Below are 57,671 nucleotides of genomic sequence, written 5' to 3' on the forward strand. Positions count from 1 at the left end.
CTCCTGGTTCTCAAAAAACGAACGCGGGCGCTGGTGGGCAATCGTTGAAGCAGCGCATAACATTGGCGGCAGCCTTGCCCCGCTGCTCACCAGCTTCGCCATTGCCTTTAGCGGCAGCTGGAAAATGGGCTTCTATGTCCCTGGAGTCATTTCCCTTCTGATGGGGGTTGTCGCGCTGTTTACGATTCAGGATCGTCCCGGCACCCTCGGGCTACCCAATGTCGGCGAATGGCGTAACGATCCTACCGAGCTTGCACAGGTAAAAGCCAGCCCGGTCAATCTGAGCTTCTGGCAGGTGTTCGTTAAATACATTCTGACCAACCCACTGGTATGGATCATCATCGTGGGCGATATGTCCGTGTATATTGCGCGCACTATTCTCAATGACTGGCCGCAAATCTATTACTCGCAGGTACACGGCTGGAGCCTGATTAAAGCAAACTCCATTATCTCGTGGTTCGAAGCTGGCGGGCTGGCAGGGGGACTGCTGGCCGGATATTTGTCAGACTTTATGTTTAAAAGCAACCGCTGGATGACGGGGTTAATTTTCGCCTTAATGCTCTGCGTATGCATCGTGCTTATCCCATTGGTGCAGGATACCTCTTACACCATCACCGCCGTACTTTTCACCATCATGGGATTTGCACTGTACGGGCCGCATATGCTTTTTGCCGTCGGCTGCCTGGACGTTACTCACAAAGATGCTGCGGGTTCTATTACCGGTTTCCGGGGATTATTCAGTTATGTTGGCGCGGCAATGGCCGGCGTACCGGTCATTCTGGTGAAAAATAGCTGGGAATGGTCTGGCGTCTATATTTACGCCTTCATCGCTATTTTATTAACCACTCTCTCCCTGGCGCTACTTTCTCGTCTCCATCGTCTGTAAAAAACGATAATCTATTGCCATAACGTAACAACGGAGGGTATCCGCCCTCCTTTTCATCCTTCATTTCTCCATTTTTTCTTCAAAATTTCCTCACATTTACGATCCGCCATCTTATTGATTTGAAATCCCTTTCCGTGAAAAATAAATAAACACAAATGATTTCAATTATCATTTGTGTTTACAAATATTCATTCTTTTGTACAATTCGTCCCGCTTATTCACCGCAAAGAGTACTTAAAAGACAAATACATACCGTTGTCATGGCCTTTTTTCATGGCTCGCAGTTTTACTCATTTAATGGAATGACAAAAATGACCATACCTCACGTTAAGGCTATCGCTGCCGCAGTATGCGCAGCGTGTCTCCCATCGCTCGTCTATGCTGCCGATCAGGACACCGTCGTTGTAACCGCCACGGGATTTGAGCAGAAAATCCAGAACGCCCCTGCGTCTATCTCCGTTATCACCAAACAGCAGATCGAAGACAAAGCCTATCGCGATGTCACCGATGCGCTGAAAGATGTGCCCGGAGTCGTCGTTACCGGCGGCGGCAGCAGTAGCGATATCAGCATCCGCGGGATGGCTTCGCAATACACGCTGTTCCTGGTCAACGGTAAGCGCATCAGCACACGCGGCACGCGTCCGAACAGCGATAACTCCGGGATCGAGCAAGGCTGGCTGCCGCCGCTGGAATCGATCGAGCGTATTGAAGTTATTCGCGGGCCAATGTCATCGCTTTACGGTTCAGATGCGATGGGCGGCGTCATTAACGTGATCACCAAAAAAGTGTCCAACACGAAAGGCTGGACCGGCTCCCTGCATGGCGACGCCACCTTCCAGGAAGACAGGGACTCCGGTGATTTGTACCAGACCAACGCTTATGCGTCCGGCCCGCTGATTGACGGATTGCTGGGGGCGAAAGTGACCGGGCTGCTCTCTCGCCGTGCGGAAGACAAAATCGTCAATGGCTACAACGAGCAGCGCCTGCGCAACGGGGCTTTAACGCTTAACTTTACGCCGGATGATAAAAACGATTTTGACTTCGACATCGCGCGTGAATTGCAGGATCGCGACAGTACGCCAGGCAAGTCAATGGCAGAAGAAAGCTGCCGCAACGGTAGCTGTAAGCCAAACAGCAAAAGCGAAAACCGCTATGAGCACACCACCTATTCCTTAACCCACAGTGGTTATTACGACGACTTCAACACCACCAGCTACATTCAGCAGGAAGAGACCAACAACCCCGGTCGCCAGATGAAGTCTTACAACACCATCTTTAATAACCAGAACCAGATCTTCCTCGGCGCGCATACCCTGACATTAGGTGGGCAGTATCGTTACGAGAAACTGAGCGATAACGGCAACCAGTTAAAAGCCTACGAAGACGTGAACAAGCTGACCCGCTGGAGCTGGGCGCTGTTTGCTGAAGATGAGTGGGCGATGACCGACAGCTTTACGCTGACCGGCGGTATCCGTATGGATAAAGATGAAAACTATGGCGACAACTGGACGCCGCGTGGCTATGGCGTATGGCATCTTACCGATCAGTGGACCTTAAAAGGCGGCGTCTCTGCGGGCTACCGCGCACCGGATCTGCGCCAGTCCTCCCCGACCTGGGGACAGATTACCGGCGGCGGTCGTCTGAACGGTATTATTGTCGGTAACGCAGACCTGAAACCAGAAAAGAGCCTGAGCGAAGAGTTGGGCCTGCTGTGGGATAACGGAGATAACCTTAACGCTGGCGTGACGCTGTTCAATACCGACTTCAAAGATAAGATAACTGAAGTGCGTCGCTGCAACAGCAGTTCAGATCCGGCCTGTACTATTGGTGGTGAGAAATACGACTTTGTCAGCGATCGCGTCAACGTTGATAAAGCCAATATGCGCGGCGTAGAGTCCACCTTTGGCTGGAAGATCACCCGCGATCTCAACTGGACGGCGAACTACACCTATACCGAATCTGAGCAGAAAAGCGGCCAGTTCTCTGGCAAGCCGTTGAATAAAATGCCGAAGCATATGTTCAATACCACGCTGGACTGGCAGGCAACGCAGGATGTTGGCTTCTGGAGCCGTCTGAACTTCCGCGGCAAGACCTCCGAATACCTGAGCCGTACTTCAATGGCCCAGGGAACGCCGTCTTATACGCAGGTTGATGTTGGTGTGCGTTATTACGCGTACAAAAATCTGCTGTTAACTGCGGGCGTGTATAACGTTCTGGACAAACAGATCGATTACGAGACTTACGATACCATTCTCGACGGTCGTCGTTACACGGTTGGCCTGACTTATAACTTCTAAGTTCAGTACAACAAAAAGCCCCGGCATGATGAATGCCGGGGCTTTTTTATTTTACCTGCCGGATGGCGGCGTAAACGCCTTATCCGGCCTACAAATGTCGCTCCTGTAGGCCTGATAAGCGCAGCGCCATCAGGCACCAGGTTATTTCTTCACACGCTCCGGGAAGTGCATTTCACTGTAGCGAACAAAGTGCGTTCCCTTTGTCAGCTTGTAGCCAAACCAGATAGCCAGGAACAGCGGAATCCCGATATAGGTTGCCGCTACGCCGCCCCAGTCAATGGTGTCTTTCAGGAAGGCTTCATAGTTCTGCCCCAGCGTGATGGTCAGACACAGCACAAACGCAAAGATCGGCCCCAGCGGGAAGAATCCAGAACGATACGGCAGATCTTTCACATCGTTACCCTGCAACACATAGCCACGGCGGAAACGATAATGGCTGATGGCAATCCCCAGCCAGGCGATAAAGCCCGTCATCCCGGAGGTATTCAGCAGCCACAGGTATACCGTCTGGTTGCCAAACATCGACGTCAGGAAGCAAAGCCCCGCGATTACCGTCGTCGCATACAGCGCGTTACGCGGAACGCCGCCGCGTGACAGCTGCGCGAAAATACGCGGCGCTTTACCGTCACAGGCCAGGGTGTAGAGCATACGGGTAGACGCGTACATCCCGGAGTTACCCGCCGACAGCACCGCCGTCAGGATAACCGCGTTCATTACCGCCGCAGCGGAAAGCAGACCCGCATGCTGGAACACCAGAGTGAACGGGCTGACGCTGATGTCTTTCACATCGTTACGCAGCAGGCTCGGGTCGGTATACGGGATAATCAGGCTGATAATCAGGATCGCGAACACATAGAACAGCAGGATACGCCAGAATACCTGACGCACCGCGCGCGGAATGTTTTTCTCTGGATCTTCAGACTCACCCGCCGCGATACCAATCAGTTCCGTCCCCTGGAAGGAGAAGCCGACGATCATCGCCACGCCAATCATCGCCGCAAAACCCCCGGCAAACGGCGCATCGCCGGTCGTCCAGTTGCTCCAGCCCACTGGCTGCGCCCCTTTGAAGATGCCGACGATCATCATGACACCCACGATGATAAAGATAATGACGGTCGCCACTTTGATCAGCGAGAACCAGTATTCTGCTTCGCCAAAGCCTCTGACCGAGATGTAGTTCAGCAGGAAGATCACGCCGAGGAACAGCGCACTCCAGATCCAACCCGGCGTATCCGGGAACCACCAGTTCATCACCAGCTGTGCGGCCACGAGGTCTACGGCGATGGTCACCGCCCAGTTGTACCAGTAGTTCCAGCCGAGCGCGAAGCCAAAGCCTTCTTCAACATAGTTCTGACCGTAAGTCGCAAATGAACCGGATACCGGCATATACGCCGCCAGTTCGCCGAGACTGGTCATCAGGAAGTAGACCATCAGACCGATCAGGATATAAGAAAACAGCGCGCCGCCTGGACCCGCCGCAGAAATGGTTGCACCAGATGCAACGAAAAGACCCGTACCGATGGAACCGCCAATGGCGATCATTGTCAGGTGACGCGCCTTTAATTCGCGACGTAACGCGGGCGCTTCTGTGGTTTTAGTTTCGGAAACCATGTGAAAATGCTATCCATCCAAAAAATGAGGCGCGATTGTAGCAGACGAAACGCCATCCTTCCGGCACAAATGCGCAGTTATAAGAGACCTTCATGACTGGCCGCGGATTATAAGTAAAGTGTAGATCGGATAGACGTTAAGACATTCGCCTGATGGCGCTACGCTTATCAGGCCTACAGGATCGACATTTGTAGGCCGGATAAGGCATTTACGCCGCCATCCGGCAAAAGCGTTGAATTTGTAGGCCGGATAAGGCATTTACGCCGCCATCCGGCAAAAACGTTGAATTTGTAGGCCGGATAAGGCATTTATACCGCCATCCGGCAAAAGCGTTGAGTTTGTAGGCCGGATAAGGCGTTTACGCCGTCATCCGGCAAAGGACGCTTATTCGCAGTAGCGCAGAAAACGCTGTAAGGCATTGGAAAGGTGTTTCTGTCGATGGTGGATTCGCCACAGGGTTCGCACCAGGCGCGGCAAAGGCACCGCGATTTCACTCAACGTTCCCGCCTGAAGCTGTTCCTCAATAACCCGCCGCGACAGGCAACTGATGCCCAGACCATGACGCACGGCGTGTTTGATCGCTTCGGAGTTACCCAACTCCATCGCCATTTCGAATTTTGGCAAGTGCGAAAGCAACAGGTAGTCAACAATCTCACGCGTACCGGAACCGCGCTCGCGCAGTATCCAGGGCGCGGCGGCAAGTTGTTCAAGCGTTACCGGCCCTTGCGCCAACGGCGAGGACGGTGCGGCAAACACCACCAGCTCATCGTCCAGCCACGGCTCAGAAATAATCTCAGTATTGTGGCACGGGCCTTCAATCAGGCCGATATCTACCCGAAAATCAAGCACCGCCGTAATGACATCCTGGCTGTTGCCCACGCTAAGTTCCAGCGGCAGATCGGGAAAGTCCTTCCTGTAACGGGCAATTACCGCAGGCAGGATGTAATTACCGATGGTGCTACTGGCATAAACGCGGATTGCGCCGTTGTCTTCCCGAAACAGTTGCTCAATTTCGACAGCCTGCTCCAGCAGCGCCAGCGCGCGCGGGTACAGCAAGCGCCCGTGTTCATTGACCACCAGCCGTTTTCCAACGCGGTCAAATAGCTGTACGCCAAGCTGACCTTCCAGATCGGTCAATGCCGCGCTTACGGCCGACTGCGACAGCGACAGCATGACTGATGCCTGGGTCGTCGAGCCGCTTTTTAGCACCTCAGTAAAAACTTCTAGTTGTCGTAGCGTGATATGCATTGTTGTTTTCCACTGGCAGGCCGTCGCTTACCACTTATAAAGATTAATTATAAATATATAATCAATTTTATTTTTAAACCAGTTCGCCATAACATTTTACCCATATAGAGGAGAAGGTTATGACAGAACTCACCTTACAGAATCACCATCGTACAGTGTGGCATTTTATACCGGGGCTTGCCCTGAGCGCAGTTATCACAGGGGCCGCCCTGTGGGGTGGATCTATTCCAGCCGTCGCGGGAGCCGGGTTCAGCGCCCTCACCTTAGCCATCTTACTGGGAATGGTCATCGGCAATACGGTGTATCCGCAAATCTGGAAAAGCTGTGACGGCGGCGTGCTGTTCGCTAAACAACATCTATTACGCCTGGGGATCATTCTCTACGGGTTTCGCCTCACCTTCTCACAGATTGCAGACGTGGGCGTCAGCGGGATTGTGATTGATGTACTGACGCTCTCCAGCACTTTTTTACTCGCCTGTTTCCTCGGGCAGAAAGTGTTTGGTCTGGACAAGCACACCAGTTGGCTGATTGGCGCCGGAAGCAGCATTTGCGGAGCGGCGGCAGTGCTGGCAACGGAGCCCGTCGTTAAAGCGGAGGCCAGTAAAGTTACGGTGGCCGTCGCGACGGTGGTGATTTTCGGTACGCTGGCAATCTTCCTCTACCCGGCAATGTATCCGCTACTGGCGCACTGGTTCAGCCCGGAAACCTACGGCATCTATATTGGTTCGACCATGCATGAAGTAGCCCAGGTCGTTGCCGCCGGACACGCCATTAACCCGGACGCGGAAAACGCCGCGGTGATTGCCAAAATGCTGCGCGTAATGATGCTGGCGCCGTTTCTGATTCTGCTGGCCGCCCGCGTGAAACAACTTTCTCCGGCGACGGGCGCGGAGAAAAGCAAAATCACCATCCCGTGGTTTGCGGTGCTGTTCATCGTAGTGGCAATCGTTAACTCGTTCCATCTGCTGCCGCAGGCGGTGGTAAACATGTTGATTACGCTGGATACGGTTCTGCTGGCGATGGCAATGGCCGCGCTGGGTCTTACAACGCACGTCAGCGCGCTGAAGAAAGCCGGAGCGAAACCGTTACTGATGGCGCTGGTGCTGTTTGTCTGGCTGATTGTTGGCGGCGGCGTGATTAACGTACTGATTCACCATCTTATCGCATAAAGCACTACATTTTGCCCCTGTTAACCCGCTATCATTGGAGAGTATTTTTTTCGAATACACGACATTATTCAAACCTGAAGAATAATGTGTATAGCGGGTTTAACAGGAGTCTTCCATGAAATATATCGGAGCGCATGTCAGCGCCGCTGGCGGGTTAGCCAACGCTGCAATTCGCGCCGCAGAAATTGACGCAACCGCATTTGCGCTGTTCACGAAAAATCAGCGTCAATGGCGCGCCGCGCCGCTCACTGCCCAAATCATTGATGACTTTAAGGCCGCCTGCGAGAAATACCACTATTCGCCTGCGCAGATCCTTCCCCACGACAGCTATCTGATCAACCTCGGGCACCCTGTCAGCGAAGCGCTGGAAAAATCGCGCGATGCGTTTATTGATGAAATGCAGCGTTGTGAGCAACTGGAGCTATCGCTGCTCAATTTCCACCCGGGTAGCCATTTACAGCAAATCCCGGAAGAGGAATGTCTGGCGCGAATTGCAGAGTCGATCAACATTGCCCTTGAGAAAACCCAAGGGGTCACGGCAGTCATTGAAAACACTGCGGGTCAGGGGAGCAATCTGGGATTCAGGTTTGAGCATCTCGCCGCCATCATCGACGGCGTGGACGATAAGTCCCGCGTGGGCGTCTGTATTGATACCTGTCACGCGTTCGCGGCCGGTTACGATCTGCGTACCACCGACGAATGTGAAAAAACATTCGCCGATTTTGAGCGTATTGTGGGCTTTACATACCTGCGCGGCATGCACCTGAACGACGCGAAAAGCGCCTTTGGCAGCCGCGTTGACCGTCACCACAGTTTGGGCGAAGGCAACATTGGTCATGATGCATTTCGCTGGATCATGCAGGACGATCGTTTTGACGGTATTCCGCTGATTCTGGAAACCATCAACCCGGATATCTGGGTAGAAGAGATCGCCTGGCTGAAAGCGCAGCAAACGGCAAAGGTGGTTGCGTAATGATGAACGACAGGGAAAAGCAGATCCTCAAGATCCTGCGCCGCAATCCGCTCATTCAGCAAAATGAAATCGCTGATATTTTGCAGATCAGTCGCTCACGCGTGGCGGCCCATATTATGGATCTGATGCGCAAAGGGATGATCAAAGGCAAAGGCTATATCCTCACCGAGCAGGAGTATTGCGTGGTGGTCGGGGCGATCAATATGGATATTCGCGGCGTGGCGGATATCCATTATCCGCAGGCGGCTTCCAACCCTGGCAGCATTCACTGTTCTGCTGGCGGCGTGGGGCGCAATATTGCGCATAATCTGGCGCTGCTGGGTCGCGATGTGCATTTGCTCTCTGCGGTCGGTAGCGATTTTTATGGTGAAACGCTGCTGGAGCAGACTCGTCAGGCTGGCGTGAACATCTCCAGCTGTATCCGTCTGCATGGGCATAACACTTCAACCTATCTGTCCATCGCCAACCAGCAGGAAGAGACGGTGCTGGCGATTAACGACACCCACATTCTGCAACAGCTGACGCCGCAGTTGCTGAATAGCTCGCGGGATCTGATCCGTCACGCTGGCGTGGTGCTGGCGGACTGCAACCTGACGCCGGAAGCCATCGAATGGGTCTTTACCATTGCGGATGAAATCCCGGTCTTTATTGATACCGTTTCAGAGTTCAAAGCGGAAAAAATCAGGACCTGGTATTCACGCATTCATACGTTAAAACCCACGCAAAAAGAGCTGGAGATTCTGTGGGGAAAAGCGGTGCGTTCCGATGCCGACCGTGTACAGGCCGTCAATGACCTGCATCAGCAAGGCGTACAGCGAATCTTCGTTTGCCTGGAAGATGAAGCGGTCTTTTGTAGCGAGAAAAACGGCGAGCAGTTTTTACTCACCCCGCCGTCTCACACCCGCGTGGACAGCTTCGGCGCGGATGATGGCTTTATGGCCGGGTTGCTCTACAGCTTTCTGGAGGGAAGTGATTTTCGCGATAGCGCGAATTTCGCGATGGCCTGCGCGGCATTATCGCGCGCCAGCATCAGTATTAACAACCCCACCCTCTCCGCCGATAACGCGCTTTATCTGCTGAAAACAACCCTGGCATAATGCCTGATGGCGCTGCGCTTATCAGGCCTACGGGGTGCGTCACTGTGGGTCGGATATGCCTGATGGCGCTACGCTTATCAGGCCTACGGAGTGCGTTACTGTGGGTCGGATATGCCTGATGGCGCTACTCTTATCAGGCCTACGGAGTGCGTTACTGTAGGCCGGATAAGGCGAAGCCGCCATCCGGCAAAATCGTCTACTACAACTACGCCAGCCCGATAAAGAACCCCGCGATAGTAGCGCTCATCAGGTTAGAGAGCGTTGCCGCCGCCAGCGCACGCATTCCTAGCTGAGCGATTTCCGGCGCACGCTGCGGCGCAATCGCAGAAAACGCGCCAACCACCACGCCAATCGAACCAAAGTTGGCAAAGCCACACAACGCGAAAGAGATGATCGCTATCGTCTTCACATCCAGCGTACCGGCAGCTTGCAGATACGGAGAGAAGTTGAGGTAAGCGACAAACTCGTTAATCGCCAGTTTTTGTCCAATCAGGCTACCGGCAAGCGTCGCATCGCTCCAGTCCACGCCCATAATCCAGGCCAGCGGCGCTAAAACCCAGCCGAAGATCCCTTCTAGCGTGGCGTGACCAAAGCCGAACCAGCCGCCAATGCCGCCGATGATGCCGTTAATCAGCGCGATAATCGCCACAAACGCCATCACCACCGTCGCTACACCAGCGGCGATTTTCAGCCCGGTCATCGCGCCGCTGGCCGCCGCTTCAATGATGCTTTTTGGCGGCGTTTCGGTAAACGACAGATTTTCAAACGTCACTTTAGACTCTTCCGTCGCCGGGCTCAGCATACGGGCAAACAGAATGCCGCCAGGGATCGCCATTAAGGACGCCGCCAGCAGATAATCAATCGGCACCCCCATTCCGGCATAGCCAATCATCATCGAACCGGCGATTGAGGCCATGCCGCTACAAATGGCGGTAAACAGTTCATTACGATTTAGACGGTCGATAAACGGTTTTACGATCGCCGGGATCTCGTTTTGCCCGAGGAAAATGGTAGTGACCGCAACAAACGACTCGATCTTGCTGATGTTCAGCGCTTTCTGGAAAATACCGCCGAGGATACGGATCAGCAGTCCCATCACGCCAATGTAGTAAAGCAAGCTGATCAGCGCAGTCACAAAGATGATGGCCGGCAACACGCGAAAGGCAAAGATAAACCCAGCGCCGTCAAACAGCACATCCATTTTTGGCCCTACTAATGAGCCAAAGATAAATGCGCTACCCGCGTCGCTGTAGGACATCACCTTGTGGACACCGAGCGCGGCCTGCTCCACCAGCCATTTCCCCGGCGGGAAATAAAGCATGATCCCACCGATGGCGATTTGCAGCACCAGCGCTGCGCCAACGGTACGCAGGCTGATACGTTTTTTATTCACTGACAGCAGAAATGCGATTGCCAGTAGTACCACCATACCCACAACACTTCTCATTATATCCATAATGATTTTCCCTTCATGCCAGGAAACCCGGCGTGAAAGCCAGGTTTTGATATCGCGGGCGACCGCTCTCTGCCCGTGCGTTTTTATCAGGCGAGGCGTTGATATTCCTTCGCTATTTCACAGGCCAGTACAGCGTTGTTGAACACCAGTTGGATATTGGATTTCAGGCTATCGCCGCCGGTCAGTTCCGCCACGCGCGCCAGCAAGAATGGCGTACTTTCTTTCCCCACGACGCCCTGCTCTTCCGCTTCTTTCACGGCCTGATCGATCGCCGCGTTGATTTTCTCTTCCGCCATCGCAAACTGTTCCGGGATCGGGTTTGCCACAACCAGACCACCGTTCAGGCCGGTTTGCCATTTCACCGCCATTGCGCGGGCGATGTCTTGCGCGCTGTCCAGGCGAATACTGACGTCAAACGGACTGGTACGGCAGAAAAATGCCGGTAATGCCTGGGTCTGATAGCCAATTAACGGCACGCCAAAAGTCTCTAAATATTCGGTGGTTAATCCCAGGTCGAGAATTGATTTCGCCCCCGCACAAACTACCGTGACATTGGTATGCGCCAGCTCCTGCAAGTCAGCAGAAATATCAAACGTATGTTCTGCGCCACGATGTACGCCACCGATACCGCCGGTTGCAAATACTTTAATTCCGGCCAGTGCGGCAATAATCATGGTGGATGCGACCGTCGTTGCGCCATTTTTTCCAGCGGCAACCACAAACGGTAAGTCACGACGACTGACTTTTGTAACGTTATGTCCTTCACGACCTAATAATTCAATTTCTTCTTTATTCAGGCCCACTTTCATTACACCGCCAATAATGGAAATGGTTGCAGGCACGGCACCATGCTTACGAATGGTTTCTTCAACTTCAATTGCCGTTTGCGCATTTTGCGGAAAAGGCATGCCGTGGGAAATAATGGTTGATTCCAGCGCAACAATGGGTTTATTACTCTTTAATGCGTCCTGTACTTCTGGCGAAATTTGTAATAATTCAGAGGAAAGAGTTAATTCAGACATTCTGTGTTCTCCACTAACGATGTAACATTCGCGACAGATAAATCAGGGTTATTGGTATATTCACAGGCAAGCGCCATTGATGAACAACCCTGTGCAAATCGAACCGAATCTATAAAGGGCAAGCCGTCCATCCAGCAGGCGGCGAGTCCCGCCATCATGGCGTCGCCAGCGCCGGTCACATTGACGACGTTGGTTTTAATGGGGAGCGACCAGCCGTTTTCGCCGTTGATATCGCTGTAATAAACGCCGTCGCCACCCATACTGAGCACCAGACGGTTCAGGCCATGTTCATGAAACCATGCCGCAACGCTCCCGACATCTTCCCGCCCGGAGAGGGGAATGCCGCTAAGGGTTTCAGCTTCAAGCCGGTTGGGTTTCAGCGTGTGAATTTTGCCAAGTCGCTCGCGAATTTTGACACACTTCCAGGCAGAAACCGGATCAACAAACACCGGCACATCGCCTGCATTTTCCAGCACCCAGTTCAGTGCCTCTTCGCTGATATTACAATCGGCGACAATCACTTTTGCCCCACGAATAAAATCAGCATGCTGTGATAAAAATTCAGCCGAAATAAAGTCGGTAATGCTCATGTCATTTATGGCGACCAGCATTTCTCCGGTATTGTCGAGCAGGGATAAGTAACTTGACGTATTTTCTCCCGGCACAATCAGACATTTATCAACATGCACACCGGATTGATTCGTTTGCGCCATTAATGACTGCCCATAGAAATCACTCCCGACGGCCGTCAGTAGCCATGAGTTTTTTCCCAGCAGCGCCAGATTATGCGCAATATTGCGCCCCACGCCGCCGGGGGTAAATTTTATTTTTCCCGGGTTGGAGTCCGCATAATTTAAAGAAGCATGCGAATACCCGGCAACATCCATATTGGCTGAGCCAATCGTCACTATGTATTCCGTTTCACGCATAGAACGTCCTCTGGCATTAAGCTGCCATAACAATGAGTTCGTTAAGAATAACCACCGCCACAATCGAGATTATTAGAGCACATGTTCATATTAAAACATGTGTTCATGATATGCGTGTTTTTGATAAAGTAAATCCATCCGAAAGCCCTAAAGCGAATAGATATGAACAGAGTCACAATTTTTTATAGATACAGTTTGCAAGGGAGGAAAAAGTTGCGAGCCAGGACACAAAATGGGGGGGATAAAAAAGGCAGAAAAATGCCGGATGGCGACGCTAATGCGTTTTATCCGGCCTACAGGATCGGTATCCGTAGGCCGGATAAGGCGCTCACGCCGCCATCCGGCACAAGGTTTTACATTATGCCGCTTTCGCGATAACTTCAGCTTCCGGGCGTTTCAGGAACGCATAGGCCAGACCAGCAACCAGCGTACCCGCAACAATCGCCAGCAGATAGCCCAGCACCGGTGTAATCGCGCCAGGAATCAGCAGCACAAACAGACCGCCGTGCGGCGCCATCAGTTTCGCGCCAACCCACATTGAGATTGCGCCTGTCAGCGCACCGCCGACGATACAGCATGGCAGGACACGCATCGGGTCACGCGCCGCAAACGGGATCGCGCCTTCGGTAATGAAGCACAGCCCCAGCACCAGCGCGGCTTTGCCCCCTTCCTGCTGCGCCTTGTCGAACTTACGACGCGCAACCAGAGTTGCCAGCCCAAGAGCCAGCGGAGGAACCATGCCTGCCGCCATAATCGCCGCCATCGGCGCATAAGTCTGGGTACTCAGCAGACCAACACCGAACGCATACGCCGCTTTGTTAACCGGGCCGCCCATATCAGTACACATCATACCGCCGAGGATCGCGCCCAGCAGTACCGCATTTGCCGTCCCCATCGTTTGCAGCCAGTGAGTCAGCCCTTCCAGAATGCCGGCAACCGGTTTACCGATAAGGTAAATCATCGCCAGACCGACAATCAGACTGGAAATCAGTGGAATGATCAGGATCGGTTTCAGCGCTTCCATACTCTGCGGAAGTTTTAGTTTAGTGCTGATAAGTTTCGCGACATAACCGGCCAGGAAGCCCGCGATAATACCGCCGATAAAGCCAGATCCGGTGCTCACTGCCAGCATACCGCCGATAAGACCCGGCGTCAGGCCTGGACGATCCGCGATGGAAAACGCGATATATCCCGCCAGCACTGGCACCATTAGCGCAAAGGCGGAACCGCCGCCGATCTGCATCAGCGCCGCAGCCAGCGTACCTTCTTCTTTAAACGCCTCAATACCAAACGCAAAGGAGAGCGCGATACACAACCCACCCGCAACCACCATTGGCAGCATGTAGGAAACGCCCGTCAGCAGATGGCGATATGCGCCAGCGCTCTCTTTTTTTCCTTCTGTCGCGGCGGCCTGCGCTTTGCCCGTAGGCGCATACGGCGTCGCTTCCGCTACGGCTTTGTCCAGTTCCTGCGCGGTTTTCTTCAGCGCCAGGCCGGTTGATGTACGGTACATCGGTTTTCCGGCAAACTTCGCCAGATCCACTTCGATATCAGCCGCCACGATCACCAGATCCGCTTCCGCAACCTCTTCCGGCGTGATGGCATTGCCTGCGCCCACGGAGCCGCGGGTTTCGACCTTCACCCACCAGCCACGTATTTTCGCTTCGGTTTCAATCGCTTCAGCCGCCATAAAGGTATGCGCGACGCCTGTCGGACACGCCGTCACCGCCACGACGCGTTTCGGGCCGCTGGCCGCTGCCGGGGCGGCAACCGCTGTCGGCGCGCTGTATGGCGTCGCGTGTCCTTTCGCTTCATTGAGGAACAGTTCCGGGTGCGCCACGGCACGGGCAATATCGCCCAGCCAGACTTTTTTACCGTTCAGCGCGCTGTCATTCGGCACAGCGTCAGCCAACACAATGGCTAACTCTGCGTCATTCGGATTGTCGATAATTTCCAGATTTGCTTTATATGCCGCCGCGCCGAGCAGGGTCTTCGCCATGTAAGCGCGAGCCTGGCCGAGATTGGCGTCAATAATCAGCAGCGTTTTCATTATGCCTCTCCTGCTGTCAGTTAAACGGTTTTAAGTCGACGCGCGCCATCATTGCGGCCAACTGAGGACGATCGGTAATGCCCACATTGCTCTGGCTTACCGCAAGCGCGGCAACGGCTGTCGCCAGACGCAACGTATGTTCACTGGATTCACGCATCAGCAGGCCGTAAATCAGACCGCCAACCATAGAATCCCCTGCACCTACGGTACTCACCACATCAACGGACGGTGGCTTCGCGATCCATTCGCCGGATGCGTTCACCCACAGCGCCCCTTCCGCACCGAGAGAGATCACCACATGCGCAATGCCTTGCTCACGCAGGGCGTGCGCCGCGTCGATCACATCTTTCATTTCCGGCAGCTTACGGCCTGCCCAGATTTCTAATTCACGACGGTTCGGTTTCACCAGCCACGGCGCCGCTTTCAGACCCGCCACCAACGCTTCACGACTACTATCAAAGATAATGCATGGGCACTGGCTACGCAGACGCGTCATCCAGTCGGTAAACGCTTCCGGGCTGACGCCTGTCGGCAAGCTGCCGCTGACGCAGACCATATCGAACTGACCCAGCCAGCTCAGCGAATCGTTCACAAAACGTTCCCAGTCAGCCGGAGTCACGTCAAAACCGGAGAAGTTAAAGTCGGTCACTTCACCGTCTTTTTCCGTCAGCTTAACGTTGATGCGGGTGCGCCCCTGCACCACCTGAAAACGGTTGGCAATGCCCAGCTCGCTGAACAACTGCTGGAAACCGTCCTGGTTGTCTTTACCCAGGAAACCGCCAACCGTGACATCAATACCTAAATCTTTCAGAACCCTGGCAACGTTGATGCCTTTACCCGCCGCATGCAGACCCGTGGTTTTCACCAGGTTCACTTCGCCGCGTTCAATCTCCGGGCAGAAACCGACCAGGTCGTATGCCGGATTAAGGGTGATAGTAGCAACACGTCTGCTCATTACGCGCCCTCCCCAAGACCAGCGGCAATGGCGTCGCCAATCGCTTTCAGCGCCTGTTCAGCATCTTCACCCTGCGCCGTAAAGCGCAGGCGATGGCCTTTCTTCACGCCCAACGCCACCACTTTCATCAAACTGCGTCCATTTGCCGGTTTTCCGGTTCCATCAAGGTTTGCCACGGTAATTTCGCTATTAAATTGTTTAATGGTATTCACCAGCATGGTGCCCGGACGGGCGTGTAAGCCATGCTCATTGCGCACGACAAATTCGGCGCTCAGCACGTCGTCAGTCAATGCTTCATCACTGGTCAGCAGCGCCAGCACGGTGGCGGCATCCGCTTTCAGCAAACGGTCAGCTTTATTGTTCAGCAGCAGATCGCCAAGGCGCTTCAGCACGGCGACGGGCTGATCGTCATTCATCGCGACGGTCACCAGCAGCGCAGCCGCTTCGCCCTCTACGTCAAACGCCGTGGCCGCACGGCTCACAGCGATAGCGCTGCGCAGGTTGCCGTCCGCGCTGTCGTTCAGCCAGATGCCCTGGCCGAGATTCATCGGCTGTTCATTGATGGTTCTGGCGACAAACGCGGCATCCACAGCGCCTGCTTCTTTCAGGCGCGCGGCGTTCAGCGCCTGTAGCGTCACCAGGTCGTTGGCCGTCACACCCAGCGTCAGGGTGTCGTTATCCAGCTTCAACTGTTCGCTCTGCTTTTCACCCATCAGCAACGCGCGCAGTTCTTCTGCCGTCGTGGCGGATTTCAGCTGTTCAGCCACAGAGTCATCGCTTAATACGTGCGTCAGCTGACGCAGCAACCCGAGATGCTCATCGGAGCTGGCGGCAATACCAATCGCCACATAGGCCACCTGCCCTTCGCCCCAGGTTACGCCCTGCGGAAACTGGAACACCTGCACGCCGGTTTTCAGCACCTGATCGCGCGTGTCGGTCGTTCCGTGCGGAATGGCGATACCGTTGCCAAGGAAAGTGGATGTCTGTTGCTCACGCGCCAGCATGCCGTCGACGTAGCCGTCTGCGACGTTGCCCGCCTGCACTAACGCAGCGGCAACCTGGCGAATGGCCTCTTCTTTGTTTCCGGCCTGTTCGCCCGGATGAATGTCCTGAACCGATAACTGGAACATAGTTCTCCTCTCCTGCTGAACTTGAAACGATTCAGCTAACATGAGAAAAAAGGCGCTAACCTGACTTGTAACCAAAAACAAAATAGCGCTGAAACGTTTCAAGAAGTCTTGCTCTTTCTGCTTCAGCACGCAAGTAAAGTCGTAAAATTGATGACAGAATTTAGAGATAAAGCACACTTTTCATTCAGGAAGGTAATAAATGCTGAAGTGAATTGCCCGTAAAACGATCTGTTTCAGCACCGTCAGCATCTTCCCTTCATAGACTGAAATGCTATTTTGATTTTTTGTGGCGATTTTGATTTGGGCACCTGTTTATTTCCTGACGAGCGGCGTAAACTCCGCGTCTCTTCACACCACTGATACAGAAACATGCATAACACCCCCGTTGCCGCCACACCAAAAACGTTTGATTTGACGTCTTCGGCATTCCTGCTCGTCGCGTTTCTGACGGGTATCGCCGGTGCGTTACAGACGCCGACGCTCAGTCTTTTTCTGACGGATGAAGTACACGCTCGTCCGGGCATGGTTGGCTTCTTTTTTACCGGCAGCGCCGTTATCGGCATTCTGGTGAGCCAGTTTCTGGCCGGGCGCTCCGACAAAAAAGGCGATCGCAAAAGCCTGATCGTTTTTTGCTGTGTGCTGGGCATGTTGGCCTGCGTGCTGTTTGCCTGGAACCGCAACTATTTTATTTTGCTGTTCGTCGGCGTTTTCCTGAGTAGTTTTGGTTCGACCGCGAACCCGCAAATGTTCGCCCTTGCCCGCGAACATGCCGATCGCACCGGTCGCGAAGCCGTGATGTTCAGCTCAATATTGCGCGCCCAGGTTTCGCTGGCGTGGGTGATCGGGCCGCCGCTGGCCTATGCGCTGGCGATGGGGTTCAGCTTTACCGTGATGTACCTGAGCGCGGCGGCGGCGTTTGTCGTCTGTGGCGTAATGGTCTGGCTGTTTTTACCGTCAATGCGTAAAGATGCGCCGCTTACTGCCGGAACCCTTGAAGCGCCGCGCCGTAATCGCCGCGATACGCTGCTGCTCTTTGTTATTTGCACATTAATGTGGGGAACCAACAGTCTCTATATCATTAATATGCCGCTGTTTATCATTAACGAACTGCATCTGCCGGAAAAACTTGCCGGTGTCATGATGGGGACTGCCGCCGGGCTGGAAATTCCCACCATGTTGATTGCAGGTTATTTTGCTAAACGGCTGGGAAAACGTCTGCTGATGCGGATCGCCATCGTGGCGGGGTTCTGCTTTTACGCGGGTATGCTGCTGGCGCACTCGCCTGTCGTTCTGCTCGGCTTGCAGTTGCTGAACGCAATTTACATCGGCATTCTCGGCGGCATCGGGATGCTCTATTTTCAGGATCTGATGCCCGGCCAGGCGGGTTCAGCAACCACGCTGTATACCAATACCATCCGCGTAGGCTGGATTATCGCCGGATCGCTGGCGGGGATTGCGGCGGAAATCTGGAATTACCACGCCGTATTCTGGTTTGCGCTGGTGATGGCCCTCGCGACGATGGTTTGTCTGGCACGCATTAAAGACGTTTAAGGCGCCGTGAGCGTTTCCAGTTCAATGAGGTAGATCATTGCCTGCGCTCTTGTCTGACCGCACATATCGGCGCTGGGTTGCAGGCCTGCGCAGACCTTTGGACGCAGCGGCGAACCGAAGATCTTACAGCGTTGATGTTCATCAAGCTGGACACACGGCGTGTTTGCGGGTTTACCGTCAGGCATACCCGGAATGGGGCTGGAGATTGAAGGCGCGGTGCAACATGCTCCGCAATCCGGGCGGCATTCCATACAGTATTCTCTATTCGTAAGCCACCGGACTGAAAGTGGGCGAACAGTATACACAAAATCATCCGGGATGCACCGAGGCAGCAAGTGAATGTGAATTCCACTTGCCTGAATCGCCCGGCGCGAGTAGTTTGACGCGATATTTTAGACATTCTCTACAACAGGATTTTTTCGATGCCAAGAGCGAACGAAATTAAAAAAGGTATGGTACTGAACTACAACGGCAAGCTGCTGATTGTAAAAGATATTGATATTCAGTCACCGACCGCCCGCGGTGCCGCGACGCTGTACAAAATGCGTTTTTCCGACGTCCGTACGGGTCTGAAAGTCGAAGAGCGTTTCAAAGGCGACGACATCGTTGATACCGTCACCCTGAGCCGCCGTGGCGTCGATTTCTCTTATATCGACGGCAACGAATATGTGTTCATGGATAAAGAAGACTATACCCCGTATACCTTCACCAAAGATCAGATTGAAGAAGAGCTGCTGTTTATTCCTGAAGGCGGAATGCCGGATATGCAGGTGCTGACCTGGGACGGTCAGTTGCTGGCACTCGAACTGCCGCAGACGGTTGATCTGGAAATCGTGGAAACCGCACCGGGCATTAAAGGCGCGTCAGCCAGCGCCCGCAACAAACCCGCAACGCTGAGCACCGGTCTGGTGATTCAGGTGCCGGAATACCTGAGCGCCGGTGAAAAAATCCGTATTCACATTGAAGAACGTCGCTACATGGGCCGCGCGGACTAAGCGCCCGTCGCCGACGCACCAACAAAAAAGGACAGCCCTGGCTGTCCTTTTTTATGACCAACAGGTGTTACAGCAAATCGCGGAACTGGGTCTTTTTCAGCGCCAGTTCAACGCCACGAATTTCCGCCAGCCCTTTCAGACGACCAATAGCGGAGTAGCCGGGGTTGGTTTTCTTATGCAGATCGTCAAGCATCTGATGACCGTGATCCGGGCGCATTGGGATCGGACGCAGATCGCCTGCCAGCTTACGACGCTGTTCTTCCGTAAGAATTGCGGTAATCACCGCGACCATATCGACATCCCCTTGCAAATGCGCGCCTTCGTGGAAGGTTTTCGGGTTATCTTCACGGCAGGTTGAGCGTAAATGGGTAAAGTGAATGCGGTCGCCAAACGTCTCGATCATTTTCACCAGGTCGTTATCCGCGCGTACGCCGTACGAACCAGTACACATGGTGAACCCGTTGTTAATGCTGTCTACGGTTTCTTTCAGCCACTGCATATCTTCAATGGTAGAAACGATGCGCGGCAGGCCGAGGATGGGGCGCGGCGGATCGTCAGGATGCACCGCCAGGCGCACGCCGACTTCTTCTGCCACCGGCACAATCGCACGCAGGAACACCGCCATATTTTCGCGTAAATCCTCTTTGCTGATACCGTTATATTCCGCCAGACGCGCACGGAACTGATCCAGCGTATAACCCTCTTCAGCGCCAGGCAGCCCGGCGATAATATTCCGGGTCAGTTTTTCGATATCCGCAGCGCTCATGGCGTTGAAATAGTCCAGCGCCTGGCGCTGCTCTTCTTCGCTGTAGTCCGCTTGCGCGCCGTCACGCTTCAGGATGTGCAGTTCGAAAGCCGCAAAGGCAATCTGATCGAAACGCAGCGCTCTGGAACCATCGGGCAACGGATATTCAAGGTCGGTACGCGTCCAGTCGAGAATCGGCATAAAGTTGTAGCACACGGTATCAATACCGCAGGCGGCCAGATTACGGATGCTTTGCTGATAGTTTGCAATCCAGGTCTGGTACTGCCCGGAGCGGGTTTTAATCTCTTCATGCACCGGAATACTTTCGACAACAGACCAGGTCAGCCCTTTCTCAGCCAGAATGGCCTGGCGCTTTTTAATCTCTTCAACCGGCCACACATCACCGTTCGGAATGTGGTGCAATGCCGTCACAACCCCCGTTGCGCCAGCCTGACGCACATCATCAAGCGATACCGGATCGTTAGGCCCGTACCAACGCCAGGTTTGTTCCATTGCTTCACCTCACAAGTTGTTATACCAAATTAGTTTACCTGAGTGATGACTACCATACAGGTATCGCGTAAATGGTCAACGCAGGGCGCATGATTGATTGATCCAGCTCACAATCCCCGGATAAATGCGGCATACCAATTCAATTTGGTGTCATATAACTTTACACTACCATTGTTAATTAATGGTTAATCAGGTGTGTTCTTAATGAAGACTATTGCCTCTGCCCCACTCCCGGAAGGCGTACTGACGCCCCGCTACGATCGACAACAACTACAAACCCGGATTGTGCACTTCGGTTTTGGCGCGTTTCACCGCGCCCATCAGGCATTATTGACCGACAGAGTGCTGAATGCGCAAGGCGGAGACTGGGGGATCTGCGAGATCAGCCTGTTCAGCGGCGATCGCCTGATGAGCCAGCTTCGCGAGCAGAATCACTTGTACACCGTGCTGGAAAAAGGCGCGAACGGCAATCAGGCGATTATCGTCGGCGCGGTCAAGGAGTGTCTGAACGCAAAGCTGGATTCGCTTGCCGCTATTATCGAAAAGTTCTGCGAGCCGCAGGTGGCGATAGTGTCACTCACTATCACCGAAAAAGGATATTGCATCGATCCGACAACCGGTTCGCTCGACGTGTCAAACCCGCGCATTATTCACGATATGCAACACCCCACGGAGCCGCACTCGGCACCGGGGATTCTTGTGGAGGCCCTGCATCGTCGGCGTGAGCGCGGGTTGTCGCCTTTCACGGTTCTCTCCTGCGATAACATCCCGGATAACGGCCATGTGGTTAAAAACGCCGTTCTGGGCATGGCGGAAAAACGCGCGGCGGAGCTGGCGGCGTGGATTCAGCAGCACGTCAGCTTCCCGGGAACGATGGTAGACAGAATCGTGCCTGCCGCCACAGAGGAGTCGCTGGACGAAATTACCCGCGAGCTGGGCGTCGCCGATCCCTGCGCCATCAGTTGTGAACCGTTTATACAGTGGGTCATTGAAGATAACTTTGTGGCAGGCCGCCCGCAGTGGGAAGTCGCTGGCGTGCAGATGGTTGATGACGTGCTGCCCTGGGAGCAAATGAAACTACGCATGCTCAACGGCAGCCATTCGTTCCTTGCATATCTCGGCTATCTGGCCGGGTTCCAGCACATCAGCGATTGTATGCAGGACAGCGCGTTTCGCGAGGCCGCTTACCGCCTGATGATAAATGAACAGGCGCCGACATTGCGCATCACCAACGTCGATTTATCCCGCTATGCCGCCAGCCTGATTGAACGCTTCGCCAATCCGGCGCTGAAGCACCGGACCTGGCAAATCGCGATGGACGGCAGCCAGAAATTACCGCAGCGGATGCTGGAAGGCATTCGCGAACATCTGGCGCGTGGGAGTGACTGGCCGCTGCTGGCGCTGGGCGTCGCAGGCTGGATGCGCTACGTCAGCGGCGTGGACGACGCTGGTGCAACGATTGATATTCGGGACCCGCTCAGTGAAAAAATTCGCCTGCTTGTTGAAAGCAGCAGTGACGCGGAGCGGGTTAGCGCGCTGCTGTCGTTGCAGGAGGTTTTCGGCACGGATCTCGTGAAAAATCCCCTGTTTGTGCAGGCCATTGAGCAAGCCTGGCGGCGCATTGCGCAACATGGCGCGCATCAGGCGGTCATTGATACGTTAAAAAGTTAACAATTTCTGTCTTTCCAGCGGGCGAAAAAATTCTTCGTCCGCTCTGCCCTTCTCTTTTTCGTTTTTTTTCGCCAGGATTAGCACGAGCCGTTACGGCATATCATTATTCTGGAGCAGACGTGACCAAAACCAACCTCATTACCGGCTTTCTCGGCAGTGGAAAAACGACCTCTATTCTTCATCTGTTAGCCAACAAAGATCCTGCGGAAAAATGGGCCGTGCTGGTCAACGAATTTGGCGAAGTGGGCATTGACGGCGCACTGCTTGCGGACAGCGGCGCATTGCTGAAAGAGATCCCCGGTGGTTGCATGTGTTGCGTGAACGGATTACCAATGCAGGTGGGGCTAAATACCCTGCTGCGCCAGGGCAAGCCGGATCGCTTGCTGATCGAACCGACAGGACTTGGCCATCCGAAACAGATCCTCGATTTGTTAACCGCGCCGGTTTACGAGCCGTGGATCGACCTGCGCGCCACGCTGTGCATCCTTGATCCGCGTTTACTGCTGGATGAAAAGAGCGTCGCCAACGAAAACTTCCGCGACCAGCTGGCTGCCGCCGATGTCATCGTCGCGAATAAAACCGATCGCGCTACGCCGGAAAGCGAAAGCGCCCTGCAAACCTGGTGGCAACAGTACGGCGACAATCGTCAACTGGTTCATGCCGACCACGGGCAAATCAACGGACAGCTGCTGGATTTACCGCGCCAGAACCTGGCGGAACTGCCCGCCAGCGCCGCCCACACGCACCAGCATGCCGAAAGAAAAGGGCTCGCCGCGCTTAGCCTGCCGGCGCAACAGCGCTGGCGTCGCAGCCTGAACAGCGGCCAGGGGCATCAGGCCTGCGGCTGGATTTTTGATGCGGATACCGTGTTCGACACCATCGGCCTGCTCGAATGGGCGCGCCTCGCGCCGGTTGGACGAGTGAAAGGCGTTATGCGCATTAAGGAAGGTCTGGTGCGTATTAATCGTCAGGGTGACGATCTTCATATTGAGACCCAAAACGTCGCGCCGCCGGACAGCCGCATCGAACTCATCTCAGACAGTGAAACAGACTGGAACACATTACAGACCGCATTGTTGAAGCTTCGTTTAGCCGAGGACGCGTAAGGTTGCCTCCGTTTTACTGAATGGCGAGATGATAATGAAAACCCGGTATCCCCTCATACTGCTGATTAACGCTGCGGGTCTGGCGTTGTTTTTGTCGTGGTATATTCCAGTCAATCACGGATTCTGGTCTCCTCTCGACGCAAACATTTTCCACTTCTTTAACCAGAAGCTGGTTGAAAGCCGCGCATTTCTCTGGCTGGTGGCGATCACCAATAACCGGGCGTTTGATGGTTGCGCGCTGCTGGCGATGGGCTGCCTGATGCTGAGTTTCTGGTTAAAAGAGACCCCGGCGGGCCGTCGGCGTATTATCATCATCGGCCTGGTGATGCTTTTATCTGCGGTTGTGGTGAATCAGTTAGGCCAAGCGTTTATTCCGGTCAAACGCGCCAGCCCTACGCTGACGCTTGAAAATATTCACCGCGTCAGCGATCTCCTGCATATTCCAACCAAAGATGCGTCAAAAGACAGTTTCCCTGGCGATCACGGAATGATGCTGCTTATTTTTTCCGCATTTATGCTGCGTTATTTCGGAAAAGTCGCAGGTTTCATCGCCCTTATTATATTTGTGGTTTTTGCTTTTCCGCGCGTAATGATCGGCGCCCACTGGTTCACGGATATTGCGGTCGGTTCGCTGACAACGGTGCTGATTGGATTGCCCTGGCTGTTAATGACGTCGTTCAGCGATCGCGTGATACGGTTTTTCGATAATTATCTGCCCGGTAAAAACAAACAAAATTTAAACAAATAAATCACATCAATTAACATCGTCATCAGAGAGCGTTCTCACTCCTGATGGCGATCGTCGATTATTTCCCGCCCCGCCGTCATCTTCCTGTCATCTTCTTCCCGTTGAAAATGAACGCATTGCCTGTTATTCGCCTCATTTGCGTTTAATTTAGCCAATGCCACTAATTCACTTTCAGTATCATAATTTCTTATAAAAAATCCCGCCAAACTGCTCGCAATGGCAGCAACGATCGGGTAATCTTGAACTCGTTTTGCCTCGCTGGATAATTATTCTCTTTGCGAATAAATTTGTGCGTTCCGCCACAGATTTGACCTTAAAGAATTGTCTCATTGTGCGCAGGTAATTAGTCTCGTCACGTTTGGCATTTTTATAACGATATTTGTCGTTAAGGACTTCAAGGGAAAACAAACAACATGGTCAGGTCTCAACCGATTTTGAGATATATCCTGCGGGGAATTCCCGCGATTGCAGTGGCGGTTCTGCTTTCTGCATGTAGCACTACAAATACCGCAAAGAACGTGCATTCTGAGACGCATGCTGTGGGCAATGGAGATAACTCTTCACTGCAAGCCTCTCAGGATGAATTTGAAAATATGGTGCGTAACCTCGATGTTAAATCGCGGATTATGGATCAGTATGCTGACTGGAAAGGCGTGCGTTACCGCCTTGGCGGCAGCACCAAAAAAGGTGTCGATTGTTCCAGCTTTGTACAGCGTACATTCCGTGAACAATTTGGTTTAGAACTGCCTCGCTCAACCTATGAGCAGCAGGAAATGGGCAAATCCGTTTCGCGCAATAACCTGCGCACGGGCGATCTGGTTCTGTTCCGCGCCGGTTCGACGGGCCGTCATGTAGGCATCTACATCGGCAACAACCAGTTTGTTCATGCGTCTACCAGTAGCGGCGTTATTATTTCCAGCATGAACGAGCCTTACTGGAAAAAACGTTACAACGAAGGGCGCCGGGTTCTGAGCCGCAGTTAATTTTTCGTCTGACCGCTATCCCTTGGCAATCCTGACGAGACACATAAAAAGCACTGCTTCGGCGGTGCTTTTTTTGCGTTCTATCGCATCCCTGTAGAAAAGTATGACGATGCAGTTTAATCCAGGTTATAGTCTTTTAAATCAAGCATTTTAATCGCATTCGGTTACCTCAGGTAGAACCAGTAACTATGTTCACACGCGCCTCCTCGTCCTCGCGAAAAATCCTGCTCACCTGCGTTCTCACAGGGGTCATCGTCGCGTTACTTATCAGTAGCCTGCAATTTTTAATGTCATGGCATAAACGCGAAGTCAAGTACGACACGCTGATATCCGACGTACAACATTATCTGGTGAGCTACTTCGCCGACCTTAAAGCCACGACGGATGTGTTACAGCCCCTGACGCTTAATGACTGCCAGCAAGTCTCTTCCGAGCTGACCTCCCGCGCCGCTTTTAGCCTGAATGTGCGCGCCTTTTTGCTCGTCAAAGACAAAATCGCCTTCTGCTCGTCGGCAACCGGATCGATGGACACGCCGCTTACCGACCTGGTATCCAATATCGACATCCGCAAAGAGATTGATATGGCGATACTTCCCGGCACGCCGATGATGCCGGATAAACCGGCGATGGCGATTTGGTATCGCAACCCGTTATTAAAAGAGAGCGGCGTATTTACCTCGCTGAATATCAACCTGACGCCCTACCTTATTTACACCGCCCGACAGGAAGATTTTGATGGCATCGCATTAATTATTGGCGATACCGTGCTCTCGACGTTTTCTTCGCATTTAATGACCGTGAAAGAGCTGTCGGGTACGCCTTCGCGCCAGGCGACAATAAAAGGGCTGCCGCTGAAGATACAGCTATACGCCGACAGCTGGACCTATAACGACGTGGGCTATGCCCTGCTGCTGGGCAGTATGAGCGGTATCATCGCCGCCCTGCTCTGCTACTACATCAGCTCTATCCGCCTGAAGCCGGGACGAGAGATCCTGGTGGCTATCAAGCGCGAACAATTTTATGTGGTCTATCAACCGGTCGTTGATACCCAAACGCTCAGGGTCACGGGTCTGGAAGTGCTGTTACGCTGGCGTCACCCTACGGCAGGCGAAATCCCGCCTGACGCGTTTATTCATTACGCAGAAGCCCAGCAGCTTATTGTGCCGCTCACCCAGCATCTGTTTAAACTCGTGGCGCGCGACGCCCCCGCGTTGCAGAAGGTACTGCCTGTCGGGGCAAAGTTTGGCATCAATATCGCGCCTGACCACCTGCACAGCAACAGCTTTAAAGAGGACATCCGTCTCCTGGCGGAATCCTTACCGCCGCATCATTTTCAGATCGTACTGGAAATTACCGAACGCGATATGCTCAATCAACATGAAGCGGCTAAATTATTTGAGTGGCTGCACTGTGCTGGATTCGAAATCGCAATTGATGATTTTGGCACCGGCCATAGCGCCCTCATCTATCTGGAACGCTTTACGCTGGACTACCTGAAAATCGACCGGGGCTTTATTAATGCGATTGGTACGGAAACCGTGACCTCTCCAGTTCTGGATGCGGTTTTGATGCTCTCTAAGCGCCTGCATATGCTGACCGTTGCGGAAGGAGTGGAAACCCCGGAGCAGGCCCGATGGCTACGCGATCATGGCGTCAACTTCCTCCAGGGGTACTGGATTAGCCGCCCTTTAGCGCTTGAGGACTTCGTTCACTGGATGAATACCCGGCCCGCGCCGAAATGGTGACGGCACTCTTCTGCCCGAATGGATTCACAACAGAGGCTGCGTCACTTATTATTCAGGATTGACGCTTGCCTGACGGTGGCAGGTGATAAGAAAAGGAAACCATTTTCCGATGATTGCTCGCGTAATGCTTCTGTTTGTCGCCCTGGCCAGCTTTGGCGTACAGGCTCAGGCCATCAAAGAAAGTTACGCCTTTTCCGTGCTTGGCGAACCCAAATACGCCTTCAATTTTAATCATTTCGATTATGTCAATCCGGCGGCGCCAAAAGGGGGGCGGATAACGCTTTCCGCGACCGGGACATTCGATAATTTCAACCGCTATTCCATGCGCGGTAATCCTGGCGCACGTACCGAGCAGCTTTACGACACGCTTTTTACCACCTCTGACGATGAACCCGGCAGCTACTACCCGCTCATTGCCGACAACGCGCGATATGCGGAGGATTACTCCTGGGTGGAAGTGACCATCAACCCACGCGCCCGTTTTCATGATGGTTCGCCCATCACTGCCCGCGACGTCGCCTTCACCTTCCATAAATTTATGACCGAGGGCGTGCCGCAATTTCGTCTGGTGTACAAAGGCACGACCGTCAAAGCCATCGCTCCGCTTACCGTCCGCATTGAATTAGCCAAACCCGGTAAAGAGGATATGCTCAGCCTGTTTTCTTTACCGGTCATGCCGGAAAAATTCTGGAAGGATCATAAGCTCAGCGACCCGCTCTCTAAGCCTCCTCTTGCCAGCGGCCCGTACCGCATAACCCAGTGGAAAATGGGCCAGTACATTGTCTATTCCCGGGTAAAAAACTATTGGGCTGCTAACCTGCCGGTAAACCGGGGGCGCTGGAACTTTGATACCATCCGCTACGACTACTACCTTGATGACAACGTTGCGTTTGAAGCCTTTAAGGCCGGGGCGTTTGACCTGCGTCTGGAGAATGACGCGAAAAACTGGGCGACGCGCTACACCGGTAAAAACTTCGATAACCATTACATCGTTAAAGACGAACAGAAAAATGAATCCGCACAGGATACGCGCTGGCTGGCCTTTAATATTCAGCGTCCGGTATTTAACGATCGTCGCGTGCGTGAAGCGATAACCCTGGCATTTGATTTCGAATGGATGAACAAAGCATTGTTTTATAATGCCTGGAGCCGGGCAAACAGCTATTTCCAGAATACCGAGTATGCCGCCAGAAACTACCCCAGTGCAGACGAACTGGTCTTACTCGCGCCCATGAAAAAGGATCTGCCGCCGGAGGTCTTTACCCGGATTTATCAGCCGCCAGTCTCAAACGGCGATGGCTACGATCGGGAAAACCTGCTGAAAGCCGATAAATTACTCACAGAGGCGGGATGGGTACTGAAAGGCCAGCGACGCGTTAACAGCGCGACCGGCAAAACGCTGAGCTTTGAACTGCTGCTTCCGGCAGGCGGCAACAGCCAGTGGGTTCTTCCCTTCCAGCATAATTTGCAGCGTCTTGGCATCACGATGAACATCCGCCAGGTTGATAACTCGCAAATCACCAACCGTATGCGCAGTCGCGACTACGACATGATGCCGCGACTGTGGCGCGCCATGCCGTGGCCCAGCTCCGATCTACAAATATCCTGGGCGTCTGAATACATTGACTCCAGCTACAACGCGCCAGGCGTGCAAAGCCCGGTCATTGATAAACTGATTGCCCAAATCATTGCCGCCCAAGGCGATAAAACAAAGCTGGTTCCCCTCGGGCGGGCGCTGGATCGGGTATTGACCTGGAATTACTACATGCTGCCAATGTGGTATATGGCGGAAGACAGGCTCGCCTGGTGGGATAAATTTTCCCATCCGGCCATTCGGCCGATCTACACCATTGGACTGGATACCTGGTGGTATGACGTCAACAAAGCGGCAAAACTTCCCGCCGCCAGACGACAGGGAGAATAAATGGGCGCCTACCTGATTCGACGTCTGTTACTGGTGATCCCGACGCTGTGGGCCATCATTACAATCAACTTTTTTATTGTCCAGATCGCACCGGGCGGCCCGGTTGACCAGGCGATCGCGGCCATTGAATTCGGCCAGTCTGGCGCCCTGCCCGGCGCCGGTAGCGAAGGCGTTCGCGCCAGCCACGCCCAGACCGGCGTAGGGAATATTAGCGACAGCCACTATCGCGGCGGACGTGGGTTAGATCCCGAGGTGATCGCGGAGATCACGCATCGCTACGGCTTTGATAAGCCTGTTCATGAGCGCTACTTTAAAATGCTCTGGGACTATGTTCGTTTCGATTTCGGCGACAGCCTGTTTCGCAGCGCATCCGTACTGACGTTAATCAAAGACAGTCTGCCCGTGTCCATTACGCTCGGATTGTGGAGTACGCTCATCATTTATCTGGTGTCGATCCCGTTGGGCATCCGCAAAGCGGTATATAACGGCAGCCGTTTCGACATCTGGAGCAGCGCTTTTATCATCGTTGGCTACGCTATCCCCGCCTTCCTGTTCGCCATCTTATTGATCGTTTTCTTTGCTGGCGGTAGCTATTACGACCTCTTCCCGCTGCGCGGCCTGGTATCCGCCAATTTTGATTCCCTGCCCTGGTATCAGAAAATTACCGACTACCTCTGGCATATCACGTTACCGGTACTGGCGACGGTGATCGGCGGGTTCGCCGCGCTGACCATGTTGACCAAAAACTCTTTTCTGGATGAAGTCCGCAAACAGTACGTTGTCACCGCGCGTGCAAAAGGGGTGAGCGAAAAAAACATTCTGTGGAAGCACGTTTTCCGCAACGCCATGCTGCTGGTAATCGCCGGTTTTCCCGCCACCTTTATCAGCATGTTTTTCACCGGTTCGCTGCTCATTGAAGTGATGTTTTCCTTAAACGGGCTGGGGTTGCTGGGCTACGAAGCGACCGTGTCACGCGACTACCCGGTAATGTTTGGCACGTTATACATTTTCACCCTGATCGGCTTGCTGCTGAATATCCTGAGCGATATCAGCTATACGCTGGTTGATCCACGCATTGATTTTGAGGGACGCTGATGCCGCGATTAAGCCCTGCAAACCAGGCCCGCTGGGCGCGTTTTCGTCATAATCGCCGGGGGTACTGGTCACTGTGGATTTTCCTGGTGCTGTTTGGCCTGAGTCTGTGCGCCGAACTGGTCGCCAACGATAAACCGCTGCTGGTGCGCTATGAGGGAAGCTGGTACTTTCCGCTGGTCAAAAACTACAGCGAAAGCGATTTCGGCGGGCCGTTCGCAACGCAGGCGGATTATCAGGACCCCTGGCTGCAAAAGCAGCTTGAAAACCACGGATGGGTGCTGTGGGCGCCCGTGCGTTTTGGCGCCACCAGCATCAACTTTGCCACTGATAAACCCTTCCCCTCTCCGCCGTCCGCACAAAACTGGCTGGGAACCGACGCGAATGGCGGCGACGTGTTGGCGCGCATCCTCTACGGCACGCGAATCTCTATCCTGTTTGGTTTGATGCTTACCCTCTGTTCCAGCGTAATGGGCGTGCTGGCGGGCGCGTTGCAGGGGTATTACGGCGGAAAAATCGACCTGTGGGGGCAACGGTTCATCGAAGTGTGGTCAGGAATGCCGACGCTGTTTCTGATTATTCTGCTCTCAAGCGTGGTGCAACCCAATTTCTGGTGGCTGCTGGCCATTACCGTCCTGTTTGGCTGGATGAGCCTGGTCGGGGTGGTTCGCGCGGAATTCCTGCGCACGCGCAATTTCGACTACATCCGCGCCGCGCAGGCGCTGGGCGTCAGCGATCGCAGCATTATCCTGCGTCACATGCTGCCCAACGCGATGGTCGCCACGCTGACCTTTTTACCGTTCATTTTGTGCAGCTCGATTACCACATTGACGTCACTGGATTTTCTCGGATTTGGCCTGCCGCTCGGCTCCCCTTCCCTCGGCGAATTACTCCTGCAAGGTAAAAATAATTTGCAGGCGCCGTGGCTTGGGATCACCGCGTTCCTGTCCGTCGCGGTGTTATTGTCGCTGCTGATTTTTATTGGCGAAGCAGTACGCGACGCGTTTGATCCCAACAAGGCGGTATAAGATGACGCATCCTCTGTTAACTATTGAGAATTTATCGGTAGGTTTTCGCCATCAGGAGAACGTGCGCACGGTTGTTAACGACATCTCTCTACAGGTTGACGCAGGCGAAACGCTGGCGCTGGTGGGCGAATCCGGCTCCGGTAAAAGCGTCACCGCGCTGTCGATTCTGCGGTTGCTGCCCTCTCCGCCTGCGGTGTATCTCGCGGGCGATATCCGTTTTCATGGCGAGTCATTGCTCCACGCCAGCGAGCAGACGCTGCGCGGCGTGCGGGGCAATAAAATCGCCATGATTTTTCAGGAACCGATGGTATCGCTAAACCCGTTGCATACGCTGGAAAAACAGCTCTACGAAGTGCTGTCCCTGCACCGGGGAATGCGCCGTGAGGCCGCCAGGGCCGAAATCCTGAGCTGCCTGGATCGCGTAGGGATTCGTCAGGCCGCGAAACGGCTGAGCGATTATCCCCATCAGCTCTCAGGCGGCGAACGCCAGCGCGTGATGATCGCAATGGCGTTGCTCACGCATCCTGAACTGTTAATCGCCGATGAACCCACGACCGCTCTGGATGTCTCCGTACAGGCGCAAATCCTGCAACTGCTGCGTGAACTGCAACGCGAACTGAATATGGGTATGCTGTTTATCACCCATAATCTCAGCATTGTGAAAAAACTGGCGGACGCCGTGGCGGTGATGCAAAACGGACGATGCGTGGAGCAAAACCGTGCGTTGCCGTTGCTTAGCGCGCCTGAGCATCCCTATACGCAGAAGTTGCTGAACAGCGAACCCACCGGCTCCCCGGTTCCATTGCCCGGTGAGTCGTCGCCGCTACTGGAAGTGAGCCAGCTTCGCGTCGCATTCCCGATTCGAAAAGGGGTTCTGAAACGCGTGGTGGATCATAACGTCGTGGTTAACGAGGTGAGTTTCGCGCTTCGACCCGGTGAAACGCTGGGGCTGGTCGGTGAATCCGGGTCAGGAAAAAGCACTACCGGTCTGGCCTTACTGCGGTTGATTCGCTCGCAGGGCAGCATCACTTTTGACGGCCAGCCGTTGCAAAATTTAACCCGCCGTCAGTTGCTGCCGGTTCGTCACCGTATTCAGGTGGTATTTCAGGACCCGAACTCATCGCTGAACCCCCGCCTCAACGTACTGCAAATTATTGAAGAAGGCTTACGCGTTCATCAACCGGCCCTTTCCGCCGGGCAGCGCGAAGAACAGGTTATCGCCGTCATGAAGGAAGTGGGTCTGGATGCTGAGACGCGCCATCGTTACCCGGCGGAATTTTCCGGTGGCCAGCGCCAGCGTATCGCTATCGCCAGAGCGCTAATACTGAAACCGTCGCTGATTATTCTGGATGAACCGACATCATCGCTGGACAGAACGGTTCAGGCACAAATCCTGGCGCTGTTGAAATCTTTACAACAAAAGCATCGCCTGGCTTACATTTTCATCAGCCACGATCTGCATGTTGTGCGCGCATTATGCCATCAGGTCATTGTACTGCGACAAGGAGAAGTGGTGGAACAGGGGCAATGTGAGCGTGTCTTTACCGCACCGCAACAGGAGTATACGCGTCAGTTGCTCGCGCTAAGCTGACGCTCAAAAAGGATTGTTGTTCGAAAAGGGTTCCGCTATCGCTACGCCGAAATTTTTCAGGCGGCAGGTCGCGGCAAATTCGTCCTGACGATTAACAAACAGGCACGGCTCGCCTTCGCACTCCAGAACGGAGCAAGGCACTTCGATGTCGCTAAGCGCCTGGCTAAGTGTATGCATCACCGGCCATGCGCTGTCACCATCGGGGCTCAGGAGTTTGAGCGCCACCAGACTGTTTTCTGTGTTCTGCCCGTTTTGCGGAATCGGTTCAACTTTTGAACCTGCAAAACCCGTTGACCACCGATAGTTCTGCGGTAAACGATGAATGATTGAGAGTTGTAATGTAGTCACTTTCTTTCCCCGGAAGCACATTCACTTCACAATTTATTTACATCCATATTAACACATCATTGACAACCCGTCCTTAAACAGATCGAAAACGCTTACATCCCTGGTCTGAGCGGCCTGTACAGCCCGTTATTAAAATATTTTTTGCCAGTGCCGGACGTATTTGCGGGCTATATGTACCCGTTTCTGCGATCTAACTCAACCTTTTTAACTACAATGATGTGACTTTTTACATAAATTGATTTTACATAAAATAAACATAAATGGAAAAAATGATGGATTTGACGTTGATGTACGTCAACAAAGGAAGCCTTCCAGCTTCCATGTTGTGTATTAGATCACCGTTTTTTCGGGCGGCTGGCGTAGAGATAGAAGAGAATGGAGCAGGTTGCGCAGAAAGCAATCGACCAAATCATCGGCCAGGCGGAGGTAAAGGTTGCCAGCGACAGCAGCGCCCCGACAATCGCGCCAATGCCAAACCGGAACGTACCGGCCAGCGACGAGGCGGTGCCCGCCATATGCGGAAATTCATCCAGAATAACGGCCATCGCGTTTGAAGAGACCATAGAAACGCATCCGACAAACGCCGCGACGCCAACCACCAGCGCCCAAAAGCCCACGCCAAACAGCGCGCTGAATACCATCCAGGCCGCCATCACAAACTGAATCCATAACCCGGTACGGAACATATTCAACGCCCCAACCCGGCGCACGAAGCGGCTGTTGATAATGGTCATCACAAACAAGAACACAATGTTCAGCGCAAAGTAATAGCCAAAATGCTGCGGCGACACATGGTTAATCTCGATGTACACAAACGGGCCGGCGCTGAGGAACGAGAACATTCCCGCAAAGCTAAATCCGCTGGCCAGCATATAGCTCAGTACGCGTTTGTGTCGGAACAGCGAGGCAAAGTTCCCTATCGTGGTACGAATATGGAACGGCTGACGGCGTTCAACGGGAAGTGTCTCGTTAATCAACAAGAAGATCATCACCGATGCCAGAATCGCCGCCACCGCCAGAATCCAGAAGATGTAATGCCAGCTCAACCACACCAGAACCCACCCACCAATAATCGGCGCCATCAGCGGCGCGATTGTCGTCACCAGCATGACGAATGACATCATGCGGGAGAACTCTTCTTTCGGGTAGATATCGCGCATCAGGGCATTGATCACCACGCTCGCCGCAGCGGCGGCAAGACCGTGGAAGAAACGCATGATGATCAACTGGTCGATAGTCTGCGCCAGCGCGCATGCCACCGCCGCCGCCGCAAACACCAGCGTCCCGCCGAGGATCACCGGCTTGCGCCCGAGACTATCCGCCATTGGGCCGTAAATAAGCTGCCCCACGGCGAACCCCAGAATATAGGTACTGAGGGTCATCTGCGCGCTGCCCGCCGGTACGCCAAACTGGGCAGAAATCACCGGCAGCGCCGGAAGATACATATCAATCGACAGCGGCATCAGCATGGCTAACAGGCCAAGGATAAAAACAATGGCAAAGGATGAGTGCTGCCGGGTGGTCACAAATGAACTCCTGAATTTAGCGGGACGTAAAGCGCCTGGCTCACCGGGTCTATAAACCGACGCTGGCGATTTCTTCTTCGGTCAACGGGCGATACTCGCCAGGTTCGAGGTCGTCATCCAGCACAATTGCGCCGATGCGTTCGCGGTGCAGTTCGACAACATGGTTCCCCACGGCGGCGAACATCCGCTTCACCTGGTGGTAGCGCCCTTCGCTAATGGTCAGACGCACCTGCGTCGGGATGATCACCTCCAGCACGGCCGGTTTGGTGAGGTCTTTCTCATTATGCAGTTGCACGCCTTTGGCAAACTGTTCGGCGGTATCCGCAGCTACCGGCGATTCCAGCGTGACCAGATAGGTTTTCTCACAATGATGGCGCGGAGAGGTGATCCGGTGCGACCACTGACCATCATCCGTCATCAACACCAGTCCCGTGGTGTCGATATCCAGCCGCCCGGCGGCATGCAGCTTGTACGCGACAGGTTCATCAAGGAAATAGAGTACCGTGGGATGATCCGGGTCGTCCGTTGAACAGACATAGCCCTGAGGCTTATTAAGCATAAAGTAGCGCGGGCCATTTTGCTGAACCAGCGTGTTGCCATCGTACTCGACATTATGTTCTGGCAGGAGTTTAAACGCCGCGTTTCGGATGATTTCGCCATCGACGGTAACACGGTTACTACGAATCTCACGCCCGGCAATAGCACGGCTGACGCCGAGTTGCTGAGCGATAAATTTATCAAGTCGCATGAGTTTGATTTTGCCTGTAATAATACGGAAATCGGGCATAACGCCCGAAAAATGAAGCCGTTGTCCATCCAGTATAACGGGCTCTAACCATCGCTCAAGGGAAATGATTCATGGCATACTATTCCCTGTACCGTTCATCGTAGTGAGACCATGATTTTTACACTTCGTCCTTACCAGCAAGAAGCCGTGGATGCCACGCTCAACCATTTTCGCCGCCACCGCACGCCTGCCGTGATTGTCCTGCCAACCGGCGCAGGCAAAAGTCTGGTGATTGCCGAGCTGGCACGAGTGGCGCGTGGGCGCGTGCTGGTGCTGGCGCATGTAAAAGAGCTGGTCGCGCAAAACCATGCCAAATATTGCGCGCTGGGGCTGGAGGCCGACATTTTCGCCGCCGGTCTGAAGCGTAAAGAGAGCCACGGCAAGGTGGTGTTTGGCAGCGTGCAGTCGGTCGCCCGTAACCTTGACGCCTTCCAGGGCGAGTTTTCGCTGTTGATTGTCGATGAATGTCACCGCATCGGCGACGATGAAGAGAGTCAGTATCAGCAAATCCTGGCGCACCTGAGTAAAGTGAATCCCCACTTACGCCTGCTCGGCCTGACGGCCACCCCTTTCCGGCTAGGCAAAGGCTGGATTTATCATTTCCATTACCACGGCATGGTGCGCGGCGACGAAAAAGCGCTCTTTCGCGACTGCATTTATGAGTTACCGCTGCGCTACATGATTAAGCATGGTTATCTGACGCCGCCGGAGCGTCTGGATATGCCCGTGGTGCAGTATGATTTTAGCCGCTTGCAGGCACAGAGTAACGGCCTGTTCAGCGAAGCTGACCTCAATCGCGAGCTGAAAAAGCAGCAGCGCGTGACCCCGCACATCATCAGCCAGATTGTTGAATTTGCCCAAACCCGCAAAGGGGTGATGATTTTCGCCGCCACCGTCGAACATGCCAAAGAGATTGTGGGTTTGCTGCCCGCCGATGATGCAGCGCTGATTACCGGGGACACGCCGGGCGCAGAGCGCGACGTGATGATTAACGATTTCAAAGCCCAGCGCTTTCGTTATCTGGTGAACGTCGCCGTGCTGACGACGGGGTTTGACGCGCCGCATGTCGATCTTATCGCTATCCTGCGCCCGACAGAGTCAGTCAGTCTTTACCAACAAATCGTGGGGCGTGGTCTGCGGCTTGCGCCTGGAAAAACTGACTGTCTGATCCTCGACTATGCCGGAAACCCGCACGATCTGTATGCGCCGGAAGTGGGCACGCCAAAAGGCAAAAGTGACAACGTTCCCGTGCAGGTGTTCTGCCCTGCCTGCGGGTTCGCCAATACCTTCTGGGGGAAAACCACCGCTGACGGCACGCTGATTGAGCATTTCGGTCGCCGCTGCCAGGGCTGGTTTGAAGATGATGACGGGCATCGCGAACAGTGCGATTTTCGCTTCCGCTTTAAAAACTGCCCACAATGCAACGCGGAAAACGATATCGCCGCCCGGCGCTGCCGGGAGTGCGACACGATTCTGGTCGACCCGGACGATATGCTGAAAGCGGCGCTAAAACTCAAAGATGCGCTGGTATTGCGCTGTAGCGGGATGGCGTTACAACACGGGCATGATGAGAAAGGCGAATGGCTGAAAATCACCTACTACGATGAGGACGGCGCCGATGTGAGTGAGCGCTTCCGATTGCAGACGCCCGCTCAACGCACCGCCTTTGAACAGTTGTTTATTCGCCCGCATACCCGCACGCCGGGTATTCCGTTACGCTGGATCGCTGCGGCGGATATCCTGGCGCAACAGGCGCTGCTTCGCCACCCTGATTTTGTCGTCGCCCGCATGAAAGGCCAGTACTGGCAGGTGCGCGAAAAAGTCTTCGATTATGAAGGCCGCTTCCGGCGGGCACATGAATTGCGCGGTTAATCGTACTTTTGATTGATGTGATAGCCATTTGAGTATAGAATCTCGCCCGCTTTTGCATACGCAAAGCAGATCACTTACCTGTTGCTGGGTCGCCTGTAACAGGAATTATTTAAGAGAGATTTAAATGTTTACTATCAACGCAGAAGTACGTAAAGAGCAGGGTAAGGGTGCGAGCCGCCGCCTGCGCGCCGCTAACAAGTTCCCGGCAATCATCTACGGTGGCGCTGAAGCCCCGATTGCTATCGAACTGGACCACGACCAGGTTATGAACATGCAAGCTAAAGCTGAGTTCTACAGCGAAGTTCTGACCATCGTTGTTGACGGTAAAGAAGTAAAAGTTAAAGCTCAGGCTGTACAGCGTCACGCGTTCAAGCCGAAGCTGACTCACATCGACTTCGTTCGCGCGTAATCGCCAACAAGTTGAAGAAAAACCCCGCCACGGCGGGGTTTTTTTATGGTGCGTGACAAGGCGATGAACCGTAAGCCGAATAAGGTGCCTGCACCGCTATCCGGCGTTACAACACATAACGTCAAAACCGTTAATTACCGCCGGACGTCCGACGCTGGAGCTGATCGCGCAGGTTTGGCGGCGTTCCCTTGATCGTCAGCGTATCGGTCGCCGGATCCCAGAAAATCCGCTCACCTAACAGCATGGCGTCGAAGTTGATGGTTAACCCACCGCCGCTCCCGGCATATTTCGTCAGCTGACGCAGCGTGCTGCGGTCCGCCGGGAAACTCTCTTCCAGCTCATAGCCTTTGTCAGCGGTAAATTCTCTGAAGCTGACTTCGCTGACGCCGGATAACTCTTTCGACAGCGATTCAAGCTCAATCTCTTCACCAGACTGCAATTGCTCATTGCAGTAGCTGTACACCTGCTGACGGACATTCTGACGTTCAGCTTTGTCCAGCTGCGCTTCTGCGGTGAAATCGTCCACCGCCTGCAACAGCCCCCGGTTTTGCGCTTTCGCGTTCAGCCCTTCGCTGGCGCCCAGGAAATCCATAAAGAAATCGGCCACTTTGCGCCCTACCCGGCCTTTCAGGAAGGTCAGATAACGGGTGGATTCCGGGTTCGTTTCCCATTCGGTCAAATCGATACGCGCCACAATATCCGCATGGTTAATATCCAGATAGTGCGTCGGGTTGATATCCAGGTTCTCATTCACGCGCATGCTGCTTAAGTTGTTCAGCACCGCCACCAGCAGATACTCCACCGCCAGATAACGGTAATGGCAGAACAGGACAATACCGCCGTCCGCAAACGGGTATTTCGCCAGTTCATCGCGTAAACGGCCGGTCGCCGCACGGCTAAAGGCAAGAAAATCCTCCTCGCCCTGACGCTGCAACCGCAGCGTTTGCGCCAGTTCACTCTCTTCGCTGAACAGGCCGTACGCTTTGTTCTTGGCGCTATAGACCCGGTGCAGTTCAGCCACCATATCGACAACGGTGGTTGTCGGCTCCAGTAATGAATCGCGCAAGACCAGCTCAAGATTTTGCTCATCACGTTTGATAAGCTGGTGCAGGGCAATCTGGTTGATATCCAGACTCATGATAAACTCTCCTTTATGACCGGGCGGTATTCAATCACCTGACGGGCGGTGACGCAACAGGAGATAAAAAAGCAGAAAAAAAACTGTTGCTACGGTAATATGTTGCCCTTTCATGAACAAACTGATTGCGATTTATGCCACAACACTCCCGCTATAGTGACGAACACGTTGAACAATTACTGAGTGACCTGCTCAACGTACTGGAAAAACATAAGGCACCGACCGACCTTTCCCTGATGGTGCTGGGAAACATGGTCACCAACCTTATCAACACCAGCATCGCACCGGCTCAACGCCAGGCGATTGCGAACTCTTTTGCCCGCGCATTACAGTCTTCAATTAACGACGACAAAGCGCATTAAGGGAAACGAACGGCTATTTATGGTAACTCATCGTCAGCGCTACCGTGAAAAAGTCTCCCAGATGGTTAGCTGGGGGCACTGGTTTGCACTGTTCAACATTCTGCTGGCCATGGTGCTCGGTAGCCGTTACCTGTTTGTCGCAGACTGGCCGACAACGCTTGCAGGGCGTATTTACTCGTACCTGAGCATTGTCGGGCACTTCAGCTTTCTGGTGTTCGCCGCCTACCTGCTGATCCTGTTTCCTCTGACATTTATTGTCATGTCCCAACGGCTGATGCGTTTTTTGTCAGCCATCCTGGCGACGGCGGGCATGACGCTGTTGCTGATCGACAGCGAAGTTTTTACCCGCTTCCACCTGCACCTGAATCCCATTGTCTGGGAACTGGTCATTAACCCCGATCAGAACGAGATGGCGCGCGACTGGCAGCTGATGTTTATTAGCGTGCCGGTCATCCTGTTAATCGAAATGCTGTTTGCGACCTGGAGCTGGCAAAAGCTGCGCAGCCTGACGCGACGTCGCCATTTCGCCAAACCGCTTGCCGCGTTCTTTTTCGTCTCATTTATCGCTTCGCATGTGGTGTATATCTGGGCAGACGCCAACTTCTATCGCCCAATCACCATGCAGCGCGCGAATTTACCGCTGTCATACCCGATGACGGCGCGCCGTTTTCTGGAAAAACACGGTCTGCTGGATGCGCAGGAGTATCAGCGCCGTCTGGTGGAACAAGGCAACCCGGAAGCCGTTTCCGTTCAGTATCCGCTGAGCGATTTGCAGTATCGCGACATGGGCACCGGCCAGAACGTACTGTTAATTACGGTCGACGCGCTGAATTACTCCCGCTATGAAAAACAGATGCCCGCGTTGGCCGCATTCGCCGAACAGAATACGTCGTTCACGCGCCACATGAGTTCAGGCAACACGTCTGACAATGGAATATTTGGTCTGTTCTATGGCGTATCGCCCAGCTATATGGACGGTATTCTGTCGACCAGAACGCCTGCCGCGCTGATCTCGGCGCTGAACCAGCAAGGCTATCAGTTAGGGCTATTCTCTTCTGACGGCTTCACCAGCCCGCTCTACCGCCAGGCGCTGCTGTCAGACTTCTCCATGCCAACCGTGCAAACGCAGTCCGACGAGCAGACGGCAAGCCAGTGGATTAACTGGTTAGGACGTTACGCCCAGGAAGATAACCGCTGGTTCTCATGGGTTTCCTTCAACGGCACAAACGTTGACGACAGCAACCAGAAAGACTTTGTGAAACGGTATGCCCGCGCCGCAGAGAACGTGGATGCCCAGATTAACCGGGTGCTCAGCGCACTGCGTGACGCAGGGAAACTCAACAACACCGTGGTGATTATTACGGGTGGTCGCGGCGTACCGTTAGCGCAGGAAGAGAGCCATTTCGCCTGGTCTCGCGGCCATCTGCAAGTGCCGTTGATCATTCACTGGCCGGGCACGCCAGCGCAGCGAATCAACACTCTGACCGACCATACGGATTTGATGACGACGCTGATGCAGCGACTGCTGCACGTCAGTACGCCAGCCAATGAGTACTCGCAGGGACAGGATCTGTTCAATGCCACGCGCCGCCATTACTGGGTGACCGCGGCGGACGGCAGTACGCTGGCGATTACCACGCCGGAAATGACGCTGGTACTGAACAATAACGGCACCTATCAGACGTACGATCTACACGGCGAGAAGATCAAAGACCAGAAGCCGCAGCTGAGCCTGTTGTTGCAGGTACTGACCGACGAGAAACGATTCATTGCTAACTGATTAATTATAAATCAGTTAGCAAGACATCCCCTTGCATTCGTGGTGGAAAGCGGTAGTATTGGCATCCACAAGTCGGCACGTAGCGCAGCCTGGTAGCGCACCGTCATGGGGTGTCGGGGGTCGGAGGTTCAAATCCTCTCGTGCCGACCAAAATCCCTTAGAAAAACCAACCTCTTACGGTTGGTTTTTTTATGCCTGCCGTTCCCTTCCAGTACTGTGCTAACACCGCATAATCAAAAGGTTTTACTACTTACCCATGCCCAAAATAGGGTAAAATTTATTCTCTCATCAACGCGATGAATCTGGACGATTTTCGCGCTAAAAACAATAATGATACGAGTATGTACTCAGGAGAATAGTATGCCTGAAGCAACGCCTTTTCAGGTGCTTATTGTGGACGATCATCCACTTATGCGACGAGGTATTCGTCAATTACTGGAACTGGATACCGCATTTAATGTCGTTGCCGAAGCTGGCGATGGGGCGAGTGCTATCGATCTGGCAAACCGTCTCGATCTTGATCTGATCCTGCTTGACCTGAATATGAAAGGCCTGAGCGGGCTTGATACGCTGAATGCGCTGCGTCGGGATGGCGTCACCGCACAGATCATTATCCTGACGGTTTCCGACTCTGCCAGTGACGTGTACGCGCTGATTGATGCCGGAGCGGACGGCTATTTACTGAAAGACAGCGACCCGGAAGTGCTGCTGGAAGCGATTCGTGCTGGCGCCAACGGCGGCAAGGTATTCAGCGATCGCGTCAGCGAATACCTGCGCGAACGGGAACTGTTTGGCGCAGAGGAAGATCCCTTTAGCGTGCTCACTGAACGCGAACTGGACGTGCTGCACGAACTGGCTCAGGGGCTGTCGAACAAACAGATTGCCTCCGTGCTGAATATTTCTGAGCAGACGGTTAAGGTGCATATTCGTAATTTACTGCGAAAGCTGAACGTGCGCTCGCGCGTCGCGGCGACCATTCTCTTTTTACAAACACGCGGAATGCAGTAACAAGATATGCCCGATGGCGCTACGCTTATCGGGCCTACAAGTCGCGTGGCAAGTACTATCCGGCCTTGCCACACTCATTTATTCCGCCTGCGGCGAAAGCTGCGCTAATGCCTGCTTAATACTGCGTTCAATCACTGCCCGGCGGGAATCATTGGCGGGCAGCAATTTCAGCATCATCTCCCAGGCTGCAACCGCCTCGCCGAAACGCTGCTGCTCGAAGGCATTAAACGCATACATACTCAACGTCCGAATGTTGGCATGATCGCTTCTCACCAGCTGGCGCAACAGCTCCCCTCCCCGACGATTATCATCAGGATCGGAAGAACGGGTCAGCGCTTCCGCATACCCTAATGCGGCATCGCTATTTTTGGGGTCCAGTCTGTACGCATTGGCATACGCTTCCGTCGCCGTGCTGGCATTCCCCAGCACCATGCCGATACGCCCAAGCATAATCCAGCCTTCCACATTGCCAGCATCGCTTTGCAGTCGGGTACGCAAACCAAGCGCCAGGCGTGTCATCTCTTCCTCATTCAGCGGCTGCGCGTCAGGGTCCAGCGCGCGCTCCAGCAACGCTGGCGTCTGCGCCGTAGCCTGTTGCCAGATTTTTACCTGCTGATAGTTACCGGTCTGGTAGTAACTTACCGCCCCGACAATCAGCGCGATCACAACCCCGGGAGCAAACAGCCATAATCCGGCCTGGCGTCCCTTCGGCGTCACCTCGTCAGAAAAGGTTTCCTGTTTTACACGTACGCGCCGCCGCGAACGGGCGAAGATAATCCAGCCGCCAGCGCCAATAGCGGCGATCGGCAAGATCCACAACAGCACGGTAAGCGGTGTCAGCGGCGGATCGTAGGTGACGAAGTTACCGTAGCGCGCCACCATGTAATCAACGATCTCCTGCTTGCTTTTACCTTCCTGCATCAGTTCATAAACCTTCTGACGCAGGTCGGTGGCAATCATCGAGTTAGAGTCCGCGATGCTGTTGTTCTGGCATTTCGGGCAGCGCAGCTGCTCGGTGAGCTGGCGGAACTGCTGCTCCTGCGCTTCATCTTTGAACTGCATAACATCAATGGCAGCCAGCGACGAGCCGGAGATCACCAGCATCAGCACGCCCAGTAAGAATCTCATTGCGCGGCCTCCTTACTGTACTGCTCCCAGAGCGGTTTTATTTCACTTTCCCATACCCTGGCGTTCAGATCGCCTGCATGACGATAACGAATGATCCCTTTACCGTCGATCAGGAAGGTTTCCGGCGCGCCGTAAACGCCCAGATCCAGCCCAAGCATACCGTCGCCATCAAACAGGCTTAGCGCATAAGGATTCCCTAACTCTTTCAGCCAGGTAATCGCTTTCTGGCGATCGTCTTTGTAATTCAGACCAACCACGCGAATTCCCTGCGCAGACAACTGATTCAGATACTGATGTTCAGCGCGGCAGGTCGGGCACCAGGTCGCCCACACGTTGAGCAGCACCGGTTTCCCCTGCGTTAGCACGTCTGCCTGATAATGCAGACCAGGATTTTCCAGCGATTCGAGACGGAAGGTCGGCACCGGTTTGCCAATCAGCGCCGATTCCAGATTCGTCGGATCGTCCCCTTCCGCATTACGCGCCAGCTGCCACAGCAACGCCGCCGCAATAACCAGAAAAATGACGAAAGGTATTAACAGTACGTTGCGCTTCATACAGCCTCCGGCGCGGTTTTTTGCGGGCATGAACGCTGGCGATAGCGCGGATCAAACAGGCAGAACAACCCGCCAAGCGCCATCAACAGCCCTCCCGCCCAGATCCAGCGGATAAACGGTTTGTAATACAGGCGCACCGCCCATGCGCCATTGTCCAGCTCTTCGCCGAGAGCGGCATACAGATCGCGGGTGATCCCGCCATCGATCGCCGCTTCCGTCATCATTGAGCTGGTGCTGTTATAAAAACGTTTTTCCGCATGCAGCGTCGCTTCTGCTTTACCTTCCCGCGTCACGCCAATAATCGCCACCCCGCCGCGATAGTTCGGGCCGGTAATCTCCTTCACTTCACGGAAGGTGAATTGATAGTCGTGGATGCTGACGCTGTCTCCCGCTTTCATGCGGACATCACGTTCCACGCTGTAGTTTTGGCTAAACGCGATGCCGACAATCGTCACCGCCAGCCCAACGTGCCCGGCGACCATTCCCCAGTAGCTGAGCGTCATTTTCGTACCGCGCGAAACGCGCTGCGCGACTTCCGCTACCGCCAGCACAAATACCCAGCACGCCATCGCCAGCCCGACCACCGTCATGGCGACAATCTTGTCTTCAAACAGCCACGGCAGCAGCATTGACAGCACTAATGTGCTCACCAGCGCGATAACCAACAACCGCTGCAACTTGCGCGGTCTGTCACGTCCCCAGCGAACCAGCGGCCCGATGCCCAGCAGCAGCGCGAACGGCGCCATCAGCCAAGTGAACATGGTATTAAAGAACGGTTCGCCGATTGAAATACTGCCCAGACCGAGCTGTTTATGCACCAGCGGCAGCAATGTTCCCAGCAACACCACCAGCATGGCGGCGATAAGCAGGACGTTATTGGCTAACAGCAGTGACTCACGCGACCAGAGTGCGTTATTCACCCGCGAGCGAACCTTGTGTCCACGCGTCGCGAACAGCAGCAGCGAACCGCCGATCACCAGTACCATAAAGGCGAGAATAAACATCCCGCGCGATGGATCGGAGGCAAAAGCATGCACCGACACCAGCACGCCAGAACGCACCAGGAAAGTACCGAGCAGGCAGAGTGAGAAGGCGCATATTGAAAGCAGGAGCGTCCAGGCTTTGAAGCTGGCGCGCTGTTCAGTCACCGCCAGGGAGTGCATCAACGCGGTGCCCACCAGCCACGGCATAAATGAGGCGTTTTCCACCGGGTCCCAGAACCACCAGCCGCCCCAGCCCAGCTCGTAATAGGCCCAGGCAGAGCCAAGCACGATACCCAGCGTTAAGAATACCCATGCGGCCAGCGTCCAGGGACGGGAAAAGCGGGCAAAGGTGCTGTCCAGACGCCCACTCATCAGCGCGGCGATCGCGAACGCAAACGCCACCGAGAAACCGACATAGCCCATATAGAGCAGCGGCGGGTGGAAGATCAGCCCCGGGTCCTGCAACAGCGGATTCAGGTCGCGCCCTTCAATCGGAAAGTTGGGCAACGTACGGGAAAACGGGTTGGAGGTGAACAGAATAAACAGCAAAAAACCGACGCTGACCATCCCCATCACCGCCAGTACGCGGGCGACGATATCCAGCGGCATCCGCTGACTGAACACGGCCACGGCAAACGTCCAGCCGCTCATCAGCAATACCCATAGCAGAAGCGACCCTTCGTGCGCTCCCCAGGTCGCGGCGACGCGATACCAGACCGGCAGTTGCGTGTTGGAGTTGCTGGCGACATAGGTAACGGTAAAATCATTCACCACGAAGGCATTGATCAGCACCAGAAACGCGCCCATCACCAGGATAAACAGCAGCCAGGAGAATGGCCTCGCCGAGGCCATCATGCGCACATCGCCGCGCCCCACGCCCCACAGCGGATAAACGGACAGCAACAGCGCCACGCCGAGTGCGAGACACAGCAGCGCGTTGCCAATTTCAGGCATCATGATGCTTTATCCTTATAAACGCTTTCCGGGCGACGATGGTTTTCCTGCATCGCTTTTTCAACTTCCGGCGGGGTATAGTTTTCATCATGTTTGGCGAGCACCTCTTTCGCCTGCACATGGTTTTTCTCGCCCAGCTCCCCCTGCACCACCACGCCCTGCCCTTCGCGGAACAGATCCGGCAGAATGCCTTCGTACGTCACATCCACCACGCCTTCGGCGTCGTAGATGCTGAAATTCACTTTCAGCGAATCCGGGTCGCGCTTCACGCTTCCGGGCATGACCATGCCGCCGACGCGCAGGCGTTGCCCCACTTCAGGCAGTTGGTGCGTTTCGCGTTTACCGTAGAGAATTTCGCCTGGCGTATAGAACAGGTCGATATTGGAACGCAGCGCATAAAGTACCAGCGTGATAGTCAGAGCCAAACCGGCCAGCACCGCGCAGGCTATCCACAAACGATTTTTACGACGGATATTCATGCCGCCTCCCGCTGCGCCTGCGCCGCGCGCATCCGCGCTTCACGCGCTCGCTGCTGCGCCACGCCGCGCAAAATCACGCGGTGCTGCATGGCGGTATGCACCACCAGCGCCGCCAGCGGGATCACGGTCATCACAACCGCCAGCCAGACATAAAAGGCGTAACCGCCCATAGCAAAGAAATCACTCCAGGATGCAAATGCGCTGGTCATTGGCGGCCTCTTTTTAAAATCAGTTCACTCACCCACGGGCGACGTTTTTCCATTAACAAAATCAGGTTACGCATCCGCATCAGCGCCAGCGTGATAAACAGCAGCAGATAACCGATAATCGCCAGGCGCAGCGGCGCGCGCATCGCCGGGTCAATGCTCTGCTGCATACGTGTTGATCCCTGATGTAGCGTATTCCACCACTCCACCGAGTAGTGGATGATCGGCAGATTAACGACGCCAATCAGCACCAGAATGCCCGCCGCGCGCCCCGCCAGGCGGCGATCGTCAAAGGCGTGCCACAACGCTATCGCCCCGACGTACAGGAACAGCAGCACCAGTTCGGAGGTCAATCGCGCGTCCCATACCCACCAGGTTCCCCACATCGGTTTTCCCCAGGCGGAACCGGTAACCAGCGCGATAAAGGTAAACACCGCGCCAACAGGCGCCATCGCCGCCGCCACCAGGTTAGCCATTTTCATTTGCCAGACCAGACCGATGAATGCGGCAACCGCCATCGAGGCGTAAATCCCCATCGACCAGATCGCCGCCGGGACATGCAGGTAGATGATGCGGTAGCTTTGCCCCTGCTGATAATCCGCAGGCGCGAAGCCAAACCCCCAGACCCAGCCCGCCGCCAGCACCACCACGCTGGCTATCGCCAGCCACGGGATGAACCAGCCACAGATCTGATAAAGCCGTGGGGGAATCGCCAGTTGATGAAGTGTTTTCCACATAGTTCAGTCACCAGATTCAATCAAAACGAATGAAACTTCAGTTATGCCGGATGACGGCAAAGACGCCTTATCAGACCTACAGACTTTCCTGATAAGCGTAACGTCATCCGGCATCCTACAGTTTGTCGCCAGTCAAAGACCGCGCTACTGCATGCTGATACGTAACGCTGCCGCCGTAGCAAAAGGGCTTAACGTTGCGCTGCCCGCCAGCAACGCGCCCAAAATCGCCATATATCCCTCAACGGGCAAATGCATGGAGGCCGCATCCATCGCCGCAGTGGCGAAAATCAGTAACGGAATGGTCAGCGGCAGCACCAGCACGCTCAGCAATACGCCGCCGCGCTTCAGGCCCACCGTTAACCCCACGCCCGGCGCGCCAAGAAAACTCAGGGTCGGCGTACCAAGCAGCAGAGTCAGCGCCATGATTTGCCAGCCGTACATATCCATTCCCAGCAATAACGCCACCAGCGGAGAGAGGATCAGCAGCGGCAGGCCGGTCACCACCCAGTGCGCCATCACTTTCGCCAGCACCACCGCCGGTAACGGCAGCGGCAGGAGCATCAGTTGCTCCAGACTGCCGTCCTGTAAATCATCGCGAAACAGACGCTCCAGCGCCAGCAGCGAGGAGAGCAACGCCGCCACCCAGATAATGCCGGGAACAATGCGCGCCAGCAGCTGCGGCTCCGGGCCAATGCTCAGCGGGAAAAGCGTGATAACAATCAGAAAGAACCACAGCGGGTTAGCGATTTCCGCGCTATGACGAAACGCCACGCGCAGCTCAAGACGAAAGATTTGCCACATCATTGCGCTACCCTCTCGCCGGTCAGCGCGATGCGCCGTATTTTGTCAGTCGCGACATTCAGCGGCTGGTGCGTGGTGAGGATGACGATCCCGCCCTGCTGTGTATGTTCAGCCATGCGCTGCGTCAGACGCTCAACGCCATTGACATCAATGGCGGTAAACGGCTCGTCGAGGATCCAGAGCGTCGCGCGGGTTAGCCACAGACGCGCCAGCGCCACACGCCGTTGCTGTCCAGCGGAAAGCTGGTTGACGGGGATGTCTTCGTATCCGGCCAGCCCCGCCTGCGCCAGCGCGGCCAGACACTGCGCCGTATCGCCGTCATGGTGGAAAAAGCGCAGGTTCTCCAACGCCGAAAGCCGGGTTTTAATCCCCGGCTGATGTCCAATCCACAACAGATTTTGATGGTAGCTGTCGCGCACGCGGTGCAACGCCTGCTCTTGCCAGCACACTTCCCCTGCGTCGGGGCGCGCCAGCCCGGTGAGCAACCGCAAAAGGGTGGTTTTCCCCGCGCCGTTGCCCCCGGTAATTTGTACCCATTCCCCTGCGTTCACGCGAAACGACAGCCCACTGAACAGTATTCTGTCATCCCGCTCGCAGAGCAGTTCTCTGGCTTCAAGCATACCCACTCATTATTAAAAGCCCGGTTTCACTTCGCGCATATCCGGGAGTTTATGCGCAATCCCTTTGTGGCAGTCGATACAGGTTTGCCCCTCTTTCACTGCCTGGTCGTGCATTTTGGCGGCAACGCCTTTCTGAGCGGTGAGATCCATAAATTCGAAGTTGTGGCAGTTACGGCACTCCCGCGAATTGGTGTCTTTCATCCGTCGCCACTCGCTCTGCGCCATTGTCAGGCGGTGATCTTCAAACTTCTGCGGAGTATCGATAATGCCGAACACCTTCCCGTACAGCTCTTTACTGGCCTTGATCTTACGGATCATTTTCGGGCCCCACTCGTGCGGAACGTGACAGTCAGGACAGGTGGCGCGAACACCGCTGCGGTTGTTGTAGTGCACGGTTTCCATGTATTCCTGATAGACGGTGTTGCGCATTTCGTGGCAGCTGATACAGAACTCTTCGGTGTTGGCCTTTTCCATCCCGGTGTTGAAACCGCCCCAGAAAATAATGCCGCCAACAAAACCGATTAACAGCAACGTGCCGATCGCCAGGCGACTGGGGCGACGCCACCATTGCCAGACCCGCTTAATCACGCCAGGTTTACGGTTAGAATTTTCCATAATGACCTCTTATTTCCCGTAACCTTTCGACGGGGTAAAGGTATTACCCACGATCGGCGCGGCATCCGCCTGCGGCACATGGCACTGCAAACAGAAGTAACGACGCGGCGCGACTTCGCCTAAAACTTTGCCGTCGCTGTCCATAAAGTGCGTTGGGCTAATACGCGGCGCGCCGGTCGTACGGTAGCTTTCCACACCATGACATTGCAGGCAGCGGTTGGTATTGGTCGTTACCTGATAACCTTCAACGCTATGCGGGATCATCGGCGGCTGATTAACATAGTTCAGCGGCATACGTTCCTGCTCTTTCGGCATGCGAATCGCCCCTTCCTGCGTCCCCGAAACTTCCGGCGACTGGCTCAGATCCACTCCGTTTGCTGCCCAAACCGCACCACTCACCACCAGGGCAAGCAGGGCCGTCCATTGACACAGCGCTTTCTTCAGGTCATGGCTTTTCATGATTTCGCTCCCGAACTCCATCGTGTTGTTATTGTAAATACGTCCTCAGAACAGACATCCACGCAGCGACCGCACGTCATGCAATCGCGGCTGGTGACCTGCACCGGGCTTTGCTCATCCAGCACCGGCGCACGCAGGACGTGCGGTTCCGGGCAAACATGAAAACAATCCATACAGCGGTTACATTTCTCGCGATCTTTCGCCGCCACCGTTAGCGCGCCTTTACTTCCCAGCACGCCATACAACGCGCCCAAAGGGCAGATATGTCCGCACCAGCCGTGTTCAACGACCAGTAAATCAAATAAAAACAGAGCGATAATCAGCAGTGCACCGCTACCGAATCCCATCACCAGGCTACGCCCCAGCAGGGAAACCGGGTTTATCCATTCCCACAGTAGCGTTCCGGTTAGCGCCGATCCCACCAGCACGACAACCAGAAGGACGTACCGTATATGACGCGGAATCGTTGCGGACTGATTCAGGTCAAACCTTCTGCGTAGCCAGTTCGCAAAATCGGTAATTGGGTTCAGCGGACAGACCCAACTGCAAAATAATCGCTTTCCTGCCAGGGCATACAGCACCGTAATAATGGCGGCGCCGGTCAGCGCAACGGCGGCCGGTAAATGCCCGCTGGCAAGGCTTTGCAACGTTATCAGCGGGTCGGTTAAAGGAATGGTATCCAGCAACAAGCTACTGCTGTAGTTACCGTGCAAAATCCAGACGCCCGCCCACGGGCCACTGAGAAACATTCCCAGCACCAGAAACTGGCTTATCCGCCGCAAAACCAGCCAGCGATGGCTGCGCCACCAGCCTTTTTTCGCTCGCGCTTCGCGCCCGGCATCGCGTTTACGATTTGCCATCTTTCCCCTCCAGCCAGCCGAAGCGGTAGTGGTGCCCCAACTCCCCTTTCGCCAGCGACAGCGGTAACACTTTTATCGCCGGTTGTTCCAGCACACAGACTTTTTCGCACTTACCGCAGCCGGTGCAGGCGTCGCTGTGAACGGTGGGAAGAAAGCGCGCATGTTTGCCGGTACGCATATTGCGATCCAGCTCCAGCGTGATCGCCTCATCGATTTTTGGGCACTCGCGATAACAAACGTCGCAGCGCAGTCCCTGGAAGTTAAGGCAGTTCTCCTGGTCCAGCAGTACCGCCAGCCCCATGCGCGCATCGTCAATGGATTCGATCTCTCGATCCAACGCCCCACTGGGGCAAACTTTGGCGCATGGAATGTCTTCACACATTTCGCAGGGAATATCGCGGGCGACAAAGTAAGGCGTACCGGCAGACAAACCCGAAGCCAGCGTCGCCAGCTTCAGGGTGTCATACGGACATGCCTGAACGCACTGCCCGCAGCGCACGCAGGCGCTGGCGAACGCGTCTTCACCCAATGCCCCCGGCGGGCGCAACCGCACGCCCGTTGCGCGAGCGGTTTGCTGCTGTAACCCCAGCGCTACGCCAACGGCAGCCAGCCCGCCTGCCGTGCGAACCATATCGCGCAAAAAGCGGCGGCGGCCATTTTGGGGTTTCGCTGACCGGGACATGGTGTGTTACACCTTCGCCAGTTTGACGGCGCACTTCTTGAAATCCGTCTCTTTAGAGAGCGGGTCCGTCGCATCCAGCGTCAGGTTGTTCACCAGCTGTGCGGCGTCGAAGAACGGCATGTACACCAGTCCCTGCGGCGGACGGTTACGCCCGCGCGTTTCGACAACCGAAATCACTTCCCCACGGCGGGAGATGACTTTGACCTTATCGCCACGGCGCAGGTCGCGCGTTTTCGCGTCCAGCGGATGAATAAAGAGCACCGCTTCCGGGAAGGCGCGATGCAGCTCAGGCACGCGGCGCGTCATGCTGCCGGTGTGCCAGTGCTCCAGTACGCGACCGGTAGAGAGCCACAGGTCATACTCTTTATCCGGCGCTTCCGCGGCGGGTTCAAACGGCAGGGCGAAAATCACCGCTTTGCCGTCCGGCTTACCGTAAAACTTGTAGCCTTCTCCCGCTTTGACATACGGGTCATGGCCTTCGCTGTAACGCCACTGGGTCTCTTTACCGTCAACCACCGGCCAGCGCAGACCGCGCGCTTTGTGATAATCATCGAACGGCGCGAGATCGTGGCCGTGTCCGCGACCAAACCAGGCGTACTCTTCAAACAGCCCTTTTTGCAGGTAGAAACCCAGCTCACGGGATTCATCGTTCAGCTGGTCTTCCGCCAGATCGGTCAGCGGGAATTTGCTGACCGCAGGCGTGGCAAACAGAACGTCGTAGAGGGTTTTGCCGCGCAGTTCTGGTTTTTGCGCCAACAGATCTTCCGGCCAGACCTCTTCCGTTTTGAAACGACGAGCGAACTGCACCAGCTGCCACAGGTCTGATTTCGCTTCACCCGGCGCTTTAATTTGTTGACGCCAGAACTGGGTACGACGCTCAGCGTTACCGTAGGCCCCTTCTTTCTCCACCCACATCGCCGTTGGCAGAATCAGGTCAGCGGCCAGCGCGCTGACGGTCGGGTACGGATCGGAGACGATGACGAAGTTACGCGGATCGCGCCAGCCCGGCATACGCTCTTCGTTGATGTTCGGCCCGGCCTGCATGTTGTTGTTGCACATCACCCAGTAGACGTTCAGCTTGCCGTCTTTCAGCGCACGATCCTGCGCTACGGCGTGCAGACCGATTTTCGCCGGGATGGTGCCCGTTGGGATCTGCCAGTGTTTTTCGCAGATATCACGGTGTTTTTCATTAGTGACCACCATGTCCGCAGGCAGGCGGTGGGAGAATGTCCCAACTTCACGCGCCGTACCACAGGCGGAAGGCTGACCGGTCAGGGAGAACGGACCACAGCCTGGCTGGGAGATCTTGCCGGTCAACAGGTGCAGGTTATACACCAGGTTGTTGGCCCATACGCCACGCGTATGCTGGTTAAAGCCCATCGTCCAGTAGGAGATCACTTTTTTCTTCGGATCGGCATACAGCTGCGCCAGCTGCTCCAGCTGATCTTTCGGCACGCCGGTCATTTCTGCGGTTTTCTCCAGCGTGTACTCCGCGACAAACGCTTTGTACTCGTCGAAGCTCATCGGCTCAGAGGCGTCGGAGCCCGGATTCTTCGCCGCTTTTTCCAGCGGGTGCGTTGGACGCAGGCCATAACCGATGTCGGTCGTCCCTTTACGCAGGTTGACGTATTTGCTGAAGAAATCCTGATTTATCGCATTGTTTTGAATGATGTAATTGGCGATATAGTTGAGGATCACCAGATCGCTTTGCGGCGTAAAGACGATGCCGTTATCCGCCAGCTCAAAGCTACGATGCTGGAAGGTTGAGAGAACCGCGACATTAACGTTCGGATCGGACAGACGGCGGTTGGTGATGCGCGACCACAGGATCGGGTGCATCTCCGCCATGTTAGAGCCCCATAGCACAAAGGCGTCGGCTTGTTCGATATCGTCGTAGCACCCCATCGGCTCATCCATACCAAAAGTACGCATGAAGCCCACCACCGCCGACGCCATGCAGTGGCGCGCGTTCGGGTCGATATTGTTGGAACGGAAACCGGCTTTGAACAGCTTCGCGGCGGCATAACCTTCCCAGACCGTCCACTGCCCGGAACCAAACATACCAATCGCTTCCGGCCCTTTTTCTTTCAGGGAGGCCTTAAATTTCTCTTCCATCACATCGAAGGCCTGATCCCAACTGATTGGGGTAAATTCGCCTTCTTTGTTGTACTGGCCGTCTTTCATGCGCAGCATCGGCTGCGTTAAACGATCTTTGCCATACATGATCTTGGGCAGGAAGTAGCCCTTAATGCAGTTAAGGCCACGGTTGACCGGCGCATCAGGATCGCCCTGACAGGCCACAATACGGCCCTGCTGAGTACCGACCAGCACGCCGCAACCCGTTCCGCAAAAACGGCACGGGGCTTTGTCCCATTTGATGGCTTCCTGCTGACCAACCACTGCGCGGGCGACGCCCGGCACGCTTAGCCCGGCAGCCGCCGCAGCGGCCGCAACGGCGTTAGCTTTCATAAAGCTACGACGACTGAGTTTCATGGTGTTTCCTCACCTTGCTCATCCTGCTGGTGATAAACCAGCGACACCGCCAGCACGCCCGCAACGTTGCGTACCGACTCAATTGTTTGCATCAGCGTTCCGCTGTGTTCTGCTTCCACCACCACGATCAACTGACCGCTGTCGACATCGCTCAGCGCGACTTCACAGCCCGGAAACTGGTGCAATTGTGTGCTAATGTCGGTGATGTGCTGACTTTTGGCCTGGACGACCAGGCTACAGACCTGCCAGTTACTGTGCTGCATGGTTGTACTCCGCATTGATCGCTGATGTCGGGCAAATAGCGACACACGCCCCGCATCCGCTGCATGCCTGATTGTCGAGTTGCGGCTGATAAATGCCTGACAGCGTGGGGCGAAACGTTATCGCCAGTGGTTCGCAGCTATCCTGGCAGCGATGACACTCAACGGACTGATACGCCAGACAATTCTGCCCAATCGTAAAGTTCAGATCCCAGGCCCTGGTGTGGCGCGGAAGGAAGAGTGATTCAGGACAGGCTTGCGCGCAGGCATAACAAAAGCTGCATTCACCCTGCTTAAAATTAACGCCCGGATAGCCGCCTTGCCCCCGCTGTAAAATGTCGGTTTCACATGCCTGAATGCAGGCGTCACAACGGATGCAGTGCGTCAGGAAGTGTGATTCGTCCCCAGACCAGGGCGGACGGAGCCCGCTGTTGGCTTTGCGCCAACTGCCTGTCAGTATTCCTCGACGGGATAGATCAACCATGACATCGCCCTTCCATCACGACGCTCACACCGGAAGGTGAACGACTAAATAAACCGCACTACCACTAAGTCATTATTATGATCGGTAAGATATTTCAGGATGTGTTAGAGGTGCATACCCCGATTGGGGTAAATGCTGTCGCCGGATCAAAAGAGTGTGGGGTTAGCGTATCTGAATGTGCTTTTGTTCACATTTCAAAGGGTTATATCAATAAGTATATAACGAAAGGCTTAAATGGAGAATAATCCTATTTAACATGTATAAAATGGAATATATCGCTATCAAACAAGTAAACATTCAATTAACCATCTTAAAATATAAGTAAATTTAGATTAATAGCCAATATGAATGTGTTAACCTGCCGGGAATCGTTCAGAAGACAGAAGAAAGGAAACGCTGTGAACTCGAAAATGAAGACAATTGTACCTGCCGTACTGTTAGCGGCTTTCGCCAGTACCTCCGCATGGGCGGCGACCAGCGATGCCAGTACGCAACCTCTGGAAAAAATCGCGCCGTATCCGAAAGCGGAAAAAGGGATGAAGCGCCAGGTTATCCAGCTTACTCCCCAGGAAGATGAGTCTACCCTGAAAGTGGAACTGCTGATCGGCCAGACGCTGGAAGTGGATTGCAACCATCACCGTCTTGGCGGCGAACTGGCGAGCAAAACGCTGGAAGGCTGGGGTTACGACTACTACGTCTTTGATAAAGTAACCTCCCCGGTTTCTACCATGATGGCCTGCCCGGATGGCAAGAAAGAGCAGAAGTTTGTGACGGCCTATCTGGGCGATGCCGGAATGGTGCGTTATAACAGCAAGCTGCCGATCGTGGTGTACACCCCGGCTAACGTGGAGGTGAAATACCGTATCTGGAAAGCGGAAGATAAAGTACAGGACGCAGTGACGCGTTAAGGAACGTTTTGCCGGATGGCGGCGTACCGCCTATCTGGCCTACATAATGCTCGTTGTAGGCCGGATAAGTGCAGCGCCATCCGGCATGCCGCAATACGTTTTTACAGCGCGATATCCGCGACAGCTTTATGCGCCGGCTGCGGTTGAGCCTGCGGCTTAAGCTGCGGTTTTGGCGCTTCGTCCACCACCTGCGGCTTGTCATATTTCAGCCCCAGAACGTCGCTGGTGTATTGCAGCTCTTGTTCCGTGGCCTCAATATTGCCGTTCAGCTTAGTCCCGTAAGACGGAACAATCGTTTTCAGCTTCGCCTGCCATTCCGGGCTGGCCACTTTCTCTTTAAACACTTTTTCCATCAGATGCAGCATGATCGGCGCAGCAGTGGATGCCCCCGGAGACGCGCCCAGCAGCGCGGCAATCGTACCGTCTTTGTCGCTGACCACTTCAGTGCCCAGACGCAGTACGCCGCCCTTGTCTTCATCACGCTTGATGATCTGCACGCGCTGGCCCGCCTGCCACAAACGCCAGTCTTCTTTCTTCGCCTGCGGATAGTACTCTTTCAGCGCTTCAAAGCGTTCATCATCGCTCAGCATCACCTGGCTAATCAGGTATTTCACCAGATCGAAGTTATCCATCCCTACGTTAACCATCGGCATAAAGTTAGAGGTCGTGGTCGAACTCAGCAGATCCCACAGCGAACCGTTTTTCAGGAACTTCGTGGAGAACGTCGCGAACGGCCCAAACAGCACGACGCGTTTGCCATCCAGGATACGGGTATCGATGTGCGGTACGGACATCGGCGGTGCGCCGACCGACGCCTGGCCGTATACCTTCGCCAGGTGGTTGTTAACCACATCCGGGTTCTCTGAAACCAGGAACTGGCCGCCAACCGGGAATCCCGCGTAATCTTTCGCTTCAGGAATGCCCGTCTCCTGCAACAGCTTCAGCGCCGCGCCACCCGCGCCGATAAAGACAAATTTCGCCTTAATCGCATGTTCCGCTTCACCGTTTTTCAGATCGGCGACGGTCACGGTCCAGGAATTATCCGCGTTACGTTTAAATCCACGGACTTCGGTATTCAGTTGCAGCGCAAAGTTCGGTTTTTTCTGCAACGATGCCACCAGCTGACGCGTGATTTCCCCGTAGTTCACGTCAGTACCGATTTCAGTGCGGGTCGCGGCAACCTTCTGTTTCGGGTCGCGACCTTCCATGACCAGCGGCGCCCACTCTTTAATTTGCGCATGATCTTCGGAGTAACGCATACCGCGGAACAGCGTGCTCTGCTGCAACGCGGTATAGCGGGCGCGCAGGAAATTGACGTTATCATCGCCCCAGACAAAGCTCATGTGCGGAACGGTATTGATAAACGAGTGTGGTTCGTGCAGAACGCCGCTCTGTACCTGATGCGCCCAGAACTGGCGGGAAACCTGGAAGGCTTCGTTAATGTCGACTGCCTTTTCGATGCTGACGGAACCATCGGCTTTTTTCGGCGTGTAGTTCAGTTCCATCAGCGCGGAGTGGCCTGTTCCGGCGTTGTTCCAGCCGTTGGAACTCTCCTGTGCAACCCCATCCAGTCGCTCAACCATGGTCATTGACCACTCCGGTTCCAGCTCCTGCAAATAGGTTCCCAACGTGGCGCTCATGATGCCGCCGCCAATCAACAGTACATCCGTTTCCTGCTCTTCAGTCGCTTTCGCTTTTGCCGCCATCGAGACAGCATTCAGCCCCACAGCCATGGTGAAGAGCATGGCAGTCACTTTTTTCATAATGTTAATGCCTTACTTTTAGTATCGTTTTTTTTGCTTTTTGCAGGTGAAAATCGAGCGGCATCAACGTTAACACTTCAGGTAAAAGATTTAAATATTGTTTATAAATTATATTAAGATTTTAAAAACGTTAGTAATACGTTGAATATTTATAAGGTTATTGACAATTAACGGGGCAACAGCATTCCCGCATCGCTAATCGCCATGCTTTCGCTGCTACGGATGATCAGGCGTAATCAGGCGGTTAAAGCAGAAATACCGTCGCCAGCCCCAGAAAAATAAAGAAACCGCCGGTATCGGTAATGGCGGTAATCATCACGCTTGAGCCGACCGCCGGGTCACGCCCGAGCTTTACCATCGTCATCGGGATGATCACGCCCATCAGCGCCGCCACCAGTAAATTCAGCACCATCGCCAGCGTCATAACGCCGCCAAGGGCGATATCGTCGTAGAGCCACCAGGTCACGCCGCCCATGATGCCGCCCCAGACAAGACCGTTGACCAGCGCCACCCCCATTTCACGCAAAATGAGAAAGGTCAGGTTGCCGGGCTGAATATTTTGCAGCGCCAGCGCGCGAACAATCATAGTAATGGTTTGATTCCCGGTATTGCCGCCAATCCCGGCGACAATCGGCATGAGAGAAGCCAGCGCCACCAGTTGCGAGATCGTGTGTTCAAAGCCGTCGATCACCCGGGAGGCGATAAACGCCGTGCACAGGTTTATCGCCAGCCATGCCCAACGGGTTTTTACCGCTTTGGCGACGGGCGCAAAGACATCTTCTTCGGCGCTCAGGCCCCCCATGCGACGCAGATCGGTGTCGGTTTCTTCGTAGACCACATCAACGATCTCATCGATGGTCAGGCGTCCCATCAGTTTGCCGGAAGGATCGATCACGGCGGCGCTGACCAGGTTGTCACGTTCAAAGGTGCGCGCCGCATT

The 57,671-nt window shown here is 54.5% G+C and carries 54 protein-coding genes and 1 tRNA gene (2 of these 55 running past the window's edge); 24 read left to right on the forward strand and 31 right to left on the reverse strand.

Going from position 1 to position 57,671, the window contains the following annotated elements; all coding sequences use genetic code 11:
- Together OGX84_RS10930 and OGX84_RS10935 are read left to right on the forward strand one after the other, a co-directional pair.
- On the forward strand, positions 1-886 hold the 3' portion of the coding sequence (locus OGX84_RS10930) for an MFS transporter (protein ID WP_012131609.1). The gene continues 437 nt to the left of window position 1, outside the view; only the last 886 of its 1,323 coding nucleotides appear in the window; its start codon lies off the left edge, out of view; it ends in the stop codon at positions 884-886.
- Between the two features lie 311 nt (positions 887-1,197).
- Positions 1,198-3,183, forward strand: a complete 1,986-nt coding sequence (locus tag OGX84_RS10935) for a ligand-gated channel protein (protein ID WP_024130173.1) — start codon at positions 1,198-1,200, stop codon at positions 3,181-3,183.
- A gap of 141 nt (positions 3,184-3,324) precedes the next feature.
- Here the strand turns inward: OGX84_RS10935 and lysP are convergent, their stop codons facing one another.
- Positions 3,325-4,794 carry a lysine-specific permease gene (gene lysP / locus OGX84_RS10940; RefSeq protein ID WP_012131607.1) on the reverse strand — a complete coding sequence of 490 codons (1,470 nt, stop codon included), beginning with the start codon at positions 4,792-4,794 and terminating at the stop codon, positions 3,325-3,327.
- Between the two features lie 384 nt (positions 4,795-5,178).
- Positions 5,179-6,042, reverse strand: coding sequence for a DNA-binding transcriptional regulator YeiE (yieE, locus tag OGX84_RS10945; protein WP_012131605.1), 864 nt, complete (start codon positions 6,040-6,042; stop codon positions 5,179-5,181).
- Positions 6,043-6,161: 119 nt separating this feature from the next.
- Here yieE and OGX84_RS10950 point away from each other — a divergent pair, with 119 nt between their 5' ends.
- The 3 genes from OGX84_RS10950 (at position 6,162) to OGX84_RS10960 (ending at position 9,281) form a co-directional block, all read left to right on the forward strand.
- A complete protein-coding gene (locus OGX84_RS10950) occupies positions 6,162-7,211 on the forward strand; it encodes a YeiH family protein (RefSeq protein ID WP_012131604.1) in 1,050 nt (349 codons plus the stop codon).
- Positions 7,212-7,326: 115 nt separating this feature from the next.
- Positions 7,327-8,184, forward strand: coding sequence for a deoxyribonuclease IV (gene nfo / locus OGX84_RS10955; protein ID WP_286458005.1), 858 nt, complete (start codon positions 7,327-7,329; stop codon positions 8,182-8,184).
- Between the two features lie 2 nt (positions 8,185-8,186).
- Positions 8,187-9,281 (forward strand): sugar kinase, encoded by a 1,095-nt coding sequence (locus OGX84_RS10960; RefSeq protein WP_024130172.1) that lies wholly within the window; start codon positions 8,187-8,189, stop codon positions 9,279-9,281.
- 205 nt (positions 9,282-9,486) lie between these two features.
- On the opposite strand, the gene OGX84_RS10965 is transcribed toward OGX84_RS10960, so the two are convergent.
- The 6 genes from OGX84_RS10965 to fruB form a co-directional block, all read right to left on the reverse strand.
- Positions 9,487-10,737, reverse strand: a complete 1,251-nt coding sequence (locus OGX84_RS10965; RefSeq protein WP_112001909.1) for a NupC/NupG family nucleoside CNT transporter — start codon at positions 10,735-10,737, stop codon at positions 9,487-9,489.
- A gap of 86 nt (positions 10,738-10,823) precedes the next feature.
- Positions 10,824-11,759, reverse strand: a complete 936-nt coding sequence (locus OGX84_RS10970; RefSeq protein WP_112001908.1) for a pseudouridine-5'-phosphate glycosidase — start codon at positions 11,757-11,759, stop codon at positions 10,824-10,826.
- Entirely contained in the window at positions 11,747-12,688 is a 942-nt protein-coding gene (locus OGX84_RS10975; protein WP_012131594.1) for a pseudouridine kinase, read from the reverse strand. Before OGX84_RS10975 ends, OGX84_RS10970 begins: the two co-directional genes overlap by 13 nt.
- 358 nt (positions 12,689-13,046) lie before the next feature.
- Entirely contained in the window at positions 13,047-14,738 is a 1,692-nt protein-coding gene (gene fruA / locus OGX84_RS10980; protein WP_112001907.1) for a PTS fructose transporter subunit IIBC, read from the reverse strand.
- A gap of 16 nt (positions 14,739-14,754) precedes the next feature.
- The gene (gene fruK / locus OGX84_RS10985) at positions 14,755-15,693 is read right to left on the reverse strand and encodes a 1-phosphofructokinase (RefSeq protein ID WP_012131592.1); all 939 of its coding nucleotides are present in this window, start codon (positions 15,691-15,693) and stop codon (positions 14,755-14,757) included.
- A complete protein-coding gene (gene fruB / locus OGX84_RS10990; protein ID WP_286458007.1) occupies positions 15,693-16,823 on the reverse strand; it encodes a fused PTS fructose transporter subunit IIA/HPr protein in 1,131 nt (376 codons plus the stop codon). Before fruB ends, fruK begins: the two co-directional genes overlap by 1 nt.
- 369 nt (positions 16,824-17,192) lie before the next feature.
- Between fruB and setB the strand changes: the two genes are divergently transcribed.
- Positions 17,193-18,374, forward strand: coding sequence for a sugar efflux transporter SetB (setB, locus tag OGX84_RS10995; RefSeq protein ID WP_275165862.1), 1,182 nt, complete (start codon positions 17,193-17,195; stop codon positions 18,372-18,374).
- Here the strand turns inward: setB and OGX84_RS11000 are convergent.
- Positions 18,371-18,625, reverse strand: a complete 255-nt coding sequence (locus OGX84_RS11000) for a YkgJ family cysteine cluster protein (RefSeq protein WP_024130170.1) — start codon at positions 18,623-18,625, stop codon at positions 18,371-18,373. The genes setB and OGX84_RS11000 overlap by 4 nt on opposite strands.
- Positions 18,626-18,796: 171 nt before the next feature.
- On the opposite strand from OGX84_RS11000, the gene yeiP reads away from it, so the two are divergent.
- Positions 18,797-19,369, forward strand: coding sequence for an elongation factor P-like protein YeiP (gene yeiP, locus OGX84_RS11005; RefSeq protein ID WP_012131588.1), 573 nt, complete (start codon positions 18,797-18,799; stop codon positions 19,367-19,369).
- Between the two features lie 67 nt (positions 19,370-19,436).
- Here yeiP and uxuA read toward each other — a convergent pair whose 3' ends face one another.
- On the reverse strand, positions 19,437-20,627 hold the full coding sequence (uxuA, locus tag OGX84_RS11010; RefSeq protein ID WP_012131587.1) for a mannonate dehydratase: 1,191 nt from the start codon (positions 20,625-20,627) through the stop codon (positions 19,437-19,439).
- Between the two features lie 204 nt (positions 20,628-20,831).
- Between uxuA and OGX84_RS11015 the strand changes: the two genes are divergently transcribed.
- From OGX84_RS11015 to yejF, 9 genes are all read left to right on the forward strand, one after another.
- Complete coding sequence (locus OGX84_RS11015) at positions 20,832-22,298, forward strand: mannitol dehydrogenase family protein (RefSeq protein ID WP_112001904.1); 1,467 nt, start codon at positions 20,832-20,834, stop codon at positions 22,296-22,298.
- A gap of 119 nt (positions 22,299-22,417) precedes the next feature.
- Positions 22,418-23,404: a CobW family GTP-binding protein gene (locus OGX84_RS11020; RefSeq protein WP_112001903.1), complete on the forward strand. Its 987-nt coding sequence runs from the start codon at positions 22,418-22,420 to the stop codon at positions 23,402-23,404.
- Positions 23,405-23,432: 28 nt separating this feature from the next.
- Positions 23,433-24,152 (forward strand): phosphatase PAP2 family protein, encoded by a 720-nt coding sequence (locus OGX84_RS11025; protein WP_047462461.1) that lies wholly within the window; start codon positions 23,433-23,435, stop codon positions 24,150-24,152.
- A gap of 413 nt (positions 24,153-24,565) precedes the next feature.
- On the forward strand, positions 24,566-25,135 hold the full coding sequence (mepS, locus tag OGX84_RS11030; protein ID WP_012131581.1) for a bifunctional murein DD-endopeptidase/murein LD-carboxypeptidase: 570 nt from the start codon (positions 24,566-24,568) through the stop codon (positions 25,133-25,135).
- Positions 25,136-25,323: 188 nt separating this feature from the next.
- Positions 25,324-26,880, forward strand: a complete 1,557-nt coding sequence (locus OGX84_RS11035; RefSeq protein ID WP_112001902.1) for a cyclic di-GMP phosphodiesterase — start codon at positions 25,324-25,326, stop codon at positions 26,878-26,880.
- Between the two features lie 109 nt (positions 26,881-26,989).
- Complete coding sequence (locus tag OGX84_RS11040) at positions 26,990-28,804, forward strand: extracellular solute-binding protein (RefSeq protein ID WP_110494017.1); 1,815 nt, start codon at positions 26,990-26,992, stop codon at positions 28,802-28,804.
- Entirely contained in the window at positions 28,805-29,899 is a 1,095-nt protein-coding gene (locus OGX84_RS11045; protein ID WP_012131578.1) for a microcin C ABC transporter permease YejB, read from the forward strand.
- On the forward strand, positions 29,899-30,924 hold the full coding sequence (locus OGX84_RS11050) for an ABC transporter permease (protein WP_060815836.1): 1,026 nt from the start codon (positions 29,899-29,901) through the stop codon (positions 30,922-30,924). Before OGX84_RS11045 ends, OGX84_RS11050 begins: the two co-directional genes overlap by 1 nt.
- Before the next feature lies 1 nt (position 30,925).
- Positions 30,926-32,515 (forward strand): microcin C ABC transporter ATP-binding protein YejF, encoded by a 1,590-nt coding sequence (yejF, locus tag OGX84_RS11055; protein ID WP_112001901.1) that lies wholly within the window; start codon positions 30,926-30,928, stop codon positions 32,513-32,515.
- 3 nt (positions 32,516-32,518) lie between these two features.
- On the opposite strand, the gene OGX84_RS11060 is transcribed toward yejF, so the two are convergent.
- The 3 genes from OGX84_RS11060 to rsuA form a co-directional block, all read right to left on the reverse strand.
- Positions 32,519-32,863, reverse strand: a complete 345-nt coding sequence (locus OGX84_RS11060) for a YejG family protein (protein ID WP_024130169.1) — start codon at positions 32,861-32,863, stop codon at positions 32,519-32,521.
- A 335-nt stretch (positions 32,864-33,198) separates the two neighbouring features.
- Positions 33,199-34,389 carry a Bcr/CflA family multidrug efflux MFS transporter gene (locus tag OGX84_RS11065; protein ID WP_024130168.1) on the reverse strand — a complete coding sequence of 397 codons (1,191 nt, stop codon included), beginning with the start codon at positions 34,387-34,389 and terminating at the stop codon, positions 33,199-33,201.
- A gap of 49 nt (positions 34,390-34,438) precedes the next feature.
- Positions 34,439-35,137, reverse strand: a complete 699-nt coding sequence (rsuA, locus tag OGX84_RS11070; protein WP_112002099.1) for a 16S rRNA pseudouridine(516) synthase RsuA — start codon at positions 35,135-35,137, stop codon at positions 34,439-34,441.
- Between the two features lie 150 nt (positions 35,138-35,287).
- Between rsuA and radD the strand changes: the two genes are divergently transcribed.
- Positions 35,288-37,048 (forward strand): DNA repair helicase RadD, encoded by a 1,761-nt coding sequence (radD, locus tag OGX84_RS11075; protein WP_047462446.1) that lies wholly within the window; start codon positions 35,288-35,290, stop codon positions 37,046-37,048.
- A gap of 124 nt (positions 37,049-37,172) precedes the next feature.
- Entirely contained in the window at positions 37,173-37,457 is a 285-nt protein-coding gene (gene rplY, locus OGX84_RS11080; RefSeq protein ID WP_012131568.1) for a 50S ribosomal protein L25, read from the forward strand.
- Positions 37,458-37,587: 130 nt separating this feature from the next.
- Here rplY and yejK read toward each other — a convergent pair whose 3' ends face one another.
- A complete protein-coding gene (gene yejK / locus OGX84_RS11085; RefSeq protein ID WP_012131566.1) occupies positions 37,588-38,595 on the reverse strand; it encodes a nucleoid-associated protein YejK in 1,008 nt (335 codons plus the stop codon).
- Positions 38,596-38,729: 134 nt separating this feature from the next.
- Here yejK and OGX84_RS11090 point away from each other — a divergent pair, with 134 nt between their 5' ends.
- The 4 genes from OGX84_RS11090 to narP all read left to right on the forward strand — a co-directional run bounded on the left by OGX84_RS11090 (position 38,730) and on the right by narP (position 41,745).
- Positions 38,730-38,957: a YejL family protein gene (locus tag OGX84_RS11090; protein WP_012131565.1), complete on the forward strand. Its 228-nt coding sequence runs from the start codon at positions 38,730-38,732 to the stop codon at positions 38,955-38,957.
- Positions 38,958-38,976: 19 nt separating this feature from the next.
- Positions 38,977-40,737: an LPS biosynthesis-modulating metalloenzyme YejM gene (gene yejM / locus OGX84_RS11095; protein WP_112001900.1), complete on the forward strand. Its 1,761-nt coding sequence runs from the start codon at positions 38,977-38,979 to the stop codon at positions 40,735-40,737.
- Between the two features lie 73 nt (positions 40,738-40,810).
- Positions 40,811-40,887, forward strand: a tRNA-Pro gene (locus OGX84_RS11100).
- A gap of 210 nt (positions 40,888-41,097) precedes the next feature.
- Positions 41,098-41,745 carry a nitrate/nitrite response regulator protein NarP gene (narP, locus tag OGX84_RS11105; RefSeq protein ID WP_112001899.1) on the forward strand — a complete coding sequence of 216 codons (648 nt, stop codon included), beginning with the start codon at positions 41,098-41,100 and terminating at the stop codon, positions 41,743-41,745.
- A 78-nt stretch (positions 41,746-41,823) separates the two neighbouring features.
- Here the strand turns inward: narP and OGX84_RS11110 are convergent, their stop codons facing one another.
- From OGX84_RS11110 to napF, 15 genes are all read right to left on the reverse strand, one after another.
- Complete coding sequence (locus tag OGX84_RS11110; RefSeq protein ID WP_047462441.1) at positions 41,824-42,873, reverse strand: cytochrome c-type biogenesis protein CcmH; 1,050 nt, start codon at positions 42,871-42,873, stop codon at positions 41,824-41,826.
- Entirely contained in the window at positions 42,870-43,427 is a 558-nt protein-coding gene (gene dsbE, locus OGX84_RS11115; protein WP_112001898.1) for a thiol:disulfide interchange protein DsbE, read from the reverse strand. Before dsbE ends, OGX84_RS11110 begins: the two co-directional genes overlap by 4 nt.
- A complete protein-coding gene (locus OGX84_RS11120; RefSeq protein WP_047462438.1) occupies positions 43,424-45,367 on the reverse strand; it encodes a heme lyase CcmF/NrfE family subunit in 1,944 nt (647 codons plus the stop codon). Before OGX84_RS11120 ends, dsbE begins: the two co-directional genes overlap by 4 nt.
- A complete protein-coding gene (gene ccmE / locus OGX84_RS11125; RefSeq protein ID WP_012131559.1) occupies positions 45,364-45,843 on the reverse strand; it encodes a cytochrome c maturation protein CcmE in 480 nt (159 codons plus the stop codon). The genes OGX84_RS11120 and ccmE overlap by 4 nt, the downstream gene beginning before the upstream one ends.
- The gene (gene ccmD, locus OGX84_RS11130; protein ID WP_012131557.1) at positions 45,840-46,052 is read right to left on the reverse strand and encodes a heme exporter protein CcmD; all 213 of its coding nucleotides are present in this window, start codon (positions 46,050-46,052) and stop codon (positions 45,840-45,842) included. The genes ccmE and ccmD overlap by 4 nt, the downstream gene beginning before the upstream one ends.
- On the reverse strand, positions 46,049-46,786 hold the full coding sequence (locus tag OGX84_RS11135) for a heme ABC transporter permease (protein WP_286458008.1): 738 nt from the start codon (positions 46,784-46,786) through the stop codon (positions 46,049-46,051). Before OGX84_RS11135 ends, ccmD begins: the two co-directional genes overlap by 4 nt.
- Before the next feature lie 144 nt (positions 46,787-46,930).
- Entirely contained in the window at positions 46,931-47,590 is a 660-nt protein-coding gene (gene ccmB, locus OGX84_RS11140; protein WP_012131555.1) for a heme exporter protein CcmB, read from the reverse strand.
- A complete protein-coding gene (gene ccmA, locus OGX84_RS11145; RefSeq protein ID WP_101724221.1) occupies positions 47,587-48,213 on the reverse strand; it encodes a cytochrome c biogenesis heme-transporting ATPase CcmA in 627 nt (208 codons plus the stop codon). Before ccmA ends, ccmB begins: the two co-directional genes overlap by 4 nt.
- 6 nt (positions 48,214-48,219) lie before the next feature.
- Positions 48,220-48,822 carry a cytochrome c-type protein NapC gene (gene napC, locus OGX84_RS11150; RefSeq protein ID WP_012131552.1) on the reverse strand — a complete coding sequence of 201 codons (603 nt, stop codon included), beginning with the start codon at positions 48,820-48,822 and terminating at the stop codon, positions 48,220-48,222.
- Positions 48,823-48,831: 9 nt separating this feature from the next.
- A complete protein-coding gene (gene napB / locus OGX84_RS11155; protein WP_024130166.1) occupies positions 48,832-49,281 on the reverse strand; it encodes a nitrate reductase cytochrome c-type subunit in 450 nt (149 codons plus the stop codon).
- Positions 49,278-50,141, reverse strand: a complete 864-nt coding sequence (gene napH, locus OGX84_RS11160; RefSeq protein WP_047462425.1) for a quinol dehydrogenase ferredoxin subunit NapH — start codon at positions 50,139-50,141, stop codon at positions 49,278-49,280. The genes napB and napH overlap by 4 nt, the downstream gene beginning before the upstream one ends.
- A complete protein-coding gene (napG, locus tag OGX84_RS11165; RefSeq protein WP_058667724.1) occupies positions 50,128-50,823 on the reverse strand; it encodes a ferredoxin-type protein NapG in 696 nt (231 codons plus the stop codon). The genes napH and napG overlap by 14 nt, the downstream gene beginning before the upstream one ends.
- 6 nt (positions 50,824-50,829) lie before the next feature.
- Positions 50,830-53,316 (reverse strand): nitrate reductase catalytic subunit NapA, encoded by a 2,487-nt coding sequence (napA, locus tag OGX84_RS11170; RefSeq protein WP_012131548.1) that lies wholly within the window; start codon positions 53,314-53,316, stop codon positions 50,830-50,832.
- The gene (gene napD / locus OGX84_RS11175; protein WP_012131547.1) at positions 53,313-53,579 is read right to left on the reverse strand and encodes a chaperone NapD; all 267 of its coding nucleotides are present in this window, start codon (positions 53,577-53,579) and stop codon (positions 53,313-53,315) included. Before napD ends, napA begins: the two co-directional genes overlap by 4 nt.
- Positions 53,566-54,060, reverse strand: a complete 495-nt coding sequence (gene napF, locus OGX84_RS11180) for a ferredoxin-type protein NapF (protein ID WP_024130164.1) — start codon at positions 54,058-54,060, stop codon at positions 53,566-53,568. Before napF ends, napD begins: the two co-directional genes overlap by 14 nt.
- A 77-nt stretch (positions 54,061-54,137) precedes the next feature.
- On the opposite strand from napF, the gene yojO reads away from it, so the two are divergent.
- Positions 54,138-54,305: a protein YojO gene (gene yojO / locus OGX84_RS22810; protein WP_012131546.1), complete on the forward strand. Its 168-nt coding sequence runs from the start codon at positions 54,138-54,140 to the stop codon at positions 54,303-54,305.
- Between the two features lie 165 nt (positions 54,306-54,470).
- A complete protein-coding gene (eco, locus tag OGX84_RS11185; RefSeq protein ID WP_047463974.1) occupies positions 54,471-54,968 on the forward strand; it encodes a serine protease inhibitor ecotin in 498 nt (165 codons plus the stop codon).
- A gap of 101 nt (positions 54,969-55,069) precedes the next feature.
- Here the strand turns inward: eco and mqo are convergent, their stop codons facing one another.
- Both mqo and mgtE read right to left on the reverse strand, forming a co-directional pair.
- Positions 55,070-56,731 carry a malate dehydrogenase (quinone) gene (gene mqo, locus OGX84_RS11190; protein ID WP_112001896.1) on the reverse strand — a complete coding sequence of 554 codons (1,662 nt, stop codon included), beginning with the start codon at positions 56,729-56,731 and terminating at the stop codon, positions 55,070-55,072.
- A 244-nt stretch (positions 56,732-56,975) separates the two neighbouring features.
- Positions 56,976-57,671 carry the 3' portion of a magnesium transporter gene (mgtE, locus tag OGX84_RS11195; RefSeq protein ID WP_049009135.1) on the reverse strand. Its footprint extends 741 nt past the window's final position, so the window shows 696 of its 1,437 coding nt (coding positions 742-1,437); its start codon lies beyond the right edge, outside the window — the gene reads right to left on this strand; its stop codon occupies positions 56,976-56,978.

This window comes from Citrobacter sp. CK202 (assembly GCF_030333225.1).
Lineage (GTDB): Bacteria > Pseudomonadota > Gammaproteobacteria > Enterobacterales > Enterobacteriaceae > Citrobacter_B > Citrobacter_B koseri.

Excerpts from the sequence above, each read along its gene's own strand:
- OGX84_RS10935 (WP_024130173.1), top strand. The coding sequence starts at position 1,198 with ATGACCATACCTCACGTTAAGGCTATCGCTGCCGCAGTATGCGCAGCG.
- lysP (WP_012131607.1), bottom strand. The coding sequence starts at position 4,794 with ATGGTTTCCGAAACTAAAACCACAGAAGCGCCCGCGTTACGTCGCGAA.
- yieE (WP_012131605.1), bottom strand. The coding sequence starts at position 6,042 with ATGCATATCACGCTACGACAACTAGAAGTTTTTACTGAGGTGCTAAAA.
- OGX84_RS10950 (WP_012131604.1), top strand. The coding sequence starts at position 6,162 with ATGACAGAACTCACCTTACAGAATCACCATCGTACAGTGTGGCATTTT.
- nfo (WP_286458005.1), top strand. The coding sequence starts at position 7,327 with ATGAAATATATCGGAGCGCATGTCAGCGCCGCTGGCGGGTTAGCCAAC.
- OGX84_RS10960 (WP_024130172.1), top strand. The coding sequence starts at position 8,187 with ATGAACGACAGGGAAAAGCAGATCCTCAAGATCCTGCGCCGCAATCCG.
- OGX84_RS10965 (WP_112001909.1), bottom strand. The coding sequence starts at position 10,737 with ATGGATATAATGAGAAGTGTTGTGGGTATGGTGGTACTACTGGCAATC.
- OGX84_RS10970 (WP_112001908.1), bottom strand. The coding sequence starts at position 11,759 with ATGTCTGAATTAACTCTTTCCTCTGAATTATTACAAATTTCGCCAGAA.
- OGX84_RS10975 (WP_012131594.1), bottom strand. The coding sequence starts at position 12,688 with ATGCGTGAAACGGAATACATAGTGACGATTGGCTCAGCCAATATGGAT.
- fruA (WP_112001907.1), bottom strand. The coding sequence starts at position 14,738 with ATGAAAACGCTGCTGATTATTGACGCCAATCTCGGCCAGGCTCGCGCT.
- fruK (WP_012131592.1), bottom strand. The coding sequence starts at position 15,693 with ATGAGCAGACGTGTTGCTACTATCACCCTTAATCCGGCATACGACCTG.
- fruB (WP_286458007.1), bottom strand. The coding sequence starts at position 16,823 with ATGTTCCAGTTATCGGTTCAGGACATTCATCCGGGCGAACAGGCCGGA.
- setB (WP_275165862.1), top strand. The coding sequence starts at position 17,193 with ATGCATAACACCCCCGTTGCCGCCACACCAAAAACGTTTGATTTGACG.
- OGX84_RS11000 (WP_024130170.1), bottom strand. The coding sequence starts at position 18,625 with ATGGAATGCCGCCCGGATTGCGGAGCATGTTGCACCGCGCCTTCAATC.
- yeiP (WP_012131588.1), top strand. The coding sequence starts at position 18,797 with ATGCCAAGAGCGAACGAAATTAAAAAAGGTATGGTACTGAACTACAAC.
- uxuA (WP_012131587.1), bottom strand. The coding sequence starts at position 20,627 with ATGGAACAAACCTGGCGTTGGTACGGGCCTAACGATCCGGTATCGCTT.
- OGX84_RS11015 (WP_112001904.1), top strand. The coding sequence starts at position 20,832 with ATGAAGACTATTGCCTCTGCCCCACTCCCGGAAGGCGTACTGACGCCC.
- OGX84_RS11025 (WP_047462461.1), top strand. The coding sequence starts at position 23,433 with ATGATAATGAAAACCCGGTATCCCCTCATACTGCTGATTAACGCTGCG.
- mepS (WP_012131581.1), top strand. The coding sequence starts at position 24,566 with ATGGTCAGGTCTCAACCGATTTTGAGATATATCCTGCGGGGAATTCCC.
- OGX84_RS11035 (WP_112001902.1), top strand. The coding sequence starts at position 25,324 with ATGTTCACACGCGCCTCCTCGTCCTCGCGAAAAATCCTGCTCACCTGC.
- OGX84_RS11040 (WP_110494017.1), top strand. The coding sequence starts at position 26,990 with ATGATTGCTCGCGTAATGCTTCTGTTTGTCGCCCTGGCCAGCTTTGGC.
- OGX84_RS11045 (WP_012131578.1), top strand. The coding sequence starts at position 28,805 with ATGGGCGCCTACCTGATTCGACGTCTGTTACTGGTGATCCCGACGCTG.
- OGX84_RS11050 (WP_060815836.1), top strand. The coding sequence starts at position 29,899 with ATGCCGCGATTAAGCCCTGCAAACCAGGCCCGCTGGGCGCGTTTTCGT.
- yejF (WP_112001901.1), top strand. The coding sequence starts at position 30,926 with ATGACGCATCCTCTGTTAACTATTGAGAATTTATCGGTAGGTTTTCGC.
- rsuA (WP_112002099.1), bottom strand. The coding sequence starts at position 35,137 with ATGCGACTTGATAAATTTATCGCTCAGCAACTCGGCGTCAGCCGTGCT.
- radD (WP_047462446.1), top strand. The coding sequence starts at position 35,288 with ATGATTTTTACACTTCGTCCTTACCAGCAAGAAGCCGTGGATGCCACG.
- rplY (WP_012131568.1), top strand. The coding sequence starts at position 37,173 with ATGTTTACTATCAACGCAGAAGTACGTAAAGAGCAGGGTAAGGGTGCG.
- yejK (WP_012131566.1), bottom strand. The coding sequence starts at position 38,595 with ATGAGTCTGGATATCAACCAGATTGCCCTGCACCAGCTTATCAAACGT.
- OGX84_RS11090 (WP_012131565.1), top strand. The coding sequence starts at position 38,730 with ATGCCACAACACTCCCGCTATAGTGACGAACACGTTGAACAATTACTG.
- yejM (WP_112001900.1), top strand. The coding sequence starts at position 38,977 with ATGGTAACTCATCGTCAGCGCTACCGTGAAAAAGTCTCCCAGATGGTT.
- narP (WP_112001899.1), top strand. The coding sequence starts at position 41,098 with ATGCCTGAAGCAACGCCTTTTCAGGTGCTTATTGTGGACGATCATCCA.
- OGX84_RS11110 (WP_047462441.1), bottom strand. The coding sequence starts at position 42,873 with ATGAGATTCTTACTGGGCGTGCTGATGCTGGTGATCTCCGGCTCGTCG.
- dsbE (WP_112001898.1), bottom strand. The coding sequence starts at position 43,427 with ATGAAGCGCAACGTACTGTTAATACCTTTCGTCATTTTTCTGGTTATT.
- OGX84_RS11120 (WP_047462438.1), bottom strand. The coding sequence starts at position 45,367 with ATGATGCCTGAAATTGGCAACGCGCTGCTGTGTCTCGCACTCGGCGTG.
- ccmE (WP_012131559.1), bottom strand. The coding sequence starts at position 45,843 with ATGAATATCCGTCGTAAAAATCGTTTGTGGATAGCCTGCGCGGTGCTG.
- ccmD (WP_012131557.1), bottom strand. The coding sequence starts at position 46,052 with ATGACCAGCGCATTTGCATCCTGGAGTGATTTCTTTGCTATGGGCGGT.
- OGX84_RS11135 (WP_286458008.1), bottom strand. The coding sequence starts at position 46,786 with ATGTGGAAAACACTTCATCAACTGGCGATTCCCCCACGGCTTTATCAG.
- ccmB (WP_012131555.1), bottom strand. The coding sequence starts at position 47,590 with ATGATGTGGCAAATCTTTCGTCTTGAGCTGCGCGTGGCGTTTCGTCAT.
- napC (WP_012131552.1), bottom strand. The coding sequence starts at position 48,822 with ATGGAAAATTCTAACCGTAAACCTGGCGTGATTAAGCGGGTCTGGCAA.
- napB (WP_024130166.1), bottom strand. The coding sequence starts at position 49,281 with ATGAAAAGCCATGACCTGAAGAAAGCGCTGTGTCAATGGACGGCCCTG.
- napH (WP_047462425.1), bottom strand. The coding sequence starts at position 50,141 with ATGGCAAATCGTAAACGCGATGCCGGGCGCGAAGCGCGAGCGAAAAAA.
- napG (WP_058667724.1), bottom strand. The coding sequence starts at position 50,823 with ATGTCCCGGTCAGCGAAACCCCAAAATGGCCGCCGCCGCTTTTTGCGC.
- napA (WP_012131548.1), bottom strand. The coding sequence starts at position 53,316 with ATGAAACTCAGTCGTCGTAGCTTTATGAAAGCTAACGCCGTTGCGGCC.
- napD (WP_012131547.1), bottom strand. The coding sequence starts at position 53,579 with ATGCAGCACAGTAACTGGCAGGTCTGTAGCCTGGTCGTCCAGGCCAAA.
- napF (WP_024130164.1), bottom strand. The coding sequence starts at position 54,060 with ATGGTTGATCTATCCCGTCGAGGAATACTGACAGGCAGTTGGCGCAAA.
- yojO (WP_012131546.1), top strand. The coding sequence starts at position 54,138 with ATGATCGGTAAGATATTTCAGGATGTGTTAGAGGTGCATACCCCGATT.
- eco (WP_047463974.1), top strand. The coding sequence starts at position 54,471 with ATGAAGACAATTGTACCTGCCGTACTGTTAGCGGCTTTCGCCAGTACC.
- mqo (WP_112001896.1), bottom strand. The coding sequence starts at position 56,731 with ATGAAAAAAGTGACTGCCATGCTCTTCACCATGGCTGTGGGGCTGAAT.